The sequence below is a fragment of the Ruminococcus sp. NK3A76 genome (assembly GCF_000686125.1).
GTDB lineage: Bacteria > Bacillota > Clostridia > Oscillospirales > Ruminococcaceae > NK3A76.
In genome coordinates, this window is the sequence record NZ_JMMA01000002.1 from 2,133,846 (window position 1) to 2,191,516 (window position 57,671).

43 protein-coding genes and 1 tRNA gene (2 of these 44 cut by a window edge) are annotated in these 57,671 nt (G+C 47.2%); 11 read left to right on the forward strand and 33 right to left on the reverse strand.

Annotation, left to right across the window (positions count from 1 at the left end):
• Positions 1–173, forward strand: partial view of a PepSY1/2 domain-containing protein gene (locus CD05_RS0109880; protein ID WP_028510363.1) — the final stretch only. It extends 1,162 nt beyond the left edge of the window; 173 of the gene's 1,335 nt are visible here — the last part of the coding sequence; its start codon lies beyond the left edge, outside the window; the stop codon is at positions 171–173.
• Positions 174–255: 82 nt separating this feature from the next.
• On the opposite strand, the gene CD05_RS18220 is transcribed toward CD05_RS0109880, so the two are convergent.
• Genes CD05_RS18220 through CD05_RS0109895 form a run of 3 tightly spaced genes read right to left on the reverse strand, consistent with a single transcriptional unit; the run spans position 256 to position 3,841 of the window.
• Positions 256–2,391 (reverse strand): carbohydrate-binding domain-containing protein, encoded by a 2,136-nt coding sequence (locus CD05_RS18220; RefSeq protein WP_051588936.1) that lies wholly within the window; start codon positions 2,389–2,391, stop codon positions 256–258.
• A 27-nt stretch (positions 2,392–2,418) separates the two neighbouring features.
• On the reverse strand, positions 2,419–3,126 hold the full coding sequence (locus CD05_RS0109890; protein WP_028510364.1) for a DUF4956 domain-containing protein: 708 nt from the start codon (positions 3,124–3,126) through the stop codon (positions 2,419–2,421).
• Positions 3,119–3,841, reverse strand: a complete 723-nt coding sequence (locus CD05_RS0109895; RefSeq protein WP_028510365.1) for a polyphosphate polymerase domain-containing protein — start codon at positions 3,839–3,841, stop codon at positions 3,119–3,121. Before CD05_RS0109895 ends, CD05_RS0109890 begins: the two co-directional genes overlap by 8 nt.
• A 380-nt stretch (positions 3,842–4,221) precedes the next feature.
• Here CD05_RS0109895 and CD05_RS0109900 point away from each other — a divergent pair, with 380 nt between their 5' ends.
• Genes CD05_RS0109900 through CD05_RS18225 form a run of 3 tightly spaced genes read left to right on the forward strand, consistent with a single transcriptional unit; the run spans position 4,222 to position 7,263 of the window.
• Positions 4,222–5,187, forward strand: a complete 966-nt coding sequence (locus CD05_RS0109900) for a hypothetical protein (protein WP_028510366.1) — start codon at positions 4,222–4,224, stop codon at positions 5,185–5,187.
• Positions 5,188–5,204: 17 nt separating this feature from the next.
• Positions 5,205–5,879 (forward strand): response regulator transcription factor, encoded by a 675-nt coding sequence (locus CD05_RS0109905; protein WP_028510367.1) that lies wholly within the window; start codon positions 5,205–5,207, stop codon positions 5,877–5,879.
• A gap of 34 nt (positions 5,880–5,913) precedes the next feature.
• Positions 5,914–7,263 (forward strand): HAMP domain-containing sensor histidine kinase, encoded by a 1,350-nt coding sequence (locus CD05_RS18225; protein ID WP_051588937.1) that lies wholly within the window; start codon positions 5,914–5,916, stop codon positions 7,261–7,263.
• A gap of 44 nt (positions 7,264–7,307) precedes the next feature.
• Here the strand turns inward: CD05_RS18225 and CD05_RS0109915 are convergent, their stop codons facing one another.
• The 11 genes from CD05_RS0109915 to CD05_RS0109965 all read right to left on the reverse strand — a co-directional run bounded on the left by CD05_RS0109915 (position 7,308) and on the right by CD05_RS0109965 (position 21,152).
• Positions 7,308–10,049, reverse strand: a complete 2,742-nt coding sequence (locus tag CD05_RS0109915) for a leucine-rich repeat protein (protein WP_028510368.1) — start codon at positions 10,047–10,049, stop codon at positions 7,308–7,310.
• Between the two features lie 212 nt (positions 10,050–10,261).
• Positions 10,262–11,479: a hypothetical protein gene (locus CD05_RS0109920; protein WP_028510369.1), complete on the reverse strand. Its 1,218-nt coding sequence runs from the start codon at positions 11,477–11,479 to the stop codon at positions 10,262–10,264.
• A 140-nt stretch (positions 11,480–11,619) separates the two neighbouring features.
• Entirely contained in the window at positions 11,620–12,306 is a 687-nt protein-coding gene (locus CD05_RS0109925) for an ECF transporter S component (RefSeq protein ID WP_028510370.1), read from the reverse strand.
• A gap of 5 nt (positions 12,307–12,311) precedes the next feature.
• Positions 12,312–13,934, reverse strand: a complete 1,623-nt coding sequence (locus CD05_RS0109930) for an ABC transporter ATP-binding protein (protein WP_028510371.1) — start codon at positions 13,932–13,934, stop codon at positions 12,312–12,314.
• Positions 13,907–14,785 carry an energy-coupling factor transporter transmembrane component T gene (locus CD05_RS0109935; RefSeq protein WP_028510372.1) on the reverse strand — a complete coding sequence of 293 codons (879 nt, stop codon included), beginning with the start codon at positions 14,783–14,785 and terminating at the stop codon, positions 13,907–13,909. Before CD05_RS0109935 ends, CD05_RS0109930 begins: the two co-directional genes overlap by 28 nt.
• On the reverse strand, positions 14,782–16,758 hold the full coding sequence (locus CD05_RS19760) for a DUF4430 domain-containing protein (RefSeq protein ID WP_051588938.1): 1,977 nt from the start codon (positions 16,756–16,758) through the stop codon (positions 14,782–14,784). The genes CD05_RS0109935 and CD05_RS19760 overlap by 4 nt, the downstream gene beginning before the upstream one ends.
• Entirely contained in the window at positions 16,758–17,822 is a 1,065-nt protein-coding gene (locus CD05_RS18235) for a hypothetical protein (protein WP_037322940.1), read from the reverse strand. The genes CD05_RS19760 and CD05_RS18235 overlap by 1 nt, the downstream gene beginning before the upstream one ends.
• 393 nt (positions 17,823–18,215) lie before the next feature.
• Positions 18,216–19,574, reverse strand: coding sequence for an alpha/beta fold hydrolase (locus CD05_RS0109950; RefSeq protein WP_028510373.1), 1,359 nt, complete (start codon positions 19,572–19,574; stop codon positions 18,216–18,218).
• Between the two features lie 66 nt (positions 19,575–19,640).
• Positions 19,641–19,847: a PTS ascorbate transporter subunit IIC gene (locus CD05_RS0109955; RefSeq protein WP_028510374.1), complete on the reverse strand. Its 207-nt coding sequence runs from the start codon at positions 19,845–19,847 to the stop codon at positions 19,641–19,643.
• Positions 19,847–20,878: an SPFH domain-containing protein gene (locus CD05_RS0109960; protein WP_028510375.1), complete on the reverse strand. Its 1,032-nt coding sequence runs from the start codon at positions 20,876–20,878 to the stop codon at positions 19,847–19,849. Before CD05_RS0109960 ends, CD05_RS0109955 begins: the two co-directional genes overlap by 1 nt.
• Before the next feature lie 19 nt (positions 20,879–20,897).
• On the reverse strand, positions 20,898–21,152 hold the full coding sequence (locus CD05_RS0109965) for a hypothetical protein (protein ID WP_156947425.1): 255 nt from the start codon (positions 21,150–21,152) through the stop codon (positions 20,898–20,900).
• Positions 21,153–21,322: 170 nt separating this feature from the next.
• Here CD05_RS0109965 and CD05_RS20910 point away from each other — a divergent pair, with 170 nt between their 5' ends.
• Together CD05_RS20910 and CD05_RS0109975 are read left to right on the forward strand one after the other, a co-directional pair.
• A complete protein-coding gene (locus CD05_RS20910; protein ID WP_051588939.1) occupies positions 21,323–21,763 on the forward strand; it encodes a helix-turn-helix domain-containing protein in 441 nt (146 codons plus the stop codon).
• The gene (locus CD05_RS0109975) at positions 21,763–22,737 is read left to right on the forward strand and encodes a hypothetical protein (RefSeq protein ID WP_028510377.1); all 975 of its coding nucleotides are present in this window, start codon (positions 21,763–21,765) and stop codon (positions 22,735–22,737) included. Before CD05_RS20910 ends, CD05_RS0109975 begins: the two co-directional genes overlap by 1 nt.
• A 42-nt stretch (positions 22,738–22,779) precedes the next feature.
• Here CD05_RS0109975 and CD05_RS19770 read toward each other — a convergent pair whose 3' ends face one another.
• From CD05_RS19770 to CD05_RS0109995, 4 genes are all read right to left on the reverse strand, one after another.
• Complete coding sequence (locus CD05_RS19770) at positions 22,780–23,868, reverse strand: hypothetical protein (RefSeq protein WP_028510378.1); 1,089 nt, start codon at positions 23,866–23,868, stop codon at positions 22,780–22,782.
• 86 nt (positions 23,869–23,954) lie between these two features.
• On the reverse strand, positions 23,955–24,689 hold the full coding sequence (locus CD05_RS0109985) for a hypothetical protein (protein ID WP_028510379.1): 735 nt from the start codon (positions 24,687–24,689) through the stop codon (positions 23,955–23,957).
• A gap of 35 nt (positions 24,690–24,724) precedes the next feature.
• Complete coding sequence (locus tag CD05_RS0109990; protein ID WP_028510380.1) at positions 24,725–27,349, reverse strand: valine--tRNA ligase; 2,625 nt, start codon at positions 27,347–27,349, stop codon at positions 24,725–24,727.
• A gap of 131 nt (positions 27,350–27,480) precedes the next feature.
• Complete coding sequence (locus CD05_RS0109995; RefSeq protein WP_028510381.1) at positions 27,481–28,590, reverse strand: helix-turn-helix transcriptional regulator; 1,110 nt, start codon at positions 28,588–28,590, stop codon at positions 27,481–27,483.
• 242 nt (positions 28,591–28,832) lie between these two features.
• On the opposite strand from CD05_RS0109995, the gene CD05_RS0110000 reads away from it, so the two are divergent.
• Entirely contained in the window at positions 28,833–29,552 is a 720-nt protein-coding gene (locus tag CD05_RS0110000) for a M23 family metallopeptidase (RefSeq protein WP_028510382.1), read from the forward strand.
• 135 nt (positions 29,553–29,687) lie between these two features.
• Here the strand turns inward: CD05_RS0110000 and CD05_RS19775 are convergent, their stop codons facing one another.
• A complete protein-coding gene (locus tag CD05_RS19775) occupies positions 29,688–31,490 on the reverse strand; it encodes a cohesin domain-containing protein (RefSeq protein WP_028510383.1) in 1,803 nt (600 codons plus the stop codon).
• 495 nt (positions 31,491–31,985) lie between these two features.
• On the opposite strand from CD05_RS19775, the gene CD05_RS18260 reads away from it, so the two are divergent.
• Positions 31,986–33,815 carry an SH3 domain-containing protein gene (locus CD05_RS18260; protein ID WP_051588940.1) on the forward strand — a complete coding sequence of 610 codons (1,830 nt, stop codon included), beginning with the start codon at positions 31,986–31,988 and terminating at the stop codon, positions 33,813–33,815.
• A gap of 84 nt (positions 33,816–33,899) precedes the next feature.
• On the opposite strand, the gene araD is transcribed toward CD05_RS18260, so the two are convergent.
• Complete coding sequence (gene araD / locus CD05_RS0110015) at positions 33,900–34,592, reverse strand: L-ribulose-5-phosphate 4-epimerase (RefSeq protein ID WP_028510384.1); 693 nt, start codon at positions 34,590–34,592, stop codon at positions 33,900–33,902.
• 182 nt (positions 34,593–34,774) lie between these two features.
• Here araD and CD05_RS0110020 point away from each other — a divergent pair.
• Positions 34,775–34,850: transfer RNA gene (locus CD05_RS0110020), tRNA-Ala, on the forward strand.
• A gap of 586 nt (positions 34,851–35,436) precedes the next feature.
• On the opposite strand, the gene CD05_RS0110025 is transcribed toward CD05_RS0110020, so the two are convergent.
• Together CD05_RS0110025 and CD05_RS0110030 are read right to left on the reverse strand one after the other, a co-directional pair.
• Positions 35,437–35,643, reverse strand: a complete 207-nt coding sequence (locus CD05_RS0110025; RefSeq protein ID WP_028510385.1) for a DUF378 domain-containing protein — start codon at positions 35,641–35,643, stop codon at positions 35,437–35,439.
• A 158-nt stretch (positions 35,644–35,801) separates the two neighbouring features.
• Entirely contained in the window at positions 35,802–36,086 is a 285-nt protein-coding gene (locus CD05_RS0110030) for a helix-turn-helix transcriptional regulator (protein ID WP_084262155.1), read from the reverse strand.
• A 387-nt stretch (positions 36,087–36,473) separates the two neighbouring features.
• Here CD05_RS0110030 and CD05_RS0110035 point away from each other — a divergent pair, with 387 nt between their 5' ends.
• Positions 36,474–37,292 (forward strand): hypothetical protein, encoded by an 819-nt coding sequence (locus CD05_RS0110035; RefSeq protein WP_028510387.1) that lies wholly within the window; start codon positions 36,474–36,476, stop codon positions 37,290–37,292.
• Positions 37,293–37,433: 141 nt separating this feature from the next.
• Here the strand turns inward: CD05_RS0110035 and nifJ are convergent, their stop codons facing one another.
• The 11 genes from nifJ to CD05_RS0110100 form a co-directional block, all read right to left on the reverse strand.
• A complete protein-coding gene (nifJ, locus tag CD05_RS0110040; RefSeq protein ID WP_028510388.1) occupies positions 37,434–40,997 on the reverse strand; it encodes a pyruvate:ferredoxin (flavodoxin) oxidoreductase in 3,564 nt (1,187 codons plus the stop codon).
• 342 nt (positions 40,998–41,339) lie between these two features.
• On the reverse strand, positions 41,340–48,005 hold the full coding sequence (locus CD05_RS0110050) for a hypothetical protein (protein WP_028510389.1): 6,666 nt from the start codon (positions 48,003–48,005) through the stop codon (positions 41,340–41,342).
• A 690-nt stretch (positions 48,006–48,695) separates the two neighbouring features.
• The gene (gene xylB / locus CD05_RS0110055; RefSeq protein WP_028510390.1) at positions 48,696–50,219 is read right to left on the reverse strand and encodes a xylulokinase; all 1,524 of its coding nucleotides are present in this window, start codon (positions 50,217–50,219) and stop codon (positions 48,696–48,698) included.
• Positions 50,220–50,247: 28 nt separating this feature from the next.
• A complete protein-coding gene (locus CD05_RS19780) occupies positions 50,248–51,021 on the reverse strand; it encodes an AraC family transcriptional regulator (protein ID WP_051588941.1) in 774 nt (257 codons plus the stop codon).
• Positions 51,022–51,167: 146 nt separating this feature from the next.
• Positions 51,168–52,058 carry a hypothetical protein gene (locus CD05_RS0110065; RefSeq protein WP_028510391.1) on the reverse strand — a complete coding sequence of 297 codons (891 nt, stop codon included), beginning with the start codon at positions 52,056–52,058 and terminating at the stop codon, positions 51,168–51,170.
• Positions 52,055–52,612 (reverse strand): sigma-70 family RNA polymerase sigma factor, encoded by a 558-nt coding sequence (locus tag CD05_RS0110070; protein ID WP_028510392.1) that lies wholly within the window; start codon positions 52,610–52,612, stop codon positions 52,055–52,057. The genes CD05_RS0110065 and CD05_RS0110070 overlap by 4 nt, the downstream gene beginning before the upstream one ends.
• Before the next feature lie 113 nt (positions 52,613–52,725).
• Entirely contained in the window at positions 52,726–53,676 is a 951-nt protein-coding gene (locus tag CD05_RS0110075; RefSeq protein WP_028510393.1) for a hypothetical protein, read from the reverse strand.
• 18 nt (positions 53,677–53,694) lie between these two features.
• Positions 53,695–54,708: a methyltransferase domain-containing protein gene (locus tag CD05_RS21405; protein WP_084262156.1), complete on the reverse strand. Its 1,014-nt coding sequence runs from the start codon at positions 54,706–54,708 to the stop codon at positions 53,695–53,697.
• A gap of 2 nt (positions 54,709–54,710) precedes the next feature.
• Positions 54,711–54,932, reverse strand: a complete 222-nt coding sequence (locus tag CD05_RS0110090) for a helix-turn-helix transcriptional regulator (RefSeq protein ID WP_028510394.1) — start codon at positions 54,930–54,932, stop codon at positions 54,711–54,713.
• A 12-nt stretch (positions 54,933–54,944) separates the two neighbouring features.
• Positions 54,945–55,463 carry a hypothetical protein gene (locus tag CD05_RS0110095; RefSeq protein WP_028510395.1) on the reverse strand — a complete coding sequence of 173 codons (519 nt, stop codon included), beginning with the start codon at positions 55,461–55,463 and terminating at the stop codon, positions 54,945–54,947.
• 191 nt (positions 55,464–55,654) lie between these two features.
• Positions 55,655–55,825 carry a 4Fe-4S binding protein gene (locus CD05_RS0110100; protein WP_028510396.1) on the reverse strand — a complete coding sequence of 57 codons (171 nt, stop codon included), beginning with the start codon at positions 55,823–55,825 and terminating at the stop codon, positions 55,655–55,657.
• A gap of 272 nt (positions 55,826–56,097) precedes the next feature.
• Here CD05_RS0110100 and CD05_RS0110105 point away from each other — a divergent pair, with 272 nt between their 5' ends.
• Positions 56,098–57,671, forward strand: the 5' portion of a protein-coding gene (locus CD05_RS0110105; RefSeq protein ID WP_028510397.1) for a GGDEF domain-containing protein. 358 nt of this gene lie beyond the right edge of the window; the window shows 1,574 of its 1,932 coding nt (coding positions 1–1,574); the start codon lies at positions 56,098–56,100; the stop codon falls past the right edge of the window.

The window sequence follows — 57,671 nt, forward strand, 5'->3', positions numbered from 1 at the left end:
CGCACAGGCTATGCTTTATACCGACGCAGGGCGGCCGTGAGGTGCTCTGCTATGAGTTTGAATGCACCTCCGATTCCGGCAGAAAGGTGCTCGTATATATAAACGCAAAGACCGCCGCCGAGGAACAGATACTGATGATAACCGAAAACAGCAGCGGCGTGCTGACGATATAAGCACAAGAATGGCGTACCTTCGTAGTGAGGGTACGCCGTTCTCGTTGTGGAAATATAGGGAAGTGTGGGATATAGCGTGAGTTTAATGTCTCCTGCCGCCGCCCTGACCGCCGCCGAAGCCGCCAAAACCGCCTGTGGAGTTAGATGTGTTTATGCTGTCAAGCGTTACAGTTTCAGACTGATCTCCTGCTGTGAGGGTATATGTCTTGCCCTGCACGAGCTTGTCGCTTGTGAATGCCATGCTCTGCCATGTCTTTGCAGGGGTGTAGGTCGCTATGACGTTTCCGTCCTCGTCCTTTACCGTGACCTCTGTGCCGGCCGCAACAGATGATGTGAAATTATGGAGCAGGCTGACCTGTGTCGAATCATCTGTAAAGCCTTCCTCCATGCCCTGCGCACCGAATGCTGCGAGCGTGCCGCCTGTCACCTTGAGCGAGTAGTTGCCGTCGCCCTTGTCAAGAGCGCCGTTGCCGCCGTTTGTCGGGCCGTCAACTGTTACATCGCCGCCCTCAATTAAGATATTGCCGTTTGAATCGAGCCCGTCGCCGTTTGCATTGACATAGACCTTTCCGTTTGTTATCTTAAGATACGGTGTATCTGCGCTGTCAGTGGCCTGCTTTGCGCCGAAGCCGCCAAAGCCGCCGCCCGAGCCGTCTGATGCGTTAAAGCCGTCATCAGATGCATTGACAGTCACGCTGCCGCCGTTTATGTTGATATATCTTGCCTCAACACCCTCGTAGGACTTAATGATGTTCACAGTACCCGAGGATATCTCGATTATCTCGTCTGCGTGTATGCCGTCATCGCCCGAGCTAAGGTCAAAGCTGCCGCCGCTTATCACAGCGCTGCCGCTTGTGTGCAGCGTATCATCAGCCGAGTCGATAGTAAACTTTCCGCCTGATATCGCTATGCCGCTGCCGCCCTTAAGACCCTTTCTGCTCTCGCTGTCAGTAAGGTCGGCGTCCTTGGCCTGCGTGTCGGCTGTGTCTGTCTGCTTGTCGTTGGCTGTTGTTTCGAGCTTGTCTTTTATGCTGCCTGTGCTGTCGCCGTCAGTCTGCTGTGTGACCTTGCCGCTGTCTTTCCTGTTGCCGTCAGGGCGCTGGGGGAAGTTTCCGTCAGGCATCTGCGGCATCTCGCCGTCAGGAAGCTGCGGCATTTCGCCGTCGGGCATCTGCGGAATTTCACCGTCGGGAAGCTGGAAATCGCCGTCAGGCTTTTTAAAGTCGCCGTCCTCCGGCATCTGAAAATCTTTGCCGTCCGGCATCTGGAAGCCGCCGCCCTTGCCGCCGAGATCATTTGTCTTCTTGGTGGCATTTGCCGAGCCACCGCCGGTGACTATATTATACTCGCCGTCTTCTATCGTGAGCAGCGTCTGTGCCTGAATTCCGTCTGTGCCGGCTGTTATATCAAAGCTGCCGCCTGCGATATACACAAAGCCCTTTGATGAATCCTCCTCGTTTGAAGAAACTATCCCGTTCGTGCCGGCGTTTATCTTGAAGCTGCCGTCTGCGATCTTTACAGAATCCTTGCCCTCTATGGCTGTTTTGGCAGCTGTCACCTCGACTGTTCCGCCTGCTATCACAAGGTCGTCCTTTGATACGATGCCGTGCTTGTAGCCTGCTTCTACTGTAAGGCTGCCTGTGCCGTTAATAGTCAGGTCTTCCTTTGAGAATATGACTGCGTCGGGGTTTATATCGCCGTCTGCATCATACTCGGCGCCTGTATCTGCAAGGCGGTTATGCGTGCCGTCTGCAAGTGTCAGGAACACCTTTTCAGCGCTCTTTACATATATCACTGCGCCCTTCTCACAGTTAAGGTCAACATCATCGAGCACGAGCTGTATCTTATCTTCCTTATCAGCATCTATTATTATCTGCCCGTTGCTCTGGCAGCCGGTGATAATATAACAGCCTGCCGCAGTTATCCTGACGCTCCTGTCTTCTGCCTGAGCTCCCTCGCCTGTCACGGTCGGGGTCTCGGCCTCATAAAGGATCGTTGTGGCAGATGATGCATCATACCCTACATCAAGGTCGTTAGCTGTAAAATCAAGGTCAAGCTGTAAGATAGTGTCGTCTATATCTGTTTCCTTTGAGCTTATCTGCACCTTTGAGCTGCTCTCCTCCGGGGCTGACGAGCTGTCAGACTTTGAGCAGCCTGCAAGGCTCATCGCCATGACTGTAAGGGCGAGCGCAAAAGCTAATATTTTTCTATATCTCATTCCCGGTCTTCCTTTCTTTCAATGAGGTCAAAGCTCCTCTCTGAAGTCGAACTGCTTTCTTAAAAGCGATATCTCCAGGTTGCCGTTTCTTGTTCTTATCTCGTCTATGAGCTTTTTCTCGTCTTCAAGACTCTTTGCTTTAATTGTATAATCGAGCTTGAAGAGACTGCCCATGTTTGTTGTCTTTACGCTGTCGAGTGTGTGTTCTGTTAAATACTTTTCAAAAAGGTCGTCGAATATATTTGTATAATCAAGTCCCTCGGGGATAGTCACCTTAAGGGTCTTCTGATCTGATGCGTTCTTGTCAAGAGGTATCATTGTGTAGAGGATATTGAGCAGGCAGATAAATACTGTGAAGACGAATGCCACAGCTATATATCCTGTTGCTGCTGCAAGGCCTGCTGCCATTGAGATAAATATTGCGCATATATCCTTAGCCGAACCGGGAACTGAACGGAAGCGCACGAGCGAGAAAGCACCCATAACTGCGATGCCTGTGCCGAGGTTGCCGTTGACAAGCATTATAACAAGCTCGACTACTGCCGGCATGAGAGCTAAGGTTATCGTAAAGCCCTTGGTCATCTTGTTGCGGAATCTGAAAGCCGCCGCTATTATTATACCGAGAGCGACTGCCGTGAAAGTGCATATAAAGAATGACGATGCAGTCAGATTCACGGTCGTTCCCGAAGATGTTGTTGTCGTATCAAGTACAGTACTGAAAATACTATCAAGCACAGTTAATCACCTTACCCTTCTCGTTCTGTTGTGTAAAAACCTTAAGATATGCCCTGCCGTATTTTGAAAAGCTCGTCGGGAATATCTCAAGCCTTGAAAGCTCCTTTGAGAGCCACAGCGGCATAGCGCCCGGTATTTTTATCTCCATGAGCGTCTGTCCCGGCTCTAAAAGCTGCTCGCCGTCCGAGCCCTCATCAAGGCACAGCCTTTCCTGCCTGTAGCGTATATTCGTATCGAATGTTATGCGAAGCGCCTCATTTTCAAGGCCGAACATCGCTATCCTGTCATAGCCTATATACATTGCCGGGCCTATGCCCTCATACATCTTCATGAAATACTGTATCTCATTTTCTATCTGAGGGCTCTTGCCGGGGTGCCTTGTCCCTGCAAGGAAGGGCTCGCTGTGCCTGAGCTTCATGCTCGTTCTTCTCTTATAAACGATGCCCTTGTATTTTTTCTTAAGCTCGATGAACACCTGCGTATCCTCATCAGCCCTGCCGTAGCTCCTCACCCTGAGCTTTTCCTTATAGACCGGCTTTTCGAGCGAGCGTCTTATCAGAAGGCTCTCGGGTGTATCGTAATAGATATTGTTGATAGTCGTCTTGCCGTAGTTATCTATCTGGAACTTGCCTTTGAGCACCTTTTGCAGCTCTGTGTACTGGTATTCATCAAGCAGATATTTCTTTTCATATCTTTCAAATATCTGTCCTGCCATTATGACCACTTCCCTTATTGATGTAAGAAATATACTTATACTTTTCGTTATGCTTATATTCTACACCGCCAACCTAAAACGTACTTTAAATACTGCTTTAAGTTTACCTAAAGTTTGCGGTGTTCTCTTTGCTATGGTCTTATTATAACACCTTGACTTAAAACGAACCTTAAAGATAACCTAAAGTTTACTTAAAACTTTTATGCTTTTTTATATTTCCCGGGAAAAGCAGAGCTTGTACGCTAATTTTCCGCAAATTATCGCCCACAGTTCATAAAATATCAATATGTTTGGTGTATAATGTAATAGTATATATCAAGCCATCAAAAAACTGGCAGAGAATTTAAAGTTATTTTAAGCAAAGGTGTGTATAATAGAAAATGCAGGATAATAAGAACCTTATCCCCGATGAGGATTTTGAATATGAAAAAGAGCTTGCCAGAAAAGCAAGGCTTGAAGAAGAGGATAAGGAAAAAGCAAGGGAGCTTGAAGAACAGGAGCGCATAAAGGCAGAGCGTGAGCGTGAACGTGCCCGTGAGCAGCAGCTTGCAAAAGAACGTGTAGAGCTTATGAAGATAAAGAGCGGCGTTATAGAGCACTCTGACGCAATAAGCGAAACACCTGACGAGATACGCAAGGTGCAGGGCTTTGAAAAGGTCACAAACTTTATCTACCATTATAAAATACTGCTGATATTCATTATAGCGGTGCTTGCGGCGGCGGCATATATGATATACGACACAGTCACACGCAAAAAGCCCGACCTTACAGTTATAATGATAGCAAACAACGGCCTTGAATTCCGCACTGAGGAGCTTTCTGATTTCTTTGAGAAATACGTTGACGACCGCAACGGCGACGGCGAGGTGTACGTTCAGGTGATAGCCTGTCCGCTCAACCCCAACAGCACCGATATGTCGCAGACCTCAAATCAGGCAAAGGCGCTCGCTCAGCTCCAGACAGCAGACAATCTGTTTATGATAGTTGACTCTAACACCGACCCGGATTTTCTGGACGTGCTGTATCACGAGTTCCCGGGCGACTATCCTGACAACAAGTATATGACCGAGAACGGGCTCTCGCTCAATTTCAAGTTCTTTGCAAACGAGGTAAAATATGAGTCGATGCCTTATGATGTCGTGCTCGGTATGAGAGCGCCGATAAAGACAGTGCAGGACTCGGAAGAAAAAATGCAGGAGAACTTTGACAGAGACGTAAAAGTATTCAAGGAAATAGCTGATGACCTCGCCAAGAAAGCCGAGGAGAGCGGCGACACAGGCCTTGAAACACCGCCTGCAAAACTGAAAAAAGACGACAGCTCGTCAGCATCAGACAGCAGCAAATAAACAAGGGGGAAAGCAGTATGAAAATACTTCTGGCCGAGGACGAAAAAGAAATGGCAAACGCCATAACAGCAGTCTTAAAACACAACAACTATTTTGTAGATGCGGTTTACAACGGTGAGGACGCATATAACTACGGCCTTGCAGATGATTACGACTGCATCGTGCTCGATATAATGATGCCTAAGATGAACGGCATCGACGTGCTAAAAAATCTGCGTGCCAAGGGCATTGCAGCACCGGTGCTTTTCCTGACAGCAAAGAGCGATGTCGATGACAGGATAGAGGGGCTCGATGCCGGAGCTGATGACTACCTGACAAAGCCCTTTGCAATGGGCGAGCTGCTTGCTCGCATCAGGGCTATGTGCAGGAGAAAGTCAGAGATAGCCCCGAATGACCTTAAAATGGGCAACGTAACGCTCAACCGCTCGACATTCGAGCTGTGTACCGAAAAGGGTGCGCTGCGCCTTGCGAGCAAGGAATTCCAGATGATAGAGATGCTTATGAACAACCCCAACGTCCTTATCTCGACCGAGCGCTTTATGGAAAAGATATGGGGCTATGACAGCGAGAGCGAGATAAATGTCGTATGGGTATACATATCATATCTCAGAAAAAAGCTCACTCAGCTCGAAGCTGATATAAACATCAAGGCTGTAAGAGGTGCAGGCTACACGCTGGAGAAAAAGAAATAATCCGCACTAAGCATATAATACGGAGGTGAGAGCATTGTTTAACAAACTCAGGCGCAAATTCGTGCTGATAGTGGTGCTCTCACTTTTTGCTGTTGAGGCGGTCATCATCGGCGTGATAAGCGGTATCAACTACTACAACCTAAACGAGCGTGCCGATGCGCTGCTTCAGATGATATCAGAGGGCGGCGGCAAATTTGACACCGACAGCATAAAGCGATATGACAAGGGTCCGAGCAGCAGCGGTGATGATAACGCCCCCCCTGAGCCGCCTAACGGCCAAAAGAAAAAGTCGAAGCTATCAGGCATTATCGGTGCAGGCGACGTTGACATTGAAACAAGATACAGCACACGCTATTTCTTTGTAAGAACAGACCTTGACAACAAGATAAAAATGATAAACACCAGCCACATTGCCGCCCTATCTGCAAACGAATCAAGAGAATTCGCAGCGGAGATACTTGCATCAGGCAAGGAGACAGGCTTTATCGACGGGTATAAATTCCTCGTCACGACCTCCGACCATGACAAGCTGGTAGTGGTGATAGATTTTAATGCCGATATTTCCACGGCGATGAATTTCTTCTACGTTTCCTGCCTTGTGGGTTTTGGTTCGCTGATAGTCGTCACCGTGCTGGTAGCTTTATTCTCAAAGCGTGCTATCAAGCCTATGGTCGAAAACATGGAGCGGCAGAAGCGCTTTATCACCGATGCCGGGCACGAGATAAAAACTCCCCTTGCGATAATCTCGGCAAACACCGAGGTAATAGAGATGCTCGAAGGCGAGAACGAGTGGACTCAGAGCATTCGCCACCAGACGAGCCGCCTTTCAGAGCTTGTCGCACGGCTTCTAAAGCTCGCAAAAAGCGAGGACGAGATAAATCAGGAGCTCATACTCACAGAGTTTGACATATCAGATGCCGTCGCAGATGCAGCAACACCGTTTATCACACTTGCAAAGAGCAAGAATAAAGACCTCACACTTGATATAACCGACGGGCTTAAGTTCATAGGCGACGAAGCGCAGATAAGAGAGCTTGTATCTATCCTCACAGAGAACGCCGTGAAATACGCCGAGGAAAACACCGAGATAAAGCTCTCACTGAAACGCCAGGGCAAGGAAACTGTCCTCTCGGTATTCAACAAGGGCGAGCCTATTGATGAAAAGAGCCTGCCGAGGCTGTTTGACCGATTTTACAGGGAAGACTCATCACGCACCCGTGACACGGGCGGCAGCGGCATAGGCTTATCCATTGCAAAGGCTATAGTCACCTCACACAAGGGCAGCATATCTGCCAAAAACACCGACGGCGGCATACTTTTCACAGCCATGCTCATAAAGGGCAAAGCATCACACACCGGCGGCAAAAACCAAAAACAAGCATGATAAAAGGGCTCCTGCACATAGCAGAAGCCCTTATTGTTATGCTGTTATTTTACCTTGATCTTCTTGGCAGCAGAATAACCGCTGTAGTACTTTGTGCCGCTGACTGTCTTGTAGGTGCGAACCTTTACATAATAGGTCTTGCCCTTTTTGAGCTTGCCTATAGTCTTTGATGTGCCCTTTACAGCTACAGTCTTTGTGGTAGCCTTAGTAAACTTAGCAGTTGTCGAATATGCTATCTCATAGCCTGTAACACCAGCGACCTTGCTGTATGTTACCTTGATCTTCTTGGTCTTGGGGCTTGTGACCTTCTTGACAGCAGTCTTCTTGGGGTTGATCTTGAAGGCCTTGGATATTGTGCCCTGATAGTTGCCCTTGCCGGTGATAGTTACAGTTGCCTTGCCTATTGCCTTGTTGTTCTTGTAGGTAACTGTGTAGTCTGTGCCGGCCTTAAGAGTCTTGCTGCCGACCTTTACAGTTACAGCCTGAGTAAGTGCCTTGCCTGTGTAGGTCTTGTTTGCTATACCCGAAACTGTTGCCTTGGCGATGCTTACCTTTGTGATGTTGAATTCCTTGGAAGCTGTGCCTGTGTAGTTGCCCTTGCCTGTTACAGTCACCTTAGCCTTGCCGGCGTTGGTGTTGTTTGTGTAGGAAACAGTATAGTCGGTATTTGCCTTAAGTGCTGCAGCGCCGACCTTTACTGTCGGGTTAGGCTTAACTGCTGCACCCGTATATGTGCTGTCACTGACACCGCTTATCACAGCAGCCGAGATGCTTGCAGGCTTGATATTGAATGACTTTGAGACAGCGCCCGAATAGCTGCCCTTGCCTGTGATAGTTACCTTTGCTGTGCCTGCGTTTACATTGTTTGAATATGCCACAGTATAGTCCTTGTTTGCTGTAAGTGCAGTAGTACCTATCTTGACTGTCAGTGCAGGTGTCTGTGCAGCGCCGGTATATGTAACATCTGAAAGCCCCTCTACTGTTGCCTTGCTGAGGTCGCCTGTTATGGTAAAGGTCTTTTTAAGTGTGCCTGTGTAGTTGCCCTTGCCCGTGATAGTAGCTGTTGCTGTGCCTATATTGACGTTATTGGTATAAGTGATAGTATAGTCAACGTCCTTAACAAGCTCGATAGTAGGGTTAAAGAGAACTGTTGCCGCAGGTGTGATAGCGCTGCCTGTATATGATGCATTCGGGATCGTTACTGTGCTAAGTGCGATATTTTTCTTCTTAGCTGCGTCCTTGCTCGATGTGCCCGATGCTAAAACATTAATTGTGCAGACTGCCTTTTTGCCGCTTGATGTAGTCACCTGTATCTGCACAAGGCCTGTCTTCTTGGCAGTTACCTCGCCGTACTCGTTTACTTCGGCCACGCTTGTGTCGCCCGAGATATATGTATAGTTATCTGTAGAGTTAGCAGGTGTCATTTCGGGGTAAAGTGTGAGCGTTTTACCGTTTATAAGTGTATAGTTGCTGCTGTTGAATGCTACAGCCGTTGCAGGGATAGCGGCAAATGTCTTTTTGGAAAATACGTTATTTGTAGCGTATTTATATGCAGGCGAATCCTGTATGGTGTTGATAGTAAAGCCTGTGACATCATCAAACATCCTATAAGTTTCGTCTGTCTTCATGGAAGTATTTGCTATATATACATTCTTCAAGTTTGTGCAGCCGCTGAATGTACCATATGTGCCCCAGTCGGTTCCAAAGTTGACAACAGATGAAGGTATTCTTATAGTCGTCAGTGACGAGTCATTCATAAACGCATAAGCACAGAGATTTATAAGCTTTGAGCCTAATGAGATGGATTTAAGTGCAGAACAGTTTTTAAAAGCACTCTCGCCGATATAAATGGGGTTTCCGCCGTTTATAACAGTAGTCAGTTCCTTATCATCATAGAAAGCAGCTTCTTCGATAGATCTTATTTTAGAACCAAATTTTACTGTTTTGAGCTTCGGGCATACCTGGAATTCTCTGCTGCCTACAAGACTGTTGTTTACAGTTACCGAAGTAAGGTTCGGGCATTCCTCAAATGTATTATAATGGCCCCAGTCACTGCCAAGCTCTGTATTTTCAGGTATAGTAACAGATGTAAGACCTGACTTTTTGAAAGCATAAGGCCCGAGATATGTAAGACCGTTTCCAAATGTCACGGTTTCAAGGGCAGTATCACCATAGAACGCTTCCATGCCTATGCTTGTAACGTTATTAAGATTGATAGTTTTAAGAGAAGTGCAGTTATAGAAAGCATTATGATCTATCATCTTTGTAGTGCTGCCGAGGGTAACAGTTGTAAGGGCGGTACAGTCATAGAACATATCCTCCTGAATATCGCCTGCATTGAACACTACTGTTTTAAGATTTGCGCATTTTTCAAATGTTTCGTAACGGCCCCAGTCGTTGCCAAATGTCTTTACAGTAGCAGGAATAGTTATCTTTGTGATAGATGAGTTCTTAAAAGCGCGATAACCTATATATGTAACATTAGACGGGATAATTACCTCTTCAAGGTTCTTGTTATCCTCAAAAGCATTGTTACCTATACCGACAACTTTCAGATCCTCAAGTGTTGCAGGGATAGTTATAGATGAATCAAAGCCTGTGTAGCCCGAGATATAGATCGTATTATCCTTGTTCTTTGTAAACCTCCAGAAGCCTGATGTGTACTCATCAGCTGCGTTTGCAGTAATACCCGTGCCGAAGTCTTCAAACACGCCCTGAGGAAGTGCTGCTGCCGTGCCGAACACGATAGCCACAGCTGCCGCTGCGGAAATGATCTTTTTTACCATTGTTTTTTACCTCCAATTATTTATTTGCAGCGCTAAGATCTTGATATACGCCGCTTAATACTACATTTAAGATTATATCACTTCTTCCTTAATTTGTCAAGTGTTATCTATCAATATAAATTCTTATTATAATTATTTAACAAAACATCTTCCTTTACAGCCAGGAACTTAAAAAAAGCTCCCGCATCAAGCAGGAGCCTAATCAAACTGTATTATTTTACCTTTATCTTCTTGACATCAGAATAGCCGCTGTAATATTTCTTGCCGTCAACTGTCTTGTATGTACGCACCTTTACATAATAGGTCTTGCCCTTTTTGAGCTTGGTGATAGTCTTGGCTGTCTTTTTAGCGCAGGCTGTCTTTGTGGTGTCCTTGGTAAACTTCGAGGAAGTCGAGTAAGCTATCATATAGCCTGTAACGCCGTCTACCTTGCTGTATATCACTTTGAGCTGCTTGGTCTTGGGGCTTGTCACCTTGCTTATAGCCGTCTTCCTGGGAACTATCTTGAATGTTGCCTTTGCTGTGCTCTTGTATGCGCCCTTGCCCTTAACAGTAACAGTTGCAGTGCCTATTGCCTTGTTGTTCTTGTAGCTTACGGTGTAGTCTGTGCCTTCCTTCAAGGTCTTGCCGCCGAGCTTTACAACAGGTGTCTGCTTTATAGCCTTGCCTGAATAATACTTGTTCTTAAGGCCTGTTATCTTAGCCTTTGACAAGCTCTCAGCAGGGAGCTTGTCGGTGTAGGTGTCCTTATAAGAGCCGCCGCACTTAGAGCAGGTGTGAAGCGTATAGCCGTTTGCTGTATGTGTAGGCTTTACCACCTTTGTGGTGTAGGTGTGCTCGTGGCTCTTTATCTTAAGTGTCTTGAAAGCCTTGTTGAATTCAGATTCGAGCTTTGAGAAAACAGAAGACTCCGAGCCGTATGTGATAGTATACAGCACGTTGTTGTTTATAAAGAGTATCTGCACCATTTTTATTGTGTAGCCGTCTTTTGACATATTAGCCTGCATCTTGCAGGCAGCATTGCCGTTGAACTGGCACTCCTTGGCGCTTACGTTTGTATAGCCTGCGTCCTTATACTTCTGCAAAAGGTCATTGCCGAGGTACATAACGCTTATATCCGGCACACCGCCACGAGTTACGATATTGAATGAAGCTGTAGCGTTCAGCAGGTTTGTAGTATCGCCCTTGTATGAATATGCGCAGTCAACATTCTGGCTTTTTGACTTGATATCCTGCCAGCTGTTCTTGTCAGGGCTTATGGTGAAATACCCATTGCTGGTCTTGCTGCTTGTAGTAGTCGCTGATGCGTGTATCTGCACCTGTCCTGCTATAGCGCTCTCTATCTCAGAAACAGCACCATCCGGCAGAGTTGCTGCGCCGCCGAAAACGAGGGCAAATGCAAGCATTGATGAAACAAATCTCTTTAACATATTTATTTACACTCCCTATAATAAAATACACTGATATTATACCACATACAAAGTCCTTATGCAAGGGGGTATCAGGCATAAACTTAAAAAATCAAACATAAAAGCACGGTGTCTGCTGCCATAAGGCAGAAACACCATGCTCATATCCCGTATTTAGTTCTTACTCTTTCGAGCTTTACGCCGAACGGCTTAAACAGCAGCAGCAAAAACAGAACATTCGACACCGCATATGACAGCGTGTATGGCACAGCAGTTGCGAGCGCCGAGAAGTAAAGCCCCCACGAAAAGCCCTTGTTGTACCAGAGCACCGTCCATATATCCATTATAAATGAGTAAGCCACACCGCACAGCGCCCCGTAAATGAGCAGCAGCGGCATATTTGCTTTCAGAGGTCTTGCGAGCACGCCTGCGAAAAAGCCGATAAGCCCCCAAGCCAGCATCTGAAAGACAGTCCACGGCCCCTGCCCGAAGTAGAAGTTTGAAAGCAGCGCCGACATTGAGCCTACAAGAAAGCCTGCTTCGCTTCCCATGTAAATGCCTGTGATAACTGCCATAGCAGTAATAGGATTTAGAAACGGAATGAACCGCCCTGCGAATGCGAGCGCCGTCATAACAGAACATATCACCATGCGGCGTGTGCCTATCTTTTTCTTGTCAAAGCCTGCCGCAAAGAGCAAAAGTGCAGCTGCCGCCGCTGCGACTGACACTAAAAGATGCCAGCTGCTGTCAAGCATCAGCGCCCCCGACACAGCAAGCACCGGCACTATGACAAACGGCACGCTGTAGCGCACAGCAGAGCTTATGCGCTCGTTTTTTATCATCAGCATTCCTCTCACCTCCTGCCGTTTTGCCGGCACAGGGCGGCGAGGTCTTCAACAGTTACCACGCCATCAAATCTGCCCCTTGCTATGCGGCTTGCAGAGGTGGTGTAAAAGCTGCCCCTGTCAAAAAACTCATACGGCGGCAGAGCGCACACGGCCTCACCGTTAAAGAGCATCACGCACCTGTCAGCACAGAGCGCTGCAAACTCGATATCGTGTGTCACCAGAACAAGCGTTACGCCCTCGCTTTTGAGCTTTTTGAAAATTCCGGCAGCCGTCAGCTTAAGAGCACTGTCCATGCCCTTTGTCACCTCGTCGAGAATGAGTATCTGCGGCTTGCTGCCGAGCGCCTTTGCAAGAGCTAAAAGCTGCTGCTCGCCGCCCGATAGGTCATATGGGTGCTTATCAAGCAGATGCGTTATGTCAAAGGGCAGCTCAGATGCTTCAACGCCTGCATCGTCAAGCTCCTGCCTTACCGTCTGCTGCAAAAAGCAGGTCTGCACGTCCTGCGGCACGAGGGTCAGGCAGTTTGTGTAAAGCGTGCGGCTCCTGTAGTCCTTTATCCTTTTGCCGAGCACTTTTATGCTGCCGCTGTAGGGTCTTATAAGCCCGGCCATGCAGCGTGCAGCCGTCGTCTTGCCGGAGCCGTTAGCTCCAAGTATGCAGAGGATCTCACCCTTATAAACATCGAGCGTCAGCCCTGACAGGATATCGGGCGAGCTTTTCTCATAGCGAAAACAGAGCTCTTTAAGCTCTATAGCTTTTTCCTTCGGAGGAGTGTAGCTCTCACGCTGCAAAGCCTTCACATCATTTGAATACTGAGTTATATATCCCCTGCCCTGCGACACGGTAAGGGGGCATTCTCCCCCTCCGCCAAGTGCCTTATAAAGCCTTGCCGCCGCAGGCATAGCGCTTGCAACGGCGCTGTTCTCATCAAGCTCGGCTATCACCTTTGCAGGCTCGCCGCTGTGAATGAGCTTGCCGTTTTCCATGATAAACAGCCTGTCGCTTATCGGCACGAGCTCATCGAGCCTGTGCTCTGCTATTATCACCGTGAGCCCCAGCTCGTCCGAGAGCTTTCTGACCGTGTGTATGAATTCAGAAGCCGCTATCGGGTCAAGCTGTGCTGTCGGCTCGTCAAGTATCAGCAGTCTCGGCTGCCCCATCATCACAGATGCAAGGTTTAGAAGCTGCTTCTGGCCGCCAGAGAGCTCGTCAGTGTTTTTTTCATACCAGCGGTCGATGCCGAAATAGCTCGCTGTCTCTGCCGCACGAAATGCTATAAAGCTCTTATCAGCCCCGGCATTCTCAAGCGTGAAAACAAGCTCGTGCCACACCTTGTCGCACACTATCTGCGCATCAGGCTGCTGCATAACAAAGCCTATGCCGAATGCGCTCTCCTTGTCAGTGAGCTCCTGCTGCTTTTTACCGTCAAAGAATATCTCGCCGCTTAACGTTCCGAGCGGTGCGAGCTGTGGTTTTAAGAGCCTTAGCAGCGTTGACTTGCCGCTGCCTGTTGCGCCTGCGATGAGATTAAAGCTGCCCTCGCTTATCGAAAGGCTTACATCTTCCACGGCAGGGCTATCACACCCCGGGTAGGTGAACGTCAGACTGCTCGTCTTAAGTATTTCCATCTCAGGCTCACCTCCGCTTTCAGGATAACGGGCATAAAGCAGAGCATCGCAAATGCTAAAAGCCCTGCATATGTCGCCACACCGTTTATCTCAATTTTCGTTTTGGGGTAAAAGCTGTATTCAAAGCCGCCCCTTGCAGCACACATCACAGTAAATGCAAAAAGCGCTGTCATAATTATCATCAGGCATACATCACGCCTGTCGATGCGCTTTTGGCGAAAGCAGGTGCGCTTTCCTGCCGAAAAGCCCCTTGCTTCCATGCTGTCGGCTGTCGTTATGCCGTTTTCGAGCGCCCATGTTATAAGGATCGAGAACACCCTTATGTTTGACCTTATGTCGGCTATCAGGCTGTCGTTGTTATAGCGCCCCATTGCAAGCTGCGTTTCCTTTATTTTTCTGCGCTGCCTTACAAACAGCGGCACGAACCTCACCGACATGGAAATGATAAGCGACAGGTTCTTTGAAAGAAGCGATGTCAGGTATATGAGCTTATCGCTCGTCAGCACGAATGTCAGCGTTCTGAACCAGTAGAGTGCCGCAATTATCATCACCGAGCTGTTGAGCCCGAAGTAAAAGCTCTCAAGAGTTATCGGGCGGTCGTTTACAAAAAGCAGCACCGTCTCGCCCTTGTGGGACACAATAGGATTAGCAAGCACCAGCAGCACAAAGAGCACCCACGCAAACACCGTGAAGCTGCCCTTGCGCTCGCCCTTTACCGAGTAAAAGTAAAGGCAGGCACCCACAAGCGATATCACAAGCAGGGGCGGAAATGGTATGAACATGGTTATCCCTGCGGTATATGCAAAAAACAGAAAAGTCACTGCCGGGTTTGAGCCCTCTATGGTCTTCATTGATCCAGATCCCTGCCTATCTCCTTGGTGTAGCGCCATTCTACCCTGTCGCCGTCTTTGAGTTTATACTGCGAGCTGTTGACTGATGGCGCCTGGCCGTTTACATAATACATCCAGCCCGAGAGCTCGCCGTGGTCAAATTCATAAATGCCTGCTATGCCGCTGACATATATCATATCATCGCTGCCCTTGATGTCTATCAGTATGCCGTTTTCCTTGGCTACCCTGTCAAGCAGGTCATAGGCCGTTTCATTTTCCTTTATCTCAACTGTCTGCGCCGGAATAATAAATCCGTCCTCAGGTATGTTGTCAGCAAGCCCGATGATAGTCATGCAGTCGATGCTCATAGTCACCTGCCCTGCGCTGTTGCTTGCCGTCACGCTGTCAGGCTGCGAAAAATGCTCCTCTTTCGTCTCGATGTCAAGAAAAGCCGTCACAGCACACAGCACACCGCCGATAGCGAGTATAAGTATATAGCTGCCGGGCTTTCTCCTGCCACGGGCAAACATAACGATACAGACTATCACCGCCGCAGCACCTATCCCGATAAAGATATACAGCTTGATGCCGCCGTTGTCCTCGTCGGTCTTCGTCTCGCTCTCAGCCGTCTCGCTGCCGCTTATTTCCGCCGTCTGCTGAGTTGTCGTCACGGTCGTTGTCTGCGATGCTGTCTCTGTATCGGTGCTCTGTGTCTCAGTCTCCTCATCGGCTGATAAGGTCTGCTCGGTCACGCTTTGCTTGGTGGTGGTCGTGGTCTTTTTGCCGCTCGACGGCTTGCTGCCGGGCTTGGCTGTCTCTGTCTCGCTGCTGCCTGCGACAGAACTGTTCCTGCTGACCGGCTTGGCAGTCACCACACCGCCGGCTGTCTGCACAGCACTTGTCGTCACAGCGGCCGAGCCTGTCTGCGTGTCTGCTTTGGAAGTCTTTTTTACGGTGGTCTTTTTTGCAGACGTTTCAGTCTTCTGAGGTGATGTAGCCTTTGTCGTCACTGTCGTGGTGACAGGCGGCTTGTCAGCATTACCGGGCTTTTTCTGAGCCACTCTGTTATCAAAGACAAAGAAATACCCCTTGCCGTTTTTATATCTCTCATAAGCTGTCAGGCAGTAGAAAGCCTGTGTGGTCGCACTCTCGTTTGCGCCCTCGCCCTTGATATGCTCAAAAGCCCCGTCCGGCAGAGCAAAGCCTTGCAGTGCATCTATCAGGTCATTGCCGCCCTTGATAAAGCGGCTGTCGCTGCATGGGTCAACGCCGAGCGAGCTAAGTGCTAAAAGCACCTGTGCCGTGCTCTCGCAGTTTTCCTTGCCAAAGCTCTTGTATGCACCGCTGCTGCCCTGCACCTTTGAAAGATACGAAAGCGCCTTGTCGCAGGCGGACTTCACCTTGCTGTTTTTGCTGTAATAGGGCGCTAACGCTGTCGCTGTCATAGCCGTGCAGTCAGGGTCGCCGTTGTCGCCCATTATAGTAAAGCCGCCGTCAGCCTTCTGCAAGGCAAGAATGTCTTTTATAAGGCTGCCGGAGGTGATATTCCCGGTCGTATAGCCGTTATTTACTATATGCAGCGCAAATATATAGCTCATAAGTCCATGCTTGCCTGCCGAGCTTTCGAGTGCTTCGGTTATATAGTCATCATTGCTGCCTGTGCAGATAAGTGCCAGGGCATACTTCTCCCGTGAAGTGGCCGAGGCGATGCTGTTGCCTGAGAGATAGGTCTTAAGTGCTTTCTGATAGTTTGACAGGTCATACCTCCCCGACTGAGAAAGTGCCATGACATACCACTCGCCCGAAGTGCCTGCTTTGTCTGTCAGCTCGCCGTCTATCCACGACTGAGTACTGCCGCCTGATGTCTTTATATCACAAATACCGCCCAGCAGCTGCGAGGCGGTATCAGCATCACCAGCGCACACTCCGAGCGGAGCTGCGACTGTAAATATCATCAGTATCAAGGCGGCAAGAACAGCTGCCTTTTTTACCATTATCTCTTCTTCCTGAACTTAACAGCCATTACGCCTGCAAGTGCGATTCCTGCAAGGCTGAGCTGGAGCTGTGAAGATGTCTTGGGGTTGGTAGTTGCTGTGTTTGTAGAAGCGCCGTTGTTCTTGTTGTCATTAGCAGGAGCAGTGTCGCCGTCCTCCTCGGACTCATCTGTCTCAGGCTCTTCCTCTGTTTCGCCCTCGGTCTGCTCGTCCTCGGAAGGCTCCTCAGTCTCCTCATCGGAAGGCTCTACAGTCTCCTCTGTCTCATCCTCAGGAGTCTCTTCCTCATCAGTCTTGAGAACAGAAAGTGTCAAAACAGGTGAAACGAGGTTTACCTTATCCGAAACAGCGCTCACGATATAGTCACCGCCGTTCATAAAGTCAACAGTTACTTTTCCGTCTGCATCTGTAACAAAGCCTGTCTTTTCGCCGTTAAGAACGATATATGCGCCCTCTAAAGGAAGCGTTACCGGATTCCAGTCTGCATCATAGCCGATATAGCTGAGTGTAAGGTCGATCGTCTCGCCCTTGTCAGCATTTACCTCGCCAAAGCTTTTGTCAAAGAAGGAATATGCATCAGAGAAGTTCTCTGTATCAGTGTATACGAATGCGCTGACAAGATCGCCGTCCTTGATAGGATCCTTCATGCTCCAGGAGCTTGCATTGTTTACATAATAGCCGTAGCTGCCGCCGTTTTCCTCACCCCAGAGCTTAACAAGTGATGTGCCCCAGTCAGTCTCAGCTACAGCAAAGCCTGCTTCTGCACCGCCCTCATAGAAATGCTCATGTGCTGTGTAAAGTGCATCAACTATTGTAAGTGCGCCGTCACCGTCTGTGTCGGTAACATCAAGATATGTGTTGGCAAGTGCTATATCGCCGTCCTTATCGTGGATAGTTACATACACACCTGCGCTTGTGTCTGCTGCCTCTGTGCTCTCGACAGCTGTGTCTGTTTCAGCTACTGTATCCTCTGCTGCATCCTCAGCCGAGGACGAAATAGCCATAGCGCTTACGCTCATAGCGAGTGCTGCCATAACTGCTACAAGTCTTTTCATCTTCTTCATTTTTATCGATCCTTTCAAATATAATGACCTTTGATAGTATGCTCAGGACATAAAAACAGCCCCTTTAAAGACCGGTGTGTCTTTAAAAGAGCGTACCTTAACAAGCCCTTGCCGTTATCCTAAAATAACAGCAAACGCTAAATACCAGGCACGCCTTTCATTGCCCAAAAGCGCCGGGAATTACCCCTTGCCTGCTTATCCCGACGAGCGATCCGACTTTTACGGTAGTGACTGCTGCGGCAGATCTTCACTGCACTTCTCTCCTACTTCAGTGTATTACTGATTCTTCGGGAAAGCATTATAAAACTATATATGAATATTATACCACTTTGATATAATATTGTCAATAGAAAATTCCCGAAAAACCGACAAAACGGTCTTCGGGAATACTTATCAGCATATTTCTTTGGCAAATCCTGCGATATCGTCCATGACTTCGGTATCAAAGCTGCCGGTCTTTTCGTTGAAGAAATGCCCGAGCCCCTCATAGAGCTTGAAATAGCAGCCGGCCTTATCGCCGAGCTCCTGCTGCCAGATCGCATAGTCCTTGTCGGCAAACACCCTCACATCGCTGTCGCCCTGTAAGAAAAGCATCGGCATATCAAGCCCCTTTGCGACCTCGGCAGGCTTGATGTCCGTCAGAGAATCCCAGTATGCCTTTTTGAATTCCAGCCTGAAAGGCAGAGGGTTCGTGTTATCCACCCAGCCGCCGTCTATGTAGGCATTCAGCTGGTCAAACAGCTGCTCAAGCTCCTTTTTATGCGAGCCGTTGTATGCTGCGAGCTGCGCCTGTATCTGGTCATAGAAAACATCTGTTATCGACCTCGGCGTTCCTGCGAGGGATATCATGCCGTTTATATCGGTGTTGTTTGCCGCGATAGACGGAGCGAGCAAACCGCCGAGGCTGTGGCCGACAAGCACTATTCCACCGACCTTTCCGCTGTTTACATACTGCCTTGCAAGGGCAATAGCTGCGTCAGCATCGTCAAGCACTTCTTCCTTGACAGTTACGTTCTCGTCTTCAAGCTCGGGATACTGGTTGTAGCGCTTGTTTACACGCATCACAGCCACTCCCCTCTCGGCCAGGCCGTGTGCAAGCTCGTAGAAGGTCGTTCCCTCGTTCATATTGTTCTGCCCCGAGCCCTGCACGAGCACCACGAGCGGCGGCTTATAGGCATATTTCGGCATAGTTAGCATACCGCCGAGGTCAAGGTCACCGACGGATATCCTCTCCTCGGTGTAATTGTCAGTATTCTCAGGCTCGACACCGTCAGTCGCCTGCGTGAAAAACATTCCGACCAGCTTGCCGTCGCTGTTTACGCCGAAGGTGAAGTTTATCTTCATATTCTCAAATTTCGTGTATACGATAGCCGTCGTGTTGCCGTCCTCGGCGAGCTGGCTCTGCGAGAAAAGCGTTTCCTGATATTTGCCGGCTGAGTTTTCAAGCTGCCCCCAGGCATTTGTCAGCTTATCCTCATCGAGCTTCGCCCTGGCAGAATCGGTCAGCAGGTCGGCAGTGCTTGAAAAATTCCCCTGCGCCATATCCGAAACGAGCCCCTTGCAAAGTGTCGTGTAATCATCGGTATACTCAACGACAGGGGCGCTGTCATCGGCAGACGAGCCGTCCGTCTGCGATGAGCTCACACTCTTGCTCTTTTTATCTTTTTTACCGCTTTCTGACGAATCGCCGAGTGAGCAGCCTGTTAGCATAACTACCGCCAGCAAAGCCGCAGCAAGTCTTTTTGTCTTCATGCTGATATCCCCAATCTACGCACAACACCACACAAGGCTATTTTATTGCCCTGTGTGGTCTGCGTGTTATTCAAAGTTTTCTACCTCTATATCAGGCGGTGCGTCTATCTCCTTGCCGACATAACCCCCGTTCTTTCGGCGCTGCTTGACGCACTCGGTGAGCAGATACTCTATCTGCCCGTTGACCGAGCGGAAATCGTCCTCCGCCCAGCTTGCCAGATCGTTATACAGCTTTTCCGACAAGCGCAGAGGCACCTGCTTCTTTGCTGCCATCAGTAAATCGACCCTGAGTTGACGACGGGCTGTGCGTCATGGTTTCCGCAGAGAACTACGAGGAGATTCGATACCATAGCGGCCTTTCTTTCCTCGTCAAGCTCGACTACCTGCTTCTTCGAGAGCTCCTCAAGAGCCATCTCCACCATGCCTACTGCGCCGTCAACTATCAGCTTTCTTGCATCTACAACAGCCGATGCCTGCTGTCTTTGCAGCATAGCGGCAGCTATCTCGGGGGCGTATGCAAGATATGTTATCCTGGCTTCGATTATCTCGATGCCTGCGTTCTTTACTCTGTCCTGTATCTCGTCCTTGATGCGGTTTGCAACTATCTCGCTCGAACCTCTCAGGCTGCCCTCGTCGGGTGAGCCGTCGCCTGTGGTATCAACGCCCTGTGCCACATCGTAGGGGTATATCCTTACGATATTTCTGAGCGCCGTGTCGCACTGGAGCGAGAGGTATTCCTTATAGTTATCAACATCGAATACAGCTTTTGCGGTATCAACGACTCTCCACATAACAGCTATGCCTATCTCTATCGGATTGCCGAGGCAGTCGTTTATCTTCTGCTTGTTGTTATTGAGTGTCATTATCTTAAGGGATATGCGCTTGTCAGTCATACCAGCCGTAGCGCCGATAGCCTCTGCGCCTGCCTTTATAGCTATTGCAGTTGCATTTGTCTCACTGCCGCCGACATCGCCGCTCTGACGGAGCTTTGTTGTAGCAGCCGGGTTAACAGCTGTGCAGAAGGGGTTTACATAGTAAAAGCCGTCGCCTTTGAGTGTGCCGACATACTTACCGAAAAGTGTGAGCACGAGAGCCTCCTGCGGCTTTAACACCTTAAGCCCGAGCCAGAATATCCAGCCCACCAGTATATATGCAACACCACACACTATACACACTATGCCCCATGTCTCGCTGTCATTCATAGCACCGAACACCAGCAGACCGATCGCCGCCAGATACAGAAGTATCGTCAGCAGAAGCACTGCCATACCGTTCTTTTTCGTCGAAATTATCTTTTCCTCCATGATTTTCTCCTCCTACTTTTCAGTTTTTCCTGTATATTCTTCTTATGACCTTTATCTCAGCGAAAAGCATGAGCAACGTCAATGCTGAAAATGCTATCACTACTGCGATATGATGCCTGAACTGCACAGCAAGAGTTATGAACAGCCCCGCCATCGGCAGAAGCACTATCGAGATTATGAGAGCCTTCACGGGTCTCGGCACACGCTTGCTCTCACACAGCATTTCAAACACAGCGCCTATCAGCTCACCTACCACTTCAATTAGTATATCCACCTTGCTCACCCTCTTTCTCTTTGATATCAATATGATATCACATTTATTTCAATTTGTCAAGAGGTTTTTAAAAGTTTTTCCATTTTGTTTTACAGCCGCTGTCACAAATAGTTTCTTTACTATCAGACGTTAATGGGTTATAATATAGTTAGAAAAGAGGTGGTGATAAAATGCTGATCGGTCAGAAAATAGCAGACCTGCGGTCAGATGCAGGGCTGACCCAGGAACAGCTTGCTGACAGGCTGTATGTCACAAGGGCAATGGTCTCAAAATGGGAGCGAGACATTTGCAAGCCCGATTACGGCATGATAGAAAAGATAGCGGCGGCACTCTCGGTTGAGCCTGATGAGATAATAAGCAAAAGCGATGTCGTGCTTGACGAGCTGAGCAGCTTTTTATCAGACACCGAAAGCGAAGACCTGATTAATAACCTCAACAGCTTTCTCAAAACCCTGAACACCCGTGACAGAAGCGTGTTTATCAGGCGGTATTACTATCTCGAAGACATGACCACTATCGCCGATAAATACCGCATAAAGGAAAGCCATGTCAGAACTGTTCTCATGCGTACAAGAAAGAAGCTCAAAAAGTATCTTAAGGAGATGATCTGATGAACAACGTTGATCTTAGTAATGCGATATCCGGCATAAGCAAGGCATTTATAGCAGAGTCAGACGATCTTGACCTTATCGCTGCGGATTTCAGAAAAGAAAAAAGCCGCAAGGTAAGGCTCGCAGCATTGACTCTTTGTATCGTATTTACAGGCGCAGGGGCAGCAGGGCTGTTCCAAAGCGGCCTGCTTACAAAGAATACGCCATCATCTGAAGAAAGCCCTATAAGCGTCAGCTCAGACGCTCAGGCAGTATCAAGCTCAGAACCCGAGCCTGAGGTGACGACACTGGCAACAACCAACCCTGACGAAAGCAGCTCCCCCGACGAAGACGAGCCGCTGTATTACAGCGAGCTGGTCGGCAGCACAGAAGCTCCAGAGCTCGAAGGCTACAGCGCAGATGCATCATTTGATATTATCGCTTTTGATGAAGGTATGCTAAAGGACTCGGCTGCCGTTATCGAGGGCGAGGTGCTTGACATCTGGGTAAACCAATACGAATACACCACCGCATGTGACAAATTCGAGCCGGGCGGAGTGCTTTATCACAAGCCGACAAGTGTTTCCTACAAGATAAAGGTCAACAAGATATACAGCGGCAACTTCAACGCAGGTGACGAAGTGACTGTCGAGGACTTCAGCTTTGTATGTGATTCTATAGTATCAATAAAAAAGGGCAGCAGCTATGTGATACCTATCGGCAAGGGTGACGGCAGGTTTTATGAGTCTGACAAGATACTAAGCGGCGACAAAGGCCTTAAAAGCTGCTATTTTACGCTTTACCAGTTCCACCCGCAGATAGAGAGAGTAAGCGGCGGATATGTAGTCCCGGGCGACTGGGAGAGCGTTTCGGCAGGCTGCAAAGAGGTAATAATAGACACCGAACACACCGATCTCCCCTACTCACAGCCGCTCTATTTCGTACCCGAAGATGAATTTGCCGACAGAATGAGCCGCCTGCTCCAAAGCCGGTAAACAGCACACAAAAAGCCCCCTGAACACAGGGGGCTTTGATCATCACTTTTTGCCTATCTCGTCCTTCAGCTTCTGCTGCGACTCCTCCATGAGCTTCATAAGATCCTCGATAGATGTATCCATCGACTTGGGTCTTCTCGGTCTCGGAGCAGGCTTCTTTACCTTCGGCTTGGGCTGCTCGGGTATCTTCACTTTCTTTACCTCGGGCTCTGCCTCTGTCTTTTCTACAGGCGGCAGCTTTACCTTGTGTACCTCAGGCTCTTCCTTTACCGGAGCAGGCTCCTCGACCTCGGCCGCCTCAGGCTCGGGTTCGGGTTCAGGCTCGGGCTCTGCTTCTGCCTCAGGCTCAAGGATAGTCTCCTCAGGCTCATCGACCTCGACAACTGCGCCGATTATGTCAGCATCAGTCTCCTCATCGGAGTAGTCGTCCTCGCTCTGGATATACTTATCATCGTTCTCGTCAAGCTGGCGCTTGGAGAAAGGTGTCGAATCGTCACCCGAGAAGAGTATATCATCAAGAGATGCAGGCTTTTCACGCTCGTTCTTCTCGATGTAATCATCATCGTCATCGTCGTCATCATCGTAATCGTCAGACGATGCTATAGCCATTATCAGCTCAATGATTATCATAAGAGCTATCGGCGATCCTATGCATATCACCATACCGAAGCGTGAGGTCATAAAGGTTATGGCCTTGCCGGCGGTGGTGTAGTATGTAGTAGCCTCACCAACTACGTTTTCAGATCTGAGCTCATATGTGAGCGAAGGGTTCTTTTCCTGGTATACGGTGTAATACACACCGTCCTGCCCTTCCTTGGAGTTGACATCAGCGAGCCAGAAAACGCTCGTGCCAACGCCCGGCACCTTTTCACAAAGAACTGCCTTGCCGAGCTTTTCAGCACTCGGCGTATCGTTTGATGCAAGCACCAGAGCACCTCTCGGCACCTTGTCGAGCATCTTGTCAGAATCCATTATATAAAGGCTATAGCCAGCCACAGAAGGTGTAACGTCTTTATTCTTGAATACATACGACAGACCTATTACAACTATTGCGACCAGTATAGTGAACACAAGGAAGAAGACGAACACATTTCTTCCGGCGTGTGATTTCTGTTTTGTAACACTGCCCATATTTGGCTTCCGTTCCTTTCCGCATTATATGTACATATACTATTATAACACATTATAATGCTTTTTTCAACTGTTTTCGGAAATTTTTAATTATTTCTTGTATATCCGGAAATATCGGGCAGTTCAAAGTCGCTGTCGTCAGCGGCCGAGAGAACAGTGTTTGATACCACTTCATCGTCCATATCGTCGCTCTTTATCTGCACGCCTGTGAGAGCTCTTGTCGAGTTGTCAAAGCTGTAGATGATACTGCCTTCGAGCCCGTCAAAATCAAGGGTATACTCCTCGTTTATAACGTCGCCGTCAACGCTTGCTTTCACAAACGAGCCTGTAGCTGCAAAAAGCGGGTCATACTGTGGGCTTTTGAGCATCATGTCGCCAAGCTCGGCTGCCTCGTACTTATCATAAGTAGTAGTGCCCTCGTTTATAACATACTTCTCGCCCTCAGCCGTGATGTATACATTTGTCTGCATACCCATTACTGTAGCGCTGCTGTATCTTAAATCATCCTTGACCTCGAATATCACCGGGTAAGCATCGCCGCCGTTTACAGAAAGCTCAGCTGTGAGCTTGTAGTTTCCTGCATACTGCTCCTTGATGCTGTCATAGAGCCTTACATCACCGTTCGGGTCATACTCCTCCTGCGAGGAAGCGTCAGTCTCGCCTGTGCTGTCAGCTCCCTGGCTGCCTGCCTGCTGCGAGCTGCTTTCCTGCTCAGACACTGACGAAGCAGTCTTCTGGCTGCTGTCGCTGTCGCCGCATGATGCGAGACACACGCACATTGCAAGACCTGCTATAACTGCTGTAAGCCTTTTTTTATTCATTGTTGTTTACACCCTTTCTTATCATGCAGCAAGCATTATTTGCCAAGTGCTGCGATCGACTGGCCTATCTTCTCCATTTTCTCCTGAGCCTTTGCGAGCTTTTCCTTCTGCTCGTTTATGAGCTTTTCGGGTGCTTTTGCAAGGAAGCCCTGGTTTGAGAGCTTGGAGCTTAAGAAGTCTATATCCTTCTGAACAGCCTTCTTTTCCTTTTCAAGACGTGCAAGCTCCTTCTCTGTGTCGATTATCTCAGAGAGCGGTATGAACATTCTTGCGCAGTCTGTAACTGCAACTGCACAGTCCTTGCCGTCAAAGCCCTCGTCTGCAAAGCTGATCTCGCTTGCAGATGCAAGGCGCTCAAAGAACATAAAGCCCTTTTCAAATGCCGCCTTGTCAGCTGTCTCGATAAACAGCTTAGCCTTTACGCTCGGGGGAACGTTCATCTCGCCCCTAACATTTCTTACTGCACTGATAGCAGCAACTACCTTTTCAAAGTCAGCCTCGTCCTGTGCGAAATCAAGTGCCTCGTCGTATACAGGGAACTGCTGTACCATTATAGCGCTCTCGCCGTCCGTGAGCACCTGCCATATCTCCTCTGTGATATACGGCATGAACGGGTGCAGGAGCTTTAGCATACCCTTCATTACCCATACCAGAACGTGCTGTGCTGTGAGAGCTGTCTCGCCGCCTGCTGCTATCCTCGGCTTTGTGAGCTCGATATACCAGTCGCAGTATACGTCCCAGATAAAGTCATAGAGCTTTGCAACAGCCACGCCGAGCTCGAACTTGTCAAGGTTCTCGTTCACTTCCTTAGCAAGGCGGTTGAACTTTGATACAACCCACTTGTCCTCAGCTGTCAGGTTATCCGGCAGGCTGTCAGACTTGAAGTCCTCAGGCAGGTTCATCATGATAAAGCGTGAAGCGTTCCAGAGCTTGTTTGCAAAGTTTCTTGAAGCCTTTACCTTATCATCTATATAACGCATATCATTTCCGGGTGCATTGCCTGTTGCGAGCATGAATCTCAGAGCATCTGCACCGTAGTTGTCTATTACCTCGAGCGGGTCGATACCGTTGCCGAGGGATTTTGACATCTTAAGGCCGTTTGCGTCTCTTACAAGGCCGTGGATAAGCACTGTCGAGAAGGGCTTCTTGCCCATATACTCCATACCTGCAACTATCATTCTCGATACCCAGAAGGTTATGATATCATAGCCGGTAACGAGAGTGTTTGTCGGGTAGAACTTTTCAAGCTCGGGTGTCTTGTCAGGCCAGCCCATTACAGAGAAAGGCCACAGAGCCGACGAGAACCATGTATCGAGCGTATCAGGATCCTGGCGCATAGGCTTGCCGCACTTGGGGCATACTGCACTCTCGTCCTTGGTGACTACCATTTCGCCGCAGTCGTCGCAGTAGAATGCAGGTATCCTGTGACCCCACCACAGCTGACGTGATATACACCAGTCTCTTATATCGTTCATCCAGTTGAAGTAGTTCTTCTCAAATCTTTCGGGAACGAACTTGATATCCTTGCTCTCAACCGCCTTTATAGCAGGCTTTGCAAGCTCGTCCATCTTAACGAACCACTGTAGAGAAACTCTCGGCTCAACTGTCGTGCCGCAGCGGTAGCAGGTGCCGACATTGTGCTCATGCTCCTCTGTGTATGCAAGGAAGCCGCCTGCCTCCAAGTCTTCAACTATCTTCTTTCTTGCCTCGTATCTGTCCATGCCGGCATATGCAGGATAATCATCAACTATCTTTGCATCTTCGGTGAGGACGTTTATTACGGGCAGGTCGTGTCTTCTGCCCACCTCGAAGTCGTTGGGGTCGTGTGCAGGGGTTATCTTAACAACGCCTGTACCAAAGTCCATAGCAACGTAGTTATCAGCAACTACGGGTATCTCTCTGTTTACAAGAGGGAGGATAAGTGTCTTGCCGACGATATCCTTATATCTCTCGTCCTTGGGGTTGACTGCTACTGCGGTATCGCCGAGCAGAGTCTCAGGTCTTGTGGTAGCAAGCTCAAGGTAGCCCGAGCCGTCCTTGAAGGGGTATTTGAGGTGCCAGAAATGGCCTGCCTGATCCTCATAGTTTACCTCGGCATTCGAGATAGATGTAAGGCAGTGAGGGCACCAGTTGATTATCCTCTCGCCACGGTATATAAGACCCTTGTTATAATAGCTTACGAAAACTTCCTTAACGGCCTTTGAACAGCCCTCGTCCATAGTAAAGCGCTCTCTTGACCAGTCGCAGGAGGTGCCGAGCTTCTTTAACTGCTCAACTATCCTGCCGCCGTACTGCTTTCTCCAGTCCCACGCACGCTCCAAGAACTTATCTCTGCCGATATCGTCCTTGGTGAGGCCTTCCTTTCTCATAGCCTCAACTATCTTAGCTTCAGTAGCGATAGATGCATGGTCAGTGCCGGGCACCCACAGAGCCTCGAAGCCTGACATTCTCTTGTAGCGGATAAGGATATCCTGCAGGGTATTGTCAAGTGCATGGCCCATATGCAGCTGACCTGTTATATTCGGAGGGGGTATAACTATCGAATAAGGGGGCTTCTTTGAATTCACGTCAGCCTTGAAATAGCCGCCGTCAAGCCACATTTTATAGATCCTGTCCTCGAACTCTTTTGGTTCATAGGTTTTTGCAAGCTCTTTTTTCATCTTTATCTGTCCTTTACAAAATAATAGTTTACATTTTATTATCGCACATTTTACGCAAAATGTCAAGGCAGAGAGGGCTTTTTAATAAAAAATTAAGGCACACCCACCAAAGGCAGGTATGCCGTATGTTATTATTTGGTTATCTTGGCTTTGAGCTTGCGAATAAGGGCGTTAAAGCTGGGGTCGCCTTCAAAGGCTTCACAGAATTTGTTTTCGGGTTTTGCAATAATGTTATATATGCTGTCATAAGCGGTATTGGGATCCATTTTGAGAACCTTTATCTGATCGTCGTCCATCTCGCTAAGCCAGCAGGGAGAATATTTTGCTCCGGCGGAACGGTTCTCGTAGCTATCGGCATGGTCGTATGCAGACCAAAGCATATCAAGGGATTTTTCTTTATCACCGAGCTTTAAGTACAGCTCCGCCTGCACTGCTGCGTTGACCGATAATTTGCCGTGGAAAAAGTTCGGCTTTCCGCCTGTTATCAGCTCTGTCAACGCATCATCAGCCTTTAGTATCTCAATTCTCTGTTCATAGGTATAGGAATCATCACGGGATATCTCCCAAAACAGACGGTGCATCATCTGTGTCATGCTCCAAAGCAAAGCTGACTGCCTGCGTGCAAGGGCTTCCTTTCCCTCGTAAAGATCGGCTAAAAACCTTTCTCTCGTGCAATATACATTTGGCAGCGACATGACCAGCTTTTCACCCTTTTCCTTATCGTGCAGATAATAGACGTATTGCCCGATAAGCACCTGTTTTGTGAAGTTATTGTCATCGGTAGGCTTGTAGTATTTAAGTGCCCTTTCGCATAGGGCTATTATCTCGTCCGACTTTTCTTTTTTAAGCTCCTCTGTGTCTGCCTTGCCCTGAACAAAATAGTAATTGCGCAAAGCAAATGCGAGTTCAGTAAGCAGATCGGGCTCGTTTGGATAGATTTTCAGCTGCTCCCTGAGATATTCAGCCGTGCTCAGCTGATCGCCTTGCTCCTGATATTTATTGACCTGCTTAAGTATCTTATCGACTTCCTCTTCCTTGCGCCTTATATCCACCCCGAGCAGAAAGTCTGTCGTCACATCAAAGAAATTCGCAAGTGCCGGCAGCTGCGAGATATCGGGGGCTGTGCGGTCTGTCTCCCACTGGCTTACTGCACGGGAGGTTATGCCGAGAGCATCGGCGAGCTGCTCCTGGGTTATATCCTGCTCCTGGCGAAGCTGTTTTATAGTTGTTCCTATTGACATATTATCACTCCTTACCATTTTTCAAAAGCGCCTTTGTTGATATCATTATAACCCATTATACCGCATTTGACAAGGAAGTATTTGCAGAGCCGGGGTATAGCAGCGCTTGGGTTTTTCAAGAGTAGCTATTTGAGCGTTATAAATTTATAGGGCTTTATGTATCAGCTTTTGCATAAATTTCCCCATTGCAGGCAATAATAGACACAAAGAGCCGACAGGCTTATTGAAAGGAAAGATGCAAAATGAAATTTACAGGCAGGTTAGCAAAGGTCCTCGGAGCAAAGGGGCTTTACATCACGGCAGCCGCAAGCCTTGCGGTCATGGCAGGCGCAGGCATTCTCGCCTACAACAAGGCTATAGGTTCGGTGAATGAGAGCTTTGAGCTCAACATTCCCGAAAGCTCGCTGACAGAGCAGGCAGAAGCCAACAAAACAGATGTAAAGAAGCCGGTGCGTGACGACAGCTCGGAAAAGGACAAAAAGGAAGTCTCCCCCGACGAGAGCACAGGCGAGAATGTGAAAAACGACAAGGTCTACAACACCCAGCCAAACATCATGCCGGTAAACGGCGAGATAATCAACCCATTCAGTGGCGGCGAGCTGGTAAAGAGCGAGACCTTAGGCGTGTGGAAGACGCACGACGGCGTTGACATCAAGGCCGACAAGGGCACGGCAGTAAAGGCCATGAACAAGGGTACAGTCACAAAGGTGTGGGAAGACACTCTCTGGGGCTACTGCGTCATTATCGACCACGGCAACGGCATTGTCGGGCATTATTACAGCCTTACGAGCGCTGTGGCTGTCGCCGAGGGCGACGAAGTCAATTCGGGTGACATCATCGGCTATGTGGGCGATTCGGCAGTAGTCGAGAACACCGAAGGCGCACATCTGCATTTTGCCATAAAGCAAAACGGCGAGTGGACAGACCCTATAGCTTATATCAACCCCCTGAGTATAAAATGATCAAGCATACAAAAAACCGCAGGCTTTCTAAACCTGCGGTTTTTCCCTTCAATTTTGCCTTTCATGGCTTTATTCAATATCGCACAAAGCCGACTGGCGGTCTTTGTATGGTATTGCCTTATGCCCTTGCGGACTTTATTCGGCTTTCTTTTTACCGAGCAGCAGCTTGTTTATAAGTATTGCAGCGCTCGAATATGCAAGTACAGTTATCGAAAGCACCATCATAAGTATCCTTACCTTGCTCAATGTGCTGTCGCCTGTCTTGGGGTTAGCGCTTGCCTGCTGTGCGGCATCTGCGACCTTGCTCTCTACTGCGGCACTGTCGATAGTAACGATGTCTGTCTTTGCCGGAAGATCCGAAGAAGGCTCAGCTGTTTCATCATCGTCTTCTTCCATGTCATCGGCGTCTTCATCGCCCTGTGCATCGACTGTGTCGTCATCATCTGATGCATCTGCGTCTTCGTCAGCGTCTTCATCAGCGATAACGTCTGCATCGTCTGTATCTGCTGTGTCGTCTGTATCATCAGCAGTGTCAGCAACAGCTGTGCTGTCCTGATCTGCTGTGTCTTCATCGTCGTTCGTGTCAGCTGTGTCGGCTATATCTGCTGTATCAGCTGTATCTGCGTTAAGCTCTTCCTGCTCTGCGTCAGGTGAAGCTATCGTAGTATCAGCTTCTGTCTCGTCTGCATCAGCTGTCTGCTCCTCTGCACCGCCGTTTGCAAACTTGATGCTTACGTCCTCGATGCTTATCTCGGAGCCGTCCTTTATGTAATAGAACTGAACTGCCGCCGAGCCGTTGAGTGTTGAAAGGTCAACATTCTCAGCGTGCCATACAGTCTCTGTGCCGCCTGTTGTAGCGTTCTCGAAAGACTGCCATTCGCCGTTGTATGTACCGAAGCCGAGTGCGCCTGTAACGTTACCGCTTGAAGCCACCTTTACCTCGATGTCTGCAACGCCGCTGAGGTCGTTTGTATAATCGCTCAGGTCAAAGCAATACTGAACTGTGCTCTCAGAATTGAAGTCGCCGCCCTCCTGGGTGTAGCTGTAAAGTATCTCGCCTTCACCGCTGCTTATTACCTCAGGCTCCTCCTTGACTGTCTCAGCAGGCTCTGTCTCGGCCTTCTGCTCAGTTACTTCGGGGGCTTTTGTTGTGGTAACTTCTTCTGTAGTCTCAGCCGCCTTTTCAGTAGTCACGGCCTTGGTAGTTGTCTCTGCTGTCTTGGTGGTCGTTACTGCCTTAGTGGTAGTTTCTTCTGCTTTGGTAGTGGTAACTGCCTTTGTCGTGGTAGTTGCCTTAGTAGTTGTCTCGGCGGCCTTGGTAGTTGTTGCTGCCTTGGTCGTCGTTTCAGCCTTGGTTGTAGTTGTTGCTTTTGTGGTGGTAGCCTTTGTAGTCACAGCAGGCTCCTCAGTGCCCTTTACCTTGAGCGTTACAGGAGAGTTCTGTGTAGGAACCTTATAGTCAGCGTTTACATATGCGCTGCTTGAATCAGCCACCATGTTCTCAACATCTATCCAGTAGTCGAATGTTCCCTTAGCTGTGTCCTTGACATCAAAATAGAGTGTTGTGACATTTCCCGAGCTGCTCACGTTGGTGCCGCTCATATTCGCACCGACTATCTTTATAACGCCGCTGTCGAATTCGTTGTTGGCAACTACTGAGAACGGGCCGCCTGCGCTCATATCCTTATCGGGTACATAAACGCTTACTGCACTCGGGTCGTAGTGAACATCTATCGTGAATCCAGCGATGCCTGACTCTGACGGTATATAATCAAGTGTAAGTGCAACTCTTTCACCGGGAACAAGCTCATACTTGTCAGGTGTTAATGTCAGCCTGTTTGCACTTGATGCAGATATAACAGGTGTCAGCAGGCTCGATGTCATCAGAACTGCTGTCGATACAGCTATTGCCGCCTTGCTTACCTTTAGCTTTTGCATAGTATTACCTCCTTGTTCTTCAGGTAATGTGGTGAAGCCAATGAGCGGGCCGGGAGTAAAAAAACTCCCGCCCATTCATCCGCTCCGAAATTTTTACACACTTGGGAACAGCGAGAAATTTTGTACGATTTGTTTTGGGTGCCGTTTTAGACTTCACGCTTATCCCCCTTCAGCACTGAATTTAAAGTGCTGCCGGTAAGACATATTATAACAAAACATTCCAAAAAAATCTATTGTTATTCCGTACAAAAAAGTGTCCGAAATTTTGGTTACTATTTGTCTTTATGTCACCTGAAACTAAATATCGTTGCCGGGCAGAGTGTCAGACACTAAATATAGATGTAACCGTTTTGTAATTTTTAAAAAGTAGAATACTTGTTCTTTTGTAAACTTTCTATGAACAGATTTTCCTCTTGACAAATTGCGACACTCCTATTATAATATAAAATACACACCCCCCAAGGGGATAATCTATTATGAAGGAAGTGAGCAGAAATGGGGCTTATGAGCCGGGTGCTCGGCACACTCAGCGCCGCAGCGATCGCCCTGACGATGTGTCAGGCATTTGACCTGAGAGCGGCAGCAGCCAACAAGTCAGGCGTGGTAACAGCCGATTCGCTGAATGTCAGAAGCGGTGCAGGCACTAACAATTCTATAATCACCTCGATAAACGAAGGCACGAGCGTCACGATAAAAGGTGAAGCCTTAGATGCCTCCGGTCAGAAATGGTACAAGATAACCGCCGGCGGCACAACAGGCTATGTCAGCGCATGGTATATAGATGTAGTCAGCTCAGACAGCACCCAGTCTGCTTCAAGCAATACAGACAATACATCGGCCGGCACGGCAAAGACCACTTCGACCACAACAGCCTCGACAGGCATGAGCGACAAGGAGTTCGAGAGCTACATGAAGTCCCAGGGCTTCCCGGAGAGCTACAAGCCCATGCTCAGAGAGCTGCACAAGGATCACCCTAACTGGATATTCATGGCGCAGAAGACAGGTCTTGACTGGAACTATGTTCTCAGCGAGGAATGTGTTCTCGGCAGGAGTCTCGTTCCGTCATATGCGCTTGATTCGTGGAAGTCGATGAAGGAAGGCGCTTACGACTACAAGACCGGCACCTGGTACGGCCTTGACGGAAGCTGGGTACAGGCATCAGACGAGATAATCGCCTATTACCTTGACCCGAGAAACTTCCTTGACGACACGAACATCTTCATGTTTGAAAACCTTTCATACAACTCGAAGGTACACAATATAGAGGGCGTTAAGGCAATTCTGGCCGACACCTTCATGAAGGGCGGCTTCACTGCCCCTGACACAGGCGTTTACTATACATACGCACAGACATTTATGGACGCTGCAAAGCAGTCGGGCGTTTCCCCCTATCACCTTGCAGCAAGATGCCGCAACGAGCAGGGCGTAAGCGGTGCTCCCCAGTCGCTCGGCACAACATCAGGCTATGAGGGCTATTACAACTTCTTCGACGTGCAGGCATTTGCCACGGCAAAGCTCACAGCTGCACAGATGGGCTGCAAATATGCCATGACCACCAACCCGACATATCTTCTCCCCTGGACTAACCAGTACAAGTCGATTGTCGGCGGCTCGATATTCTTAGGCACAGGCTACATCTCCAAGGAGCAGGACACGCTCTACCTACAGAAATTCGACGTGGCTGACGGCGGCAACGGCTATTTCTACCACCAGTACATGACCTGCATATTCGGTCAGGCAACCGAGGCAGTATCGCTTAAGAACGCATACTCCGACAAGGTGCTTGCATCGGCTATGGAGTTCAAGATACCCGTATACAACAATATGCCCGAGACTCAGTATTACAAGCCGGGCAGCGAGAACAACAACAATAACTATCTAAAGAGCCTGTCTGTAAAGGGGCAGAAGCTCTCGCCGACATTCAACAAGTTCACTCAGGAATACACGATGACTGTTGCTGAGAATGTTTCCAGTATCAAGGTGTCTGCTGCTGTTTCCGACAAGGACGCAAAGGTAAGCGGCACAGGAAACAAGACGCTCAAATACGGCAAGAACACGATAAAGCTGACAGTTACCGCACCAAGCGGTGCCAAGAGAGTATACACGCTGACCGTGACACGAAAAGGCAGCGAGACGAAGACTGTAAAGGGCGATGTATCAGGCAACAGCAAGCTCGATATATCAGATGCCCTGCTGATAATGAAATACTCATCAGGCAACACCAAGCTGACCAAGGCTCAGCTGACCCTTGCAGACTACAACGGCGACAAGAGCGTGAATGTCATAGATGCTCTGTCGATAATGAAAAAGCTAAGCAAGAAATAACGACTTTTACTGACCATAACGACCACCTAATAAAAGAGCCCCCTTCGGAAACTGCAACCTTCCGGAGGGGGTATCTTTGTCTATTCATTTCTGGCCGTAGTAGGCGTTAGCACCGTGCTTTCTCAGATAGTGCTTATCAAGAAGCTCCTGCTGCATATGGCCTATAGCAGGGTTCATGCTCTGAGCGTGGTAGTTCATGAAAGCTACCTCCTCCAGCACAACTGCGTTATGAACTGCATTTATACTGTCAGTACCCCATGTGAACGGGCCGTGGCTCATAACGAGCACTGCTGGTATATCGGCAGGGCTCTTGCCCTCAAATGTCTCGATAATAACTGTGCCAGTTTCTTTCTCATACTCCCCTGCTATCTCCTCGGGGGTCATAGGGCGTGTGCAGGGTATCTCGCCGTAGAAATAGTCGCCCTGAGTTGTGCCGAGAGGGATTATCCCCTTGCCTGCCTGCGCAAAAGACGTTGCCCAGCGGCTGTGTGTATGCACGATACCGCCTATATCGCCAAAGGCCTTATAGAGTTCGAGGTGTGTGGGAGTATCGCTCGAAGGCTTATATCTGCCCTCAACGACCTTACCTGTCATAAGGTCTACCACCACCATATCATCAGCTGTCATGCTGTCATACTCAACGCCCGAGGGCTTTATGACAACAAGGCCGCTCTCACGGTCTATCTCTGATGCATTGCCCCATGTGAAGGTAACGAGACCATACTTAGGCAGCATGAGATTTGCCTTCAAGACCTTTTCCTTTAACTGTTCAAGCATTTTTATATCCTCCTTATACATTATCTTATCAGCTATTCTTTTATTATACACCATAGCATTCATTTTTTCAATAGCTTCTGCCTTTTTGCTTAAAAATTTAAACACTATGGATTTTACATCTGCGAAATATCTTATTCACACAGATTAAACTAAAATATTGTATAATGCAGTTGTGAAATAATGGGGTTATAGCTCAGTTGGCAGAGCGGTTGCTTCGCATGTAACAGGTCAGGGGTTCGATTCCCCTTAGCTCCACCAGAAACGCCCTCGGAGCTTATGCACCGAGGGCTCAATGAATAGTGAATAGTGAAGAATGTAGAATAACAAACAGGGCGTTTTATGTATTATTCATTCTTCACTATTCTTTTTTCATTATTCATTTGGTTGATGTCAATATAGCCGCCCTTGCAGGTTGCGCTGCGGGGGCGTTTTTGTTTCAAAAGAAAAATGCCAAAAAAAATGCAGCACATAACTGCGCTGCGAAGATAAAATAAAAAAACTATGTGTAGAACAAAAGAAAGGAGACAACAAAACGGATGTTTATACAAAATACATCAGATTATCACATCAAATACATTTTGTACGTTTAACATCATATATATTATAGAATATTTTACGGCTTTAGTCAAGAAAAAAGGCCGAAATTCTCAGCTTTTCGGAAAATTTCGGCAGTTTACACAAACTTATCACATTTAATTAGGGCGTGTTGACACGCATATATTTTAACTAAAAAAGCCTTTGAAAAAAGGGAAAGAAACCGGATAATGCACACCTGACGCTCAAGCCCGATACACAGCGCCCTGCCGCATTATCCGACCCCCTTCCCTTTTGCCAAAGCTATGCGCTATTCGACAGCGAGTACCCTGTTGTCCTTGAAGAACAGGCTGATGCACCAGACAGCAGATACTGCAACGAGCGTGTATATCACTCTGCTTATCACAGCTGCCGAGCCGCCGAACAGAAACGCCACAAGGTCAAAACGGAAAATACCTATGAGTCCCCAGTTGATACCGCCGATGACCAGAAGTGCAAGTGCGATCCTATCAAGCATTCTATCATTCCCTTTCAATGTTTTTTGCCGATGCTTTCGGCGTGATATTATTATGGGCAGGAAATGACGGTTTATGCATTTTTATTTTTGATGTTTGTTTTAGTATCAAATATACTATAAAGCATGGGTTTGTTGTATAATCTACAATCCCATGCTTTTTAATACATTTCTTGTGTTAGAGATTTGAAAACCTCAGTATTAAAGAATTCTGTTATTGTGATATCTAATCCGTCACACAGTTTTTTTATAGTAACAATTCCTATATTCCTTGCATGGTGATTAACTATATCATTTACAGTTGACTGTGTCACACCTGATATTGTAGATAGCTTATTTACAGTTATTCCACGTTCTATGCATAGACTTATGATACGTTCAGAAACTGCCTCAGATATATTCATCACCGCACCCCTTTCGTTATTATCACATATATATAATAACATTTTTTGTGCAGCATTATTAACGGTTTACCGTTGACTTTCAAAGCGTAAAATGCTATAATATTATTAACGGTATACCGTTAATAAACTAAAAGAGGTGATTACAATGAACATTGCAATTGTTTGTATATAGCTAAGTGAACGGATAAACCAATCAATACCGGAAGATAAGATTCAAACAGAGGCTTTTGCCGAGGTACTAAGACTTGCTATAAGTGAATTACAAGCCGATATTAATGACGCCGAATCATTCCGAGTCTTAGCTGACCTTAATAAAGAACTCTTACCCCTATTTGATAAATCATGTGCTGCAATAGGAATAGGTAAATGTATCTCATTATTTGAAAGATACAATGAGATATATAATAAGATAAAGGGAGGGATATTACCATGAAAAGAATTATATCCATAATAATTGCAATGACACTATGTTTATCTTCATTTACTTCTTGTTCATTAATAGAAGAATCATCAAAACCAACTAAACTTGCTTTAGAAAAATCTGTATATGAAGCTTATCCAGATTATGACAATTCCGAATTGCTTGAATTAATTGATCAGTTTTTAAGTGTAAATATAAGAGCACCTAAAGAAGATGTAATATCTATATATGGTGAGCCCGATGAAGAAACCATTGGTGAAGGTGTAGCCTTACATTACAATAAGGAATTTGAAAGCTATGATGAAACCAAAAAATTCAAAGCTGTTGTTTGTTTCCGTTTTTCTACATCAGACGTATTATACGATATGTCATTTTCAATTTCAACTCTTGAAAATGGGGCGTTGAATATAAATTATTTACTTAAAACAGATTCAATAATAGATAGAGTACAGAATAAATTTCCAGATTATAAAAGATTATCCTACCATGCAAATGTGGGATTACAAGATGGTATACTCGTATTAGAAGATGATATACTCGTATTAAAAAACAATAATGGAATAAGCGTTACAGTACACTCAGATAACGACGCAAACACATCAAATAGGATAGATGTTTGTATTGTGAATTATCACAATTATGAGCCTAAGGAAACTACCAAGCAAAACAACTCATCTAATGGAAATAATAATCAAAATAGCAGATCAGATAATTCAGGAAAGAGAATATGCGCATTTGACGGCTGTAATGCTCCTGCATCATGGGGAGATTTCTGCGATTATCATCGCAAGAAAATGAACGAATACTGGGATGCAACAAACAAATAAATCTAACCCCTTCGGAAAACCACAGCTCCGAAGGGGTCTCTTTAATAGAAAAGAAGCAGAAATAATACATCAACAATATATCCCCACAAACAAATATCCCCCGACACCTTGCGATGCCGGGGGAATATCATTTAACGAATATTAGTCGTTATTGTAGAGCTTTGCATATCTGAGGAGGTAATCATACCTGTCAGCAGCGTTCTTGACAGCCTTGTCGAAGAGCTTCTCTGCTCTCTCGGGGTTCTGTCTTGCAAGAGCGTTGTAACGAACCTCGCCCATGAGGAACTCCTTGTAATCTGCGGAAGGAGCCTTGGAGTCGAGAATGAAGGGGTTCTTGCCCTCAGCCTTGAGTGCAGGATTGTATCTGTAGAGGTGCCAGTAGCCAGCCTGTACAGCCTTCTTCTCCTCTGTCTGAGCGATCTTCATACCGCCCTTGATACCATGGTTGATACAAGGAGCATATGCGATGATAAGCGAAGGACCGTGGTAAGCCTCAGCCTCAGCGATAGCCTTGATGCACTGGTTGTAGTCAGCACCCATAGCGATGTGTGCAACATATACATAACCGTAGCTCATAGCGATGCCAGCGAGATCCTTCTTCTTTACTTCCTTACCAGCTGCAGCAAACTGTGCGATAGCACCAGTCTGTGTAGACTTGGAGGACTGACCGCCTGTGTTGGAGTAAACCTCTGTATCGAATACGAAGATGTTTACGTCCTCGCCGGAAGCGATAACGTGGTCAAGACCGGAGAAGCCGATATCATAAGCCCAGCCGTCGCCGCCGAAGATCCACATACTCTTCTTTCTGAGGTAATCAGCGTCCTTAAGTATCTCGTCTGCAGCCTTTGTTCTTGCCTTCTTGAGAGCTGCGATGAGCTCGTCAGTAGCAGCAGAGTTAGCAGCACCGTCGTCAACTGTTGAGAGGAAGCCCTCGATAGCCTTCTTAACGTCAGCCTTCTTGGTTGTCTTCTCAAGCTCTAAGAGCTTAGCGATAGTTCTCTGTCTGATAGTGTTCTGAGCGAGGAACATACCGTAACCGTACTCAGCGTTATCCTCGAACAGTGAGTTAGCCCAAGCAGGACCCTTGCCTTCCTTATTTACTGTGTAAGGAGTTGAAGGTGCAGAGCCGCCCCAGATGGACGAGCAGCCAGTAGCGTTAGCGATGAACATTCTGTCGCCGAAGAGCTGTGTTACGAGCTTAGCATAAGGTGTCTCACCGCAGCCTGCGCAAGCGCCCGAGAACTCGAGCAGCGGCTGCTTGAACTGCGAGCCCTTAACTGTCTTAGCGTTGAACTTCTCAAATACCTCAGGCTTCTCAGCGAGAGTAAGGCCGTAGTTGAATACTTCCTGCTCTGCGAGCTGTGTCTCGAGGGGCTGGAGTGCGAGAGCCTTCTCACCCTTCTTGCCGGGGCATACATTTACGCACGAACCGCAGCCTGTGCAGTCGAGTGCAGACATTGTCATAACGAAGTTGTAACCAGGCATACCTGTCATAGGCTTAGCCTTCTTCTGTGCAAGAGCAGGTGCCTTCTTAAGCTCAGCATCTGTCATTACAACAGGACGGATTACAGCGTGAGGACATACATAAGAGCAGAAGTTACACTGTATGCAGTTGTCGCCGTTCCAAGCAGGAACATCTACAGCGATACCTCTCTTCTCGAATGCAGCCGAGCCCTGCGGGAATGTACCGTCTGCCATATCCTTGAATGTGGATACCGGCAGGCTGTCGCCTTCCTGAGCGTTGCAGGGGATCTGGATATTGTTAACGAAATCCTGAAGGGTCTTGTCAGCGTTCTTGACCTTAGCCATACCCATCTTGGAATCCTTAGCCTTCTTCCAGCTTGCAGGAACCTTTACCTCATGAACCTGCTGATAACCAGCGTCGATAGCGTCGTGGTTCATCTTAACGATAGCCTCACCCTTCTTGGAGTAAGAAGCAGTTGCAGCGTCCTTCATGTACTTAACAGCCTCGTCGATCGGAATGATGTTAGCGAGCTTAAAGAATGCAGACTGAAGAACAGTGTTTATTCTGTTGCCAAGGCCTATTTCCTTACCGATCTTAACGCCGTTTATTGTATAGAACTTGATGTCGTTCTCAGCGATGTATCTCTTGACCTGACCAGGAAGGTGCTTATCAAGCTCCTTGTCGTCCCACTGGCAGTTGAGGAGGAATGTACCGCCGGGCTTAACGTCCTGAACCATATTGTACTTGTCGATATAAGACTCATTATGGCAAGCAACGAAGTCAGCCATATTGATGAGGTATGTAGACTTGATAGGAGTCTTACCGAATCTCAGGTGAGAAACTGTAACACCGCCGGACTTCTTGGAGTCATAAGCAAAGTAAGCCTGAGCGAAGAGGTCAGTATGGTCGCCTATGATCTTGATGGAATTCTTGTTAGCACCAACAGTACCGTCAGCGCCGAGACCCCAGAACTTACAAGCTGTAGTGCCCTCAGGAGCAGAGTCGAGCTTGCCCTCTGTAGCGAGTGAGAGATATGTAACATCATCGTTGATACCGATAGTGAATCTCTTCTTGAAGTCTTCCTTCCAGGAAGCGTTCCAGTATACAGCCTTGATCTGAGCGGGAGTTGTATCCTTAGAGCCGAGACCGTATCTGCCGGATGCAACAGCTACGTTATTGAACTTACTATCCTTAAGAGCAGCTACTACGTCGAGGTAGAGAGGCTCGCCCATGGAACCAGGCTCCTTAGTTCTGTCGAGAACAGAGATCTGCTCAACAGTATCAGGAAGTGCAGCAACGAGCTTATCAGCACGGAAAGGTCTGTAAAGACGAACCTTAACGAGACCGAGCTTTGTGCCCTCGTTAGCGTTTAAGTAATCGATTGTCTCTTCGATAGTGTCACATACAGAACCCATAGCAACGATAACGTGTGTTGCATCAGGAGCACCGTAGTAGTTGAAGAGCTGATAGTTTGTGCCTATCTTCTTGTTTACTTTATCCATATACTCCTCAACTATGCCGGGGATAGCGTCATAGTAGGGGTTGCAGGCTTCTCTTGCCTGGAAGAAGATATCACCGTTCTGAGCCGTACCACGGAGTACGGGGTGCTCAGGACTTAAGGAGCGCTTTCTGAACTCTTCGATCTTCTCGAAGTTTACCATTTCTCTAACGTCCTCGATATCCCATGTCTCGATCTTCTGGATCTCGTGAGATGTTCTGAAACCGTCAAAGAAGTGGAGGAAAGGAACTCTGCCCTCGATAGTTGAAAGGTGAGCTACTGTACCAAGATCCATAACTTCCTGAACGTTAGACGAGCAGAGCATTGCAAAGCCTGTCTGACGGCAAGCGTAGATATCGGAGTGGTCACCGAAGATATTAAGTGCGTGAGAAGCAACGCAGCGAGCTGAAACGTGGATAACACACGGAAGAAGCTCACCAGCGATCTTATACATATTCGGGATCATAAGGAGAAGACCCTGTGAAGCTGTATAAGTTGTTGTCAGAGCGCCTGCGGAGAGTGAGCCGTGAACAGTACCCGCAGCACCTGCCTCGGACTGCATCTCAGCAACTCTTACGGGAGTGCCGAAAAGGTTCTTCTGACCCTTTGCAGACCACTGATCTGTTACCTCAGCCATAACTGACGAAGGTGTGATAGGATAGATAGCAGCTACTTCCGTAAACGGGTAGGAAGCCCAAGCGGCAGCGTTGTTACCATCCATGGTTTTCATTTTTCTTGCCATTATTTTATCCTCCTCATAAAGATATGTGTACATAAGGTGGGCGCAAAATGCCCATATTACAACAATATCATTATATCACTTTTTATGCGTATTGTAAATAGTATTTTTGAAAATTTTACTTTTTATACAAGTAATTGCGTTAAGGCAGAAAAAAACAGGCGGCCGAAGCCGCCTGCAAAACTTTTTAAGTTTTAGGGATTAAGCGAGAGGGCCCTCGTCCGGATCGCCGTTAGATGTTGTGATAACATCCTGAGCCTCGAAAGAGATAACCTTTATCTCTGCCTCTGTGTACTTCTTCATCATATATCACTCCTTTTTAAATGATTGACAAATTGATGTGTATTAAGATCTCCCAGCAACGTAAGCATTAGCTGCCTGATAGTAAGCATAGAGAGCCTTAACCATGTTCTTGTTAGCTGTGGACTGCTTAGAGTTATTAGCTATAGCCTCGCAGTAGTCAACAACGTTATAGTTTGTTACATTGATTGCATAGATGTCATCATAATCATTACCATCTGCATAATCATACTCAACAGTTGCATCAAGTTCATCAGCACCAACCTTGTATGTTGCCGCACCAGCTGCAACAGTATTTGCACCGTCAGTATAGGACTCTGCATTAGTAACTGTGCCAGGGAAGTCATAAACCGTAATAGAACCTCTGTCCTTATCAAGGTTATATGCCATCTCAGCAGGAACATCTAAGTAGTAACCAGTGCTGTTCTTAGGAAGCTTAACAAGATTGATTGTGCTTGGATTTCCAGTATACTTCATTGTCTTGATATCAAACTTCTCAGCCCTTACCTTGATAGCATTAAGCTCATCTTCAGTAATGCTCGGATCAACTGTGAAATAGTGACGTACATAAAGCATGCTCTTAGTCATAACAGTTGTGCCCTTGTATGTTACTGTAGGTGTGAACTTGATCTTTACAGACTGAGGAATACCAGCTGTAGCAACTGTTGTTGTGCCCTCATAAGGTGTAGGTCTTACAAACTTAGACTGGCTCTTAGGCTGAATTGCACTTACATCTACCTTGATGTCTGCGCTTGCATTTGCAAGAAGGTCTTTGTTGTTCTTAAGAGCTACCTGAGTGTAACCACCGTAGTTGAGCATTGCCTTAAGAACTTCCTTACCTTCAAGATCCTTCTTGATAGCTGTCTCAGCATAATCCTTGATGCTTCTTTCCTTAGTGGAAATAGGTGTAGCGGAATTCTTAAGGAAGAGTTCTGCCTTTACAGGTATTGCCATTTCAGAAGCTGTGAGTTCCTGTCTGAATCTGTAGTACTTGCCATACATATCCTGCTTGTTGAGAGGAACAATATTCTCTACCTTCTCACCATAGTGATCATATGTGAACTTAACATATGCACCGTCAACATAAGCAGTATCATTGATCTCTGCAAGGAAGTTGAACTGTACCTGATCCTTGAAGCTTACTGTGTTGGAATCAAGGAGCTTAGCATCAACAGATGTATCCGAGCCTGCAGCAACGATCTTCCAGTCAGCAGAAGCTGTACCTGTATAGTTGCCGATACCCTCAACGAAGAGTGTATACTTACCAGCCTTGGTATATGTCTTTGTGCCCTTGAGTGTGTAGTCAACGCCTTCCTTCATAACCTTGCCGGAATTGTTGTCAACAACCTGGAACTTAGCAGTAGCACTGCCGTTCTTGAGCTCAAATACGTTTGTCTCCTGAGTGAACTGGATAGTGTAGTCTGTAGACTGCTTAACAGTGTATACAAGTGTCTTATTATGATTTGCATCTTCAGCCATCGTGAATAAAGCTTTTTTATCTGTTGTATAAATGTTCAAAAGATCAACTGTAAAGTTAGGATCATTTGTAACTATAGCATCTTCAAGAGCATAGTAACCAGCTGTACCGTCATATACTGCATCAGAAAGCTTGTACTTTGTATTCTGATCATCACCTATGGTGATAGTACCCTCGTCATCAACTACATACTTCTTCAGCTTAGTAGCATCAAACTTAGCTGTTACAAGAGCATCACCAGCATCCTCATGAATATCGATCTGGAATGTGGGCTCTATAGCATCGCCATAGACTCTTGAAAATGCAGTAGACTTATTATCAACAAGATAATTGTTATCAGTCAGATCTGCATCTTTCTGGAGCTGATTCATATCGTATATAACTGAATCAAGACCTTCTGCCTTGATTGTAAAGTCAACATAGCCGACCTTAGCAAGCTCAGGTACATATTCTTCATCATCAACAGCGCCAGGCTTGTTTGCTAATACGAAGTCATCGCTGAACACAACTTCTGCTCTGTAAGAACCAGCAACTGTAGGATAACCTGTTGTCTTTGTAGACTCGATAGGCTCACCCTTATCATTGAGCTGTGTGAAGTATACGGTGTAGTCACCAGCTGCTTCAGAAGCAGAAGCACGAACTGATTCAGGTAGCTTTACGCCTGCATCAGTATACAGATGCTCTTTAAGATCCACATCAGTTCTAATGCAGAAATCGGCTTTTCCTGCAAGTACATCCTTTTCTGTACCAAATACTTTACCTGCACCGATTGTGCTTGCAAGCTTTCTATTCAATGTATCTGTAGCTGAAGCATTATTAGCTGCTTTAGCTGTAAAAGTTGTACGATCGTTGCTGCTGCATACTGACAGATGAACATCTGCAGTGATCTCACGAGCATTGTTTACCCACTTGAGCGGGATCTCTGTGGTGCCCATGTAGTTACCGTTAGCAGAAGCTGTAGCAACAAGCTCATACTCGCCAGCATGGAGTGCCTTAGGTGTACCAGAGAAGTCGAGATCCGCCATTGTCATGAGGCCGTTATCGTTATTCTGGATGTAAACCTCATAAGGATTGCCGTTATAAACGATCTCGTTAGCCTTGAGTTCCTGACCTTCAGCAACAGCCTTAGGCTCAGTATTCTTGAAATCAGAAGGAACGATAACAAGAGTTACGTTGTCCTTAGCATCAGCAAGATCCTTCTTAGCGATCGTGATCTTCTCTGTATCATTGAACTTAGCAGCCTTGTAGTTCTTAGCAGCATCGCTCTCAGGAACGAATCCGCCGTTGTATGTGAGTGTGTACTCACCAGCAGGTGAACCTGAACGATAGTTGTTGGAAACTACTACGAAGCCTCTGAAGTCGTCAACAGAAACCTTATCCTTATCAGCATCGATTACGCCGTCATAGTCGAATGTGATGCTGCGGTTGATAGTAGCAACAGGTGCGCCATAAACAGCTTCCTTAGTACCAGCCTTGATGTTTGTGAGTGTGATCTCCTTAGGAGTGATCTCGAAATCATACTGGTCAGAAGTCTTAGGTCTGTAGTTGTCGTTGTAGATAGTTACAGCGATCTTGTACTCGCCTATATCCTTAGCTGTCTGAGTATCTTCGTATTCACCTGCAGCATTCTTCTTGGAGAGGTGATATACCATTTCTACTTCATCAGTATCAACCTTCTTGCCGTCAACTGTGAAGTCGAACATATCACCAAGTCTGCTGAATATTGTATTGCCGTCATATGCGAAGTTAGCCTTGTCCTTAGGCGAAATAACGATAGACAGATCAGCAGAAGGAGCTATTGTGAACTGAGTATAAACAGGGTTACCAGCATCTACATTACCAGCAATTGTGCTGTTATCAAGATATGTAGCACCATAGTAAGCGCCTGCACCAACTATCTTAGCAAAGTATGTACCTACGTTAGAAGGTGTTGTGTCGAGCTTTGTATAAACATAAGGATTCTCCTCACCGTCGCCAGATCTTGTATAGTACTCAACATTATAGTCTGTACCCTCTGTGAGTGTTACAGCAGGTCTTTCCCAATCGTTTGTACGCTTGTCATCAGCAGCTCTTGAAATCGTGAAAGCAGGAGCCTGAGGTTTGCCATTGTAGGTAAATGTTGTAGGTGTGCCAGTAGCTGTGAAGAAATTAAAGTCACGACCCTTGATAACCCACTTAACAGTCAGGCTGCCCTTGGTGTTCTTTACACCCTTGATAGTGAGCTCATACTCACCTGCAGCTGTCTGTGTAGCACCGCTTACCTGATAATCAGCAGCCTTAAATGCTTTGTGAGGCGCATGATCGATAGCTGTAACATCAATAGTCTTCTCGTTGCCGTCATATAACACAGGAGTAGCAGCCTTATAGCCAACAATTGTCTTGCCAGCCTTTACAGCCTCTTCAACAATATTTTTATCTTCAAATGTTGCGTTAACAGGCCATTCCTTAGATGCTTCAAGACCAGTAGCATCGCCATCAGGATCATATGCTTCATTAAGGATAGCTACTATAGGCTGATCATTTACTGTGAAATCATCAGCTGTAAGCTGTGTAGCAATAATGCTGAACTTCTGAGTGTTGATATCTGTTGTGTAAGAGCCGGTGAATTTATTGCTGCCAGCAAAAACAACTTTATCAGGTGTACCGTCGCCGTTAGTGTCTTCTTCGATCTTATCGAATACAATCTTGAAGTTATAATCGTCAACATCTGTGAAATCAGCCTTAACCTCATCTGCAGTTGTCTTTGTCGACATAACAACATAATCTGCAGGATCAATAACTGTACCGTCAATAGTCAGAGACTTAATATTAGCCTTGATATCGTCTTCGCTATACTTAGAAGCCTTGTAAGCAAGAAGAGGATTCTTGAATTCGATAGCTACTGTGCTGTTCTGATCAACAGTTCTCTTGCTTACGGAGAAGCCCTTAGTATAGCCTACGCCGTAGTCGAAGAGCTGGTTATAGGTAGAATCAGCCTGAGGATCGTTAGCAATAACAACCGCTACATAACCTCTGTTTTCATATGCAACATCGCCTACTTTTTCACGAGCAGCTAAGGGAGTTTCTGCATTGAATACAAATGCACCTGCAATTTTCTTGATTGCTGTTATAGCAGCCTTACGCTGTTCATCGGTCTTTGTTGTATCATTTGCGATGGTTACATTATCGCTAAGAGCAGCAGGTATAGTAGGAGCGCCATTCTTGTCAAGATCAACAGGAATGTAAATTATGTCCTGCTTAAGTGCGTTCGGAACGCCAGCAATTTCTGCGCCGATCGTATCACCATAGTTGTACTGAACCTTCTCCAGGCCATTTACCTTAGTAGTAAGAGTTGTATCGCCAAGAGTAAGCTTGTAATCATCGATCTTATCTATCTGTATCTTTTTGCTATTACCATAGTTGCCAATACCTGATAATTTAACTGTGAACGGACCGTTGCCTTCGGGGATAGTTGTTTTCCAAACCTCTACAGCAGGAGTTTCATCATTATTATCATCATCAACCATGTGCTTGAACTCAGCAATAAAGTCTACGCCCTGAACGAGCTTAGCACCAGCCTGAGCTGTAGGATCTGTCTCAGCATTATCTCTGATGTTATATGTAGCCTCAGCCTTGCCTGTTGAAGGATTGATAGCGAGGGATACATTTGTTGTAACACGAGTATCATCAGCTATGCTATGAGGATCTCTAACCCACTCGATTTCACATACGATATCCTTTGTAGGATCATTCACATCGCCAGCACTCTTATTCTTGAAGTTGCCCGATGCAGTTACAACAGTCTTATAGCTGCCTGCAGCCGTTACATCAGTTGTGGATGTAGAAGAATATACCTTATTACCGTTTTCTTCCTTAACTGAGCCATCAGGATTGAGCTCTGCCTTGTATGTTGTAAGCTCTATGCCATAGAAGTTTGCAACACCCTTTGCGGCAGTTGTATCTGTAACTGTGATCGGATGAGTGTTTGAACGATCATAATCTGCATGCGTCACACCATTTTTTGTTGCATCAGTAAGCTTTGCCTTTAAACCAGCTGCATCAAGCTCAGCAGGAACGATGTTGAACTTAACGCTCTTAGTGCCTGAATAGTTGTTCTTGAAGTTAAGTGTAGCTGTGTACTTACCAACATTTACAGCAGATTCAGCAACGCCGTCTGTAGCCACAGCATGAGCAGCATTATAATAATCGGTAAGTGCGCCTTCATTTGCCGTGTATACAATATCAAAGTCTACGCCTTCTTCAAGAGTATCTACCGTAGTACCATCAGGAAGAGTGACCTCAACTTTCTTAAGGAACGACCTATTATGGGTTGTGCCGTACGGGTCACCATCGTTGTTTGCAGTAACACCACTTGCAGGAGTTTCATTGTAAACTATTCTTGCATTTGTCCAACCAGCCTGCTTATTAGCTTCAACATTAACACTGTCAGAAATTCCAAGAGCTGAGATCTGGAACTTCACCTGGCCGGTAACACCTTCAAACTTAGTGTTTGCATTACCGACAACATCGATAGTGTATGTACCTGCATTTATCTGATCAGCAGCAGCAACACCATTTATCTTCTTGGTAAACTGTTCATTATACTCTTTCTCAGTGATAACGACATCGTTGCCGCTTGCATCTAAGTATGAGATCTCGACGTTGTTGTAATCAGCTACTTCATCGCCTGTATCAACAGTAGCCTCATCGCCTGCCTGCTCATCGTTGAGGTTCTTGCCTATCTTGACATTGTGACCCTTGCCATCAAATGTCCAAACAGTCATGCCGTTTGCAGTAAACTCTGTAAACTCGTTTACTCTAACTGTAAGAGTGTCAGTAACTGTTGTGGCATTGTAAATATCATCCTCGGTATCATTATTATTATTGTCAATAACTGTATAGCCATTAACTACTGCATATACATTTGCCTGCGAGAATGTACCATCTGTCAGCTTAACAGCAAGTGTCTTAATATTAGAGAATGTATTGTCCGGTGTAACTGTTACTGTAGCATCCTTAGTAACACCTGCAACTGTAACCTTTGCAACACCAGTTGTTCCTGTAATAGCCAGATCAGAAACTGTCACAAATTTGTCAGAAGTTGCTTGTGGAATTGCAGCTTCCGCATTAGCAACCAAAGTGCTGCCAAAGAAGTCGCCTATCACGCTGCCCGCATCAGCAGGAACGCTTGAAGCAACTGTCAAAAGCGCAAGAGTACCGGCAAGCACTCTCTTAAATGAATTGCTTTTTTCCATTTATTTTTCCTCCTTAAGAGTGTTTATTTCCTGCATTTCGCAGGATAATTGATTTAGTTGAACACATCAAAGCCGCCGCATCTGCCACGTTCAGTCCAAAAATGCACCCATGAGCCTCACGCAGCTGCGCACAATGCATAGACTTTAATATGTTAGCATACTTCATTTTAACACATTCTATATGCTATGTCAAGCGATAAATCTACAATTTTGTACTTTTTTGTGAATGAATACAAGAAAAGTTACACATTATTGTGCATTTTAAGCTAAATCACAACAGAAGTATGATTTTTCGCAAACGATTAAGTATAGAAAACACGTTAAAATGAACGACAAAAAGCCAAGCCACCCAAATAAAATCCGAATAACTCAGCTGTCATAAAATATTAACATATGAAGAACGCACCTGCGCTGACCTTCACAGATGTAAAATACTTCAGTATGCTTTTTTATTTGGGTGCAACCTTATTATATCACAGTTGTTTCGCCTTGTCAATAGGTAATTTTAAGTTTTTTCACATTTTATTACCAAATCATCTTTATTTTAGTTAAACGTTTAAACTTTTGGGCTTGCACTAACGAAATACCGCATCTGCGCCGTTTGTGCACAAAAACAGCCCCCTTGTCCGCTGCCGGGCAAAGGGGCTTGTTGTGTCGAAACTATTACGTTATTGTCGTTCGTTTTATTTTTTACATCGTGCTGAGCTTTCTGAACTGTTCTTTGAGTGCAGGGTATATCTCGGTGTAGAGTCTGTAGAATTTTTCGTACTCGGGAACCTTTGCAGGGTCAGGCTCCTGTGTCTTGTCTACTGCCACTACTGCCTTGCAAGCCTCAGGCACTGATGAGTATATGCCTGCGCCCACACTTGCGAGAAGTGCCACGCCCAGAGCCGGGCCTTCCTTCGAGGAAGCCGTCTTTACCGGGCAGCTGTAGAGGTCAGCGAGCATCGAACGCCACAGAGGCGAGCTTCCGCCGCCGCCGCAGGCCATCATGTCAGATACGTTTATATCCATTTCCCTGAATACCTCCACGCAGTCTCTCAGGCTGTAGGACACGCCCTCCATGACTGCACGGAGCATATGCTTCTTTGTGTGCATAGCCGAAAGACCGAAGAACACGCCTCTTGCGTTGGGGTCAAGGTGAGGTGTGCGCTCGCCCATGAGGTAAGGCAGGTATAAAAGCCTCTCAGCGCCTACCGGAACAGTCTCAGCCTGCTTGTCCATAAGGTAGTATTCGTCAACGCCCATGTACTTTGCAGTTTCCTTCTCGGGGTTGCAGAAGTTATCTCTGAACCATTTGAGCGAAAGGCCTGCACCCTGGGTAACGCCCATAACGTGCCACGAGTTCGGTACGGCTGCGCAGCAGGTGTGTACTCTGCCCTTGGGGTCGATAGATATCTTAGATGTATGTGCAAAAACAACACCGGAAGTGCCAATAGTAGTAAACGCCTTGCCGTCCTCGCAGACACCTGTGCCGATAGCCGCACCTGCATTATCGCCTGCGCCGCCGACAACTATAGTGCCCTCGCAAAGGCCGAGCTCGTCTGCCATAGCCTTTGTAAGTGTACCTGTCACCTCGCAGGACTCATAGACCTTACCGAGCCAGTTTTTATCTATCTCGAAAGCAGATAACAGCTCGTCAGACCACTTTCTGTTCGGAACGTCAAGCAGCTGCATACCGGAAGCATCTGAAACTTCTGTTGCATACTCGTGTGTGAGCACAAATCTCAGGTAATCCTTCGGGAGCAGGATATGAGCGACCTTTGAGTAGACCTCGGGCTCATTGTTCTTTACCCAGAGTATCTTTGCAGCAGTCCAGCCGGTGAGGGCAGGGTTTGCGGTTATCTGAATGAGCTTATCACGGCCGACATTTGCGGTCATCCACTCAACTTCCTTTTCCGTTCTCTGGTCGCACCAGATAATAGAACGGCGAAGCACGTTATTATCCTTATCGAGCATTACAAGGCCGTGCATCTGGCCGGATATACCGATACCCTTAACGTCCTCTTTCTTGACGCCGCTTTTTGCCATAACGTCCTTTACAGTGCCTATCATAGCGTTTGCCCAGTCTGCCGGCTCCTGCTCAGCGTAGCCGTTTTTGGGCTGATACATCGGATACTCGATAGTAGACGATGCCATTACCTTTCCTGTTTCGTCGAAAAGAACAGTCTTTGTGCCGCTCGTTCCGCAGTCGATGCCTAATACATAAGCCATTTCACATTACTCCTTTTATATCTGATATTTATATTTCCGTATTCGTATTCTGTTTTCTGTAAGCCAGCGGCGAGAGCTTTGACACCTGCTTGAACTGTCTTGAAAAATGCACGGGGTTCTTATATCCGCACTCAAAGGCTATCTCCTCTATCGTCATCTGCGAGCATTCGAGATAGTGGCGTGCTGCTTCTATCCGGCTGTTTATCACATCTGCATTGCAGGTGACACCGAAGGCCTTCTTATATATAAGGTGCAGATACGGCTCGGAGACGTTTATGAGCGACGACATCAGTCCCACCGTCCAGTCCTCGTTCGGCTCGGCGTATATGCGCCTGCGAAGGTCTAAAAGCTCACGGTAATGCGGCAGCGAAGCGCTCTCCCCTGTCACATTTGAAAAGACATCGGAAAGCATAGCCTTCATAAGAAAACCTGCTGCGTGGTGGTTCTGTGCCTTATAGTAGCAATCTGCTATCAGCCTGAAATACTGCGATACATTTACCCTCTCACCCACAAAATACGGCTTGCCGAACACAAGTCCCGTCTCGGCCTCAAGATTATCGGTACACTCAAACTCTATCCAGTCATTGATATACTCATCTCTGACAGCCTTATAGTAGAGAGTGGTCGCCTTATCATATATTATAAAGGTATCCGGCTCGGTATAATACTCGACACCGTCGATAACGAACAGTGCGTGCGTCTTGACAAAAAGGCAGAGGTAATTCTCAAACCCCTTGGGGCTGTCAAGCACAAAATCCCCGTCATGCCGGCAGCCGCAGCCCATTCTTTTTACTCTGAACACTCTCTCACCCCCACACAGGATTTAACGTATACTATTATTTTAACATAGTTTTTCAGATTTTGCAAGAAGAATTTTATGCAATTTATAAAAATATAAAAGCCCGGCAGAGGTGGGCTCTGTCGGGCTGATGCTTTATATGCGGAATACTATGCCTTGACTTCAAAGCGGGTAGCGCCTATTGTCACAGCGCTGACATTGTCGATATCGACAAGTTCTAAGAACGATACGTGCATCTTGTCATAATGCCCGTCATCGCTCGGTTCGGTAGAGCCGAATATCTCAATGTTCTTTGATGTGCCGTCCTTATACTCGGCTGTCACCTCCAAAAAAGGCAGTGGGTCTGTCTTGACTGCGACAGTTACGTCACTGCCGCTTATGCTGTTTTCACATAGTGATATTTTCTCGCCAGCCGCATTTTCAAGAATGATCGTCCTTTCATTCTTTTCAAATGTCAGCTCAAACTCTGCAAGGGTTATATATTTGCCGTCCTCGATAGCAAAGGTTATGAGCGACATAGGCATGACCACCTTGTCCTGCGGCTCGTCAAGGAAATAAGACCAGCGCATAACTTCTCTGCCGTTTTCAGGCTGATAGTTTACTTCCTCGTCAAAATCAGTGCTGCTTATCTCCGGCCTTACAGAATGAAGCCACGGCTCCTCGCCGTTTTGAAGCATTTTTGCGCCCTCTTCATCATTGGGCTCGGCATTCGCAACAACTGTCAGGTACTGCCCGTCCGAGAGTATCGTCTCTATATTTACATCAAAATGCTCGCCCTTGATAGTCTGCTCATATTTTGCGCCAATGCTTTCGAGCTTATCATCTGTTCCTTCACCGAAGTATCTGTCGCTTGCAGTGTTTTTCTTATAGATATACGCCGCACCTGCGCCGACAATGCCCGTAACGGCTATTGCCGCTGCCGCCATTATCCCTATAAAACGCTTTTTCATCTTTTTAGTCCTCCGTTTTCCTATGTCTGCCTCAAGAATGTATTCATCATCAAGGCAGCTCATCATATCAAATATCTGTCTTTCGTTCATACATCATACCCCGCTTTCCTGATAAAGACTTTCAGCTGCTCTCTTGTGCGGTGCAGCATGACATTTACTGCATTGACACTCATTCCGAGGTCTTCGGCTATCTGTTTCGGCGGACACATATACCAGTAGCGCTTGACAAATGCTATTCGCTGTTTCTTTTCAAGAGATGCCGCAAAGCCGTTTATCAGCTCTCGCAGCTGCTTTGCGTCAAGCTCTTCCTCGGGGGGCGTGCCGCCTGCACATTCTGTCAGCTCATCAAGTGCCTGAGATACACTATCACCTCCACGCTTTGCGGCACTGATCTTCCTCAAAGCATCAAACGCAATGTTTCGTGTCAGCCTTGCAAGATAGGCTTTCAGGCTTTCGGGTCTGTGAGGCGGTATGCTGTTCCAGAGTGCGAGATATGCGTCATCGACGCACTCCTCGCTGTCACGAGTGTCACCCAGTATATTATCTGCGATAAAGTGAGCATATTTGCCGTATTTTTGTGAAACCAACTCAAACACGCTCTCATCACGCTGCTCATAAAGAGTTATAAGCTCGCTGTCCTCCATGCGACCGCCTCCTTCCTTCTAATTCAAAAGCGCTTTCACTTAAATAGACGTAAACAAAGATCAGTTATTACATAAAAAGAGAAAAACCGTCCGCAGAGGACGGCTTTTTTGCATTATTCACCCGGCAGGCTGTCATTTTTGCTCTCACGTCTTTTCTTAAGCCGGTATTTTACATACTTTTCAGCGGCAAGGAGGGCAAAGATGATAAGCATTTCAAAACACATTGCTGCCACAGATTCCTCGGGGACGACAATCGCTCTGAGAAAGCAGACGGTCGTTATATATGCGCCTGCAAAGTCTGCTGCTGCGGCAGAAAGAGTCCTGCCCTTTGCGATGAACCTTTTCACCGCCATGTGCGATGCAAACGCCGCTGCAAAGGATATCACTACAGGAATAAGATGCAGCCATTTCGGCGCATGGGTGCCAAGGTCTGCAAAATATATCTTGGCAAACGGGTCAGTCGTTTCATTGCCGCCGGGGTAGCGCTCCCATATAACTATTGATACGACTATCTGGCATATGCTTATCATTATACAGTAGAGCCGCACGAGCTTGTGAGTATCGGTCTTGTTAACGTCTTCGCCCTTTTGCTTGTGCTTTAGCTTTGCATATGTGCTGAGTATAAGAGCAGCCGCCAAATACGCTAAAAACAGATAAGCGCCGATATTATTCACCCTGCCTTTGGTGCCGTGCTGATGTATCACAGCATCAGACCATTCAAGGAAGAAAAGGCAGGTATACGCCTTGATGCCGTTTGTAAAAAGCAAAACAGAGGCACGCACCATGCTCTCGCCTTTTGTGTCATAGCTCGCACCGACCTTTAGTCTGAGTATAAACCTGTCAGCCACAAGCAGCGCACCTATGATAAGCGTGCCCATAAGATACGGATAAAAGCCGTAGTATTTCTCGGCGTGGACATCAAAATCGCCGTTGCTGCCGAAATGCATACCGATAGTTTCGGGCATATCGCTGTAAACGTAAAGAAAATGCACAAGCTCTGCCCATATTGATAAAAGCATCAGTATTGCAAGCGCAAAGTGAACATAGAGAAACTTTTTATACATCGTTCTGTCTCTCCTGTCTTATGCTTTGTCATATAGCTCCCCGTCAAAGAACCTCTCCTGGAACTCAATCTTTTCCAGTATCTCCTCACGGGTGAAGCTCATTCCCTCGGGGGCGAGTATCCACTTATCCTCGTTGTCATTGAGCCTGTGGTATACGGCTATCACCCTGCCGGTGAAGCTGTCGAGCGGTGTATCGACACCAAGCACATAAACGTCCTGTCCGGCGCCGTCGCCTGCGATGATATCCTCGATATAGCCGTAGTTCACAGGGTAGACAAGGCTTTTTACTCTCGGGTGAGCTGTGCCGAGGGGACGGTCTATCTTGCAGGTGAAGGTCTTGCCTATTATATCTGAGTAGTCGGGGACTGTGTATTCCTTGTTGACAGTTGCTTCGATGAAATAGTGCTTTTGCAGCTTCCAGCCCTTGCCGTCAAAGCAGTCGTCTATATGGCGCACCTTGACAAGGCTCCAGCAGGCAAAGAGTTTTTTGATATCCTCGGCATCACAGAAGAAGTGCGGAACATTCTGCTCGACACCCTCGGTCTTAAGCAGAGTGTTCTCGTCAATACGCTTGCCGGCCTGCTGCCGGTAGGTGTATGTCTCCTTCGAGCAGAGGGTCATGAACACTGCACCGCCGGGCTTTAAAACACGGGCAAGCTCTGCCATGAGCCTTTTCATACCGGGCGTGTCGGTATGCCCTGCCGAATGCATGGCGAATATACAGTCAAAGGCATTGTCGGCAAAGGGCAGCGCTTCCATATCTGCCTTTTTGCAGAGGATATCGACACCCTGCTCTTTGCACAGCCCTTTGAGAGTGCCGAGCGCCTCGTCTGATATATCCACAGCCGTGGTCTTGAAGCCGCCCTTGGCAAACAGCAGTGCGTGTCTGCCAAGGCCGCAGCCGAGGTCGAGCACGCTTTTTCTGCCCTCGCTTTTCCATTTATTAAGGTAGTAATAGCTCTCCTCACACGGGGTAAGCCACACTGCTTTATCATCTACCGACTTCCAGTCAAAGGGGTTATCGCATTTCATGGTTATTCCTCCTGTTCTTCATCATCAACAAATTCAAGTATATCTCCCGGCTGGCACTTGAGCGCCTTACATATCGCATTGAGCGTTGAGAACCTCACGGCACTCACCTTGCCGGTCTTGAGCTTTGAAAGGTTGACATTTGCGACGCCGACCTTCTGCGAGAGCTCATTGAGCGACATCTTCCTGTCAGCCATTACTCTGTCGAGCCTGAGTATTATAGCCATAGCACTCTCCCCTTACAAAGTCTCGTCAGCCTGCGTCTGCAAGCTGCAACCGTACTCGAAGATAAGCGAGAATGCATCGAACATCAGCCCGGCTAAACCTATTCCGAAGCCGAAAAGGTCAAAGCCCTTGCTGCCGACTACGGGAGCCTTGCTATGGAGCAGCGGCGAGATAATCATACTGCCGACACCGCCCCAGACGAGCACACGGCTGAGCCTTCTTATCCCCACAGCTATCTCTGTGCGGAAGGGGCTGTCTGAGCTTATGAGCTTTTTGAATGTCGCCCTGAGGAAATTGACTGCGGCAGTGAACATCAGCACATAGTATGCGTAGTAAAGGCTTTTCCACACGCCTGCGTCGTCTGCAAACATCTCAGTAAAGCTCCCCTTGCCTATCAGCTGTGCCACGACAGACACCACCATAGCCATTGACAGCAGGCAGAGTATCGCCAGGCCGCCAAGAGAGTAGCCGTATATATACTTGCACACGTTCTTGTATTTTTCTTCTACAGTTGCGTTTTTTCTCAGTTTCATATCATCATTCCTCCGTTTCATAGCTTCCGGTATGATGACAGTATAGCACACTTTTTTACGTTTGTCAATGCTTTTTTAACGATAAACGTTAATTTTTATATTTTTAGCGTTTAACTCCGCTCTCCTCACCTGCCTTTTCAGGGCAAAACAAAAGACCGCCCGGAACGGACGGCCTTTCAAACCTTCTGAAATTATTCAGCCTGGGGAGCACCAACAGGGCAAGCACCAGCACAAGCACCGCAGTCGATGCAAGCGTCAGCGTCAATAACATACTTGCCGTCAGCCTCAGAAATAGCGCCAACAGGGCAGCCCTCAGCGCAAGCGCCGCAAGCGATGCACTCATCAGAAATCTTGTAAGCCATAGTAATATCCTCCTCATTATCTTTTGCCGCAGCTTGGGCGGCCAAAAAATCATATAAACGGGTAAGCACTCCCGTCTTTAATAATGATAACACACTTTAGAAAAAAAGCAAGGGGTTGGCAGAAAGTTTAACGGATTATTAATAATTAGTAAGCATAAGTTAGCTATGGCAAAAAATCTGCATTTTTCATACAAATATGTTGAAATCAGTGTTGGAATATGTTATAATACTATAAATATACATCCCAACATCTATTCTACCGAGGTGAAAGCATGGCTAAACGCAAAACTATCTGCTTCGTGACCGTAGCACCTGATTCGATACATTCGCAGAGGATAAGCAGGGGCATTTTCACTCAGTGTGAGAAATACGGCTACAACATCGCACTTTTCGCATCAATGATAAACCCCGAGTTCTACTACAAGGACTATGCGCACGGTGAGTGCAACATATACGAGCTGCCGAGCTTTGACGGCTTTGACGGCGTAATACTCGATACAGTAAGTCTTATGTATTCCAACAACTTCGACCTTGTTGACGGGCTTTACAAAAAGATAAAGCAGACCGGCACTCCGGCTGTGAGCATAAGTGTCCCCTACAAGGATATGCCGGCCATACAAAACAGCAACGAGCTGATGCTGCGTGAGCTCTGCCGCCATGCGATTGAAGTACACGGCTGCAAGGAGATATGCCTGCTGACCGGGCAGAAGGACAACTACGAGGCTCAGCAGAGGCTTGCCACTTTTATTGACGAGATAGAAAAGCACGGGCTGACCGTCAAGGAAGAACACAGGATATACGGCAATTTCTGGTACGAGAGCGGCAACCAGCTCGCAAGGGACATTATAGACGGCAGGATATCAAAGCCTGATGCCGTGATAGCCGCAAGCGACCACATGGCGCTCGGTTTTATCGAGGAATACACCAAGCTCGGCGGAAAGGTGCCTGAGGACATATGCGTGCTCGGCTTTGAAGCGACTGTTGAGGCAGCGCTTGACGAGATTACTCTTACCACGATAGAATCAAACTTCGCAAGGTGTGCTGCCGATGCGGTAGACTACATAAGGAGCATTATAGAACCCGGCGCTGAGATAAAGCCTTTTGAAAGGTCTTTAGACAAGATGATGCACACCGGCGACAGCTGCGGCTGCCATGCCGATGTAAAGCACACGATGAAAACGCTTCATTCGCTCATATACTACACGGGCAGGAACTACACCGAGGACGTATTCAACGACAACATAGACATAGGCCTGCTTATGGAAACCTACATTCCCGAGCAGCTTGCGGCAGCAGAAACGCCCGAGGAATGCATAGACGGCATATCAAAGGCGACATACATCATAATGCCGTTTGAGAGGTTTTTCCTCTGTCTGCGTGATGACTGGCTCAATTCTGACAGCGACATCACCGAAGGCTATCCTGACAAGATGCGGCGAATTATAATGCGCTCGAACATTGACGGGAACAATTACAGCAAGATAAGCGAGAGCGTGCTGTTTGACACACACGATATGCTGCCTCAGATGTACGATGAATTTGATGTTCCGTATGCGTATTATTTCGCAGCTGTGCATTTTTCGGACAAGACGCTCGGCTATGCAGTATTGCAGCGAAAGCTCAGCGACTACAGCAAATACAACCTTGTATACCGCAACTGGCTGAGATTTGTAAACACGGCTTTAGAAATGACACGCACCAAGAACCGCTTTATGCTGCTCTCGATACATGACAAGATGACAGGGCTTTTAAACAGGCGTGGAATGTACGAGCAGCTTGACGAGCTGACAAAAAAGCTCGACGACAGCAGCGAGCTGATAGCCGTCGTGATAGACATGGACGGGCT

Coding starts and splice junctions, on each gene's coding strand:
- CD05_RS18220 (WP_051588936.1), bottom strand. CDS start 2,391: ATGAGATATAGAAAAATATTAGCTTTTGCGCTCGCCCTTACAGTCATG.
- CD05_RS0109895 (WP_028510365.1), bottom strand. CDS start 3,841: ATGGCAGGACAGATATTTGAAAGATATGAAAAGAAATATCTGCTTGAT.
- CD05_RS0109900 (WP_028510366.1), top strand. CDS start 4,222: ATGCAGGATAATAAGAACCTTATCCCCGATGAGGATTTTGAATATGAA.
- CD05_RS0109905 (WP_028510367.1), top strand. CDS start 5,205: ATGAAAATACTTCTGGCCGAGGACGAAAAAGAAATGGCAAACGCCATA.
- CD05_RS0109915 (WP_028510368.1), bottom strand. CDS start 10,049: ATGGTAAAAAAGATCATTTCCGCAGCGGCAGCTGTGGCTATCGTGTTC.
- CD05_RS0109920 (WP_028510369.1), bottom strand. CDS start 11,479: ATGTTAAAGAGATTTGTTTCATCAATGCTTGCATTTGCCCTCGTTTTC.
- CD05_RS0109925 (WP_028510370.1), bottom strand. CDS start 12,306: ATGCTGATGATAAAAAACGAGCGCATAAGCTCTGCTGTGCGCTACAGC.
- CD05_RS0109930 (WP_028510371.1), bottom strand. CDS start 13,934: ATGGAAATACTTAAGACGAGCAGTCTGACGTTCACCTACCCGGGGTGT.
- CD05_RS0109935 (WP_028510372.1), bottom strand. CDS start 14,785: ATGAAGACCATAGAGGGCTCAAACCCGGCAGTGACTTTTCTGTTTTTT.
- CD05_RS19760 (WP_051588938.1), bottom strand. CDS start 16,758: ATGGTAAAAAAGGCAGCTGTTCTTGCCGCCTTGATACTGATGATATTT.
- CD05_RS18235 (WP_037322940.1), bottom strand. CDS start 17,822: ATGAAGAAGATGAAAAGACTTGTAGCAGTTATGGCAGCACTCGCTATG.
- CD05_RS0109950 (WP_028510373.1), bottom strand. CDS start 19,574: ATGAAGACAAAAAGACTTGCTGCGGCTTTGCTGGCGGTAGTTATGCTA.
- CD05_RS0109955 (WP_028510374.1), bottom strand. CDS start 19,847: ATGGCAGCAAAGAAGCAGGTGCCTCTGCGCTTGTCGGAAAAGCTGTAT.
- CD05_RS0109960 (WP_028510375.1), bottom strand. CDS start 20,878: ATGGAGGAAAAGATAATTTCGACGAAAAAGAACGGTATGGCAGTGCTT.
- CD05_RS20910 (WP_051588939.1), top strand. CDS start 21,323: ATGCTGATCGGTCAGAAAATAGCAGACCTGCGGTCAGATGCAGGGCTG.
- CD05_RS0109975 (WP_028510377.1), top strand. CDS start 21,763: ATGAACAACGTTGATCTTAGTAATGCGATATCCGGCATAAGCAAGGCA.
- CD05_RS19770 (WP_028510378.1), bottom strand. CDS start 23,868: ATGGGCAGTGTTACAAAACAGAAATCACACGCCGGAAGAAATGTGTTC.
- CD05_RS0109985 (WP_028510379.1), bottom strand. CDS start 24,689: ATGAATAAAAAAAGGCTTACAGCAGTTATAGCAGGTCTTGCAATGTGC.
- CD05_RS0109990 (WP_028510380.1), bottom strand. CDS start 27,349: ATGAAAAAAGAGCTTGCAAAAACCTATGAACCAAAAGAGTTCGAGGAC.
- CD05_RS0109995 (WP_028510381.1), bottom strand. CDS start 28,590: ATGTCAATAGGAACAACTATAAAACAGCTTCGCCAGGAGCAGGATATA.
- CD05_RS0110000 (WP_028510382.1), top strand. CDS start 28,833: ATGAAATTTACAGGCAGGTTAGCAAAGGTCCTCGGAGCAAAGGGGCTT.
- CD05_RS19775 (WP_028510383.1), bottom strand. CDS start 31,490: ATGCAAAAGCTAAAGGTAAGCAAGGCGGCAATAGCTGTATCGACAGCA.
- CD05_RS18260 (WP_051588940.1), top strand. CDS start 31,986: ATGGGGCTTATGAGCCGGGTGCTCGGCACACTCAGCGCCGCAGCGATC.
- araD (WP_028510384.1), bottom strand. CDS start 34,592: ATGCTTGAACAGTTAAAGGAAAAGGTCTTGAAGGCAAATCTCATGCTG.
- CD05_RS0110025 (WP_028510385.1), bottom strand. CDS start 35,643: ATGCTTGATAGGATCGCACTTGCACTTCTGGTCATCGGCGGTATCAAC.
- CD05_RS0110030 (WP_084262155.1), bottom strand. CDS start 36,086: ATGTTATTATATATATGTGATAATAACGAAAGGGGTGCGGTGATGAAT.
- CD05_RS0110035 (WP_028510387.1), top strand. CDS start 36,474: ATGAAAAGAATTATATCCATAATAATTGCAATGACACTATGTTTATCT.
- nifJ (WP_028510388.1), bottom strand. CDS start 40,997: ATGGCAAGAAAAATGAAAACCATGGATGGTAACAACGCTGCCGCTTGG.
- CD05_RS0110050 (WP_028510389.1), bottom strand. CDS start 48,005: ATGGAAAAAAGCAATTCATTTAAGAGAGTGCTTGCCGGTACTCTTGCG.
- xylB (WP_028510390.1), bottom strand. CDS start 50,219: ATGGCTTATGTATTAGGCATCGACTGCGGAACGAGCGGCACAAAGACT.
- CD05_RS0110065 (WP_028510391.1), bottom strand. CDS start 52,058: ATGAACGAAAGACAGATATTTGATATGATGAGCTGCCTTGATGATGAA.
- CD05_RS0110070 (WP_028510392.1), bottom strand. CDS start 52,612: ATGGAGGACAGCGAGCTTATAACTCTTTATGAGCAGCGTGATGAGAGC.
- CD05_RS0110075 (WP_028510393.1), bottom strand. CDS start 53,676: ATGTATAAAAAGTTTCTCTATGTTCACTTTGCGCTTGCAATACTGATG.
- CD05_RS21405 (WP_084262156.1), bottom strand. CDS start 54,708: ATGAAATGCGATAACCCCTTTGACTGGAAGTCGGTAGATGATAAAGCA.
- CD05_RS0110090 (WP_028510394.1), bottom strand. CDS start 54,932: ATGGCTATAATACTCAGGCTCGACAGAGTAATGGCTGACAGGAAGATG.
- CD05_RS0110095 (WP_028510395.1), bottom strand. CDS start 55,463: ATGAAACTGAGAAAAAACGCAACTGTAGAAGAAAAATACAAGAACGTG.
- CD05_RS0110100 (WP_028510396.1), bottom strand. CDS start 55,825: ATGGCTTACAAGATTTCTGATGAGTGCATCGCTTGCGGCGCTTGCGCT.